31 protein-coding genes, 1 tRNA gene and 2 pseudogenes are annotated in these 41154 nt (G+C 62.8%); 15 read left to right on the forward strand and 19 right to left on the reverse strand.

Going from position 1 to position 41154, the window contains the following annotated elements:
* Positions 1-248 precede the first annotated feature (248 nt).
* The 11 genes and pseudogenes from nucS to metA all read right to left on the reverse strand — a co-directional run.
* Positions 249-745, reverse strand: a pseudogene (nucS, locus tag BG22_RS11475) (endonuclease NucS); the annotation flags it as partial.
* A gap of 105 nt (positions 746-850) precedes the next feature.
* Positions 851-1096, reverse strand: a pseudogene (locus BG22_RS11480) (endonuclease); the annotation flags it as partial.
* Between the two features lie 546 nt (positions 1097-1642).
* The gene (locus BG22_RS06330; RefSeq protein WP_094666662.1) at positions 1643-1942 is read right to left on the reverse strand and encodes a F0F1 ATP synthase subunit epsilon; all 300 of its coding nucleotides are present in this window, start codon (positions 1940-1942) and stop codon (positions 1643-1645) included.
* Positions 1942-3429, reverse strand: coding sequence for a F0F1 ATP synthase subunit beta (gene atpD / locus BG22_RS06335; protein ID WP_094666661.1), 1488 nt, complete (start codon positions 3427-3429; stop codon positions 1942-1944). The genes BG22_RS06330 and atpD overlap by 1 nt, the downstream gene beginning before the upstream one ends.
* Before the next feature lie 9 nt (positions 3430-3438).
* A complete protein-coding gene (locus BG22_RS06340; protein ID WP_140494202.1) occupies positions 3439-4356 on the reverse strand; it encodes a F0F1 ATP synthase subunit gamma in 918 nt (305 codons plus the stop codon).
* Between the two features lie 3 nt (positions 4357-4359).
* A complete protein-coding gene (atpA, locus tag BG22_RS06345; RefSeq protein ID WP_140494204.1) occupies positions 4360-5988 on the reverse strand; it encodes a F0F1 ATP synthase subunit alpha in 1629 nt (542 codons plus the stop codon).
* A gap of 108 nt (positions 5989-6096) precedes the next feature.
* Positions 6097-6927 carry a F0F1 ATP synthase subunit delta gene (locus BG22_RS06350; RefSeq protein WP_094666658.1) on the reverse strand — a complete coding sequence of 277 codons (831 nt, stop codon included), beginning with the start codon at positions 6925-6927 and terminating at the stop codon, positions 6097-6099.
* 46 nt (positions 6928-6973) lie between these two features.
* Positions 6974-7495 (reverse strand): F0F1 ATP synthase subunit B, encoded by a 522-nt coding sequence (locus BG22_RS06355; protein ID WP_094666657.1) that lies wholly within the window; start codon positions 7493-7495, stop codon positions 6974-6976.
* Between the two features lie 190 nt (positions 7496-7685).
* Positions 7686-7916 (reverse strand): ATP synthase F0 subunit C, encoded by a 231-nt coding sequence (gene atpE / locus BG22_RS06360; protein WP_033890625.1) that lies wholly within the window; start codon positions 7914-7916, stop codon positions 7686-7688.
* 156 nt (positions 7917-8072) lie between these two features.
* Positions 8073-8882 (reverse strand): F0F1 ATP synthase subunit A, encoded by an 810-nt coding sequence (gene atpB, locus BG22_RS06365; protein ID WP_140494206.1) that lies wholly within the window; start codon positions 8880-8882, stop codon positions 8073-8075.
* A 441-nt stretch (positions 8883-9323) separates the two neighbouring features.
* Positions 9324-10361, reverse strand: a complete 1038-nt coding sequence (metA, locus tag BG22_RS06370; RefSeq protein ID WP_094666655.1) for a homoserine O-succinyltransferase — start codon at positions 10359-10361, stop codon at positions 9324-9326.
* Positions 10362-10792: 431 nt separating this feature from the next.
* On the opposite strand from metA, the gene BG22_RS06375 reads away from it, so the two are divergent.
* A tRNA-Met gene (locus BG22_RS06375) sits at positions 10793-10869 on the forward strand.
* Positions 10870-11349: 480 nt separating this feature from the next.
* Here BG22_RS06375 and brnA read toward each other — a convergent pair.
* From brnA to BG22_RS06395, 3 genes are all read right to left on the reverse strand, one after another.
* Positions 11350-11583 carry a type II toxin-antitoxin system BrnA family antitoxin gene (gene brnA, locus BG22_RS06385; RefSeq protein WP_140494240.1) on the reverse strand — a complete coding sequence of 78 codons (234 nt, stop codon included), beginning with the start codon at positions 11581-11583 and terminating at the stop codon, positions 11350-11352.
* A gap of 37 nt (positions 11584-11620) precedes the next feature.
* Complete coding sequence (locus BG22_RS06390; RefSeq protein WP_140494208.1) at positions 11621-11893, reverse strand: BrnT family toxin; 273 nt, start codon at positions 11891-11893, stop codon at positions 11621-11623.
* A 148-nt stretch (positions 11894-12041) separates the two neighbouring features.
* Positions 12042-13439 (reverse strand): hypothetical protein, encoded by a 1398-nt coding sequence (locus tag BG22_RS06395; RefSeq protein WP_140494210.1) that lies wholly within the window; start codon positions 13437-13439, stop codon positions 12042-12044.
* Positions 13440-13801: 362 nt separating this feature from the next.
* Between BG22_RS06395 and BG22_RS06400 the strand changes: the two genes are divergently transcribed.
* The 8 genes from BG22_RS06400 to valS all read left to right on the forward strand — a co-directional run bounded on the left by BG22_RS06400 (position 13802) and on the right by valS (position 24908).
* Complete coding sequence (locus BG22_RS06400; protein ID WP_140494212.1) at positions 13802-16084, forward strand: alpha-1,4-glucan--maltose-1-phosphate maltosyltransferase; 2283 nt, start codon at positions 13802-13804, stop codon at positions 16082-16084.
* 72 nt (positions 16085-16156) lie between these two features.
* Positions 16157-16651, forward strand: coding sequence for an inorganic diphosphatase (locus BG22_RS06405; RefSeq protein WP_044089378.1), 495 nt, complete (start codon positions 16157-16159; stop codon positions 16649-16651).
* 393 nt (positions 16652-17044) lie between these two features.
* The gene (locus BG22_RS06410) at positions 17045-17623 is read left to right on the forward strand and encodes a manganese efflux pump MntP family protein (RefSeq protein ID WP_140494214.1); all 579 of its coding nucleotides are present in this window, start codon (positions 17045-17047) and stop codon (positions 17621-17623) included.
* Positions 17624-17751: 128 nt separating this feature from the next.
* Positions 17752-18456 carry a hypothetical protein gene (locus tag BG22_RS06415; RefSeq protein ID WP_140494216.1) on the forward strand — a complete coding sequence of 235 codons (705 nt, stop codon included), beginning with the start codon at positions 17752-17754 and terminating at the stop codon, positions 18454-18456.
* A gap of 233 nt (positions 18457-18689) precedes the next feature.
* Complete coding sequence (locus BG22_RS06420; RefSeq protein WP_181163419.1) at positions 18690-19478, forward strand: response regulator transcription factor; 789 nt, start codon at positions 18690-18692, stop codon at positions 19476-19478.
* Positions 19479-19501: 23 nt separating this feature from the next.
* Positions 19502-20170: an endonuclease III gene (nth, locus tag BG22_RS06425; RefSeq protein ID WP_140494220.1), complete on the forward strand. Its 669-nt coding sequence runs from the start codon at positions 19502-19504 to the stop codon at positions 20168-20170.
* Between the two features lie 216 nt (positions 20171-20386).
* Positions 20387-22087 carry an ABC transporter substrate-binding protein gene (locus tag BG22_RS06430; RefSeq protein ID WP_258186246.1) on the forward strand — a complete coding sequence of 567 codons (1701 nt, stop codon included), beginning with the start codon at positions 20387-20389 and terminating at the stop codon, positions 22085-22087.
* 46 nt (positions 22088-22133) lie between these two features.
* Complete coding sequence (gene valS / locus BG22_RS06435) at positions 22134-24908, forward strand: valine--tRNA ligase (RefSeq protein ID WP_140494222.1); 2775 nt, start codon at positions 22134-22136, stop codon at positions 24906-24908.
* 65 nt (positions 24909-24973) lie between these two features.
* Here the strand turns inward: valS and BG22_RS06440 are convergent, their stop codons facing one another.
* The 3 genes from BG22_RS06440 to BG22_RS06450 all read right to left on the reverse strand — a co-directional run bounded on the left by BG22_RS06440 (position 24974) and on the right by BG22_RS06450 (position 29343).
* Positions 24974-27304 (reverse strand): hypothetical protein, encoded by a 2331-nt coding sequence (locus BG22_RS06440; RefSeq protein WP_140494224.1) that lies wholly within the window; start codon positions 27302-27304, stop codon positions 24974-24976.
* 341 nt (positions 27305-27645) lie between these two features.
* Complete coding sequence (locus BG22_RS06445; RefSeq protein WP_094666645.1) at positions 27646-28035, reverse strand: chorismate mutase; 390 nt, start codon at positions 28033-28035, stop codon at positions 27646-27648.
* 333 nt (positions 28036-28368) lie between these two features.
* The gene (locus tag BG22_RS06450; RefSeq protein ID WP_140494226.1) at positions 28369-29343 is read right to left on the reverse strand and encodes an aminodeoxychorismate lyase; all 975 of its coding nucleotides are present in this window, start codon (positions 29341-29343) and stop codon (positions 28369-28371) included.
* A 259-nt stretch (positions 29344-29602) separates the two neighbouring features.
* On the opposite strand from BG22_RS06450, the gene BG22_RS06455 reads away from it, so the two are divergent.
* Genes BG22_RS06455 through BG22_RS06475 form a run of 6 tightly spaced genes read left to right on the forward strand, consistent with a single transcriptional unit; the run spans position 29603 to position 36482 of the window.
* A complete protein-coding gene (locus BG22_RS06455; RefSeq protein ID WP_140494228.1) occupies positions 29603-30403 on the forward strand; it encodes a putative hydro-lyase in 801 nt (266 codons plus the stop codon).
* 54 nt (positions 30404-30457) lie between these two features.
* Entirely contained in the window at positions 30458-30622 is a 165-nt protein-coding gene (locus BG22_RS10850; RefSeq protein WP_181163420.1) for a hypothetical protein, read from the forward strand.
* 1 nt (position 30623) lies between these two features.
* Positions 30624-31394: a LamB/YcsF family protein gene (locus BG22_RS06460; RefSeq protein WP_140494230.1), complete on the forward strand. Its 771-nt coding sequence runs from the start codon at positions 30624-30626 to the stop codon at positions 31392-31394.
* 21 nt (positions 31395-31415) lie between these two features.
* Positions 31416-33485, forward strand: coding sequence for an urea amidolyase family protein (locus BG22_RS06465; protein WP_219846932.1), 2070 nt, complete (start codon positions 31416-31418; stop codon positions 33483-33485).
* The gene (locus BG22_RS06470; RefSeq protein WP_140494232.1) at positions 33482-35503 is read left to right on the forward strand and encodes a biotin carboxylase N-terminal domain-containing protein; all 2022 of its coding nucleotides are present in this window, start codon (positions 33482-33484) and stop codon (positions 35501-35503) included. Before BG22_RS06465 ends, BG22_RS06470 begins: the two co-directional genes overlap by 4 nt.
* 49 nt (positions 35504-35552) lie before the next feature.
* On the forward strand, positions 35553-36482 hold the full coding sequence (locus BG22_RS06475; RefSeq protein ID WP_140494234.1) for a DUF4392 domain-containing protein: 930 nt from the start codon (positions 35553-35555) through the stop codon (positions 36480-36482).
* Positions 36483-36700: 218 nt separating this feature from the next.
* Here the strand turns inward: BG22_RS06475 and rho are convergent, their stop codons facing one another.
* Positions 36701-38929, reverse strand: a complete 2229-nt coding sequence (rho, locus tag BG22_RS06480; RefSeq protein ID WP_140494236.1) for a transcription termination factor Rho — start codon at positions 38927-38929, stop codon at positions 36701-36703.
* Positions 38930-39329: 400 nt separating this feature from the next.
* Positions 39330-40943: an NAD(P)/FAD-dependent oxidoreductase gene (locus BG22_RS06485; RefSeq protein ID WP_140494238.1), complete on the reverse strand. Its 1614-nt coding sequence runs from the start codon at positions 40941-40943 to the stop codon at positions 39330-39332.
* Positions 40944-41154: the final 211 nt, after the last annotated feature.

The following is a 41154-nucleotide window of genomic DNA, read 5'->3' on the forward strand; positions in this document are numbered from 1 at the left end:
CCCCCTATGTCAAAGTGGGACGAAACGTAACATAAGGTCGTCGCTGACTTACGTTTCGTCCCGTTTCCACGCCTGGAGCGACGCGAATGAGCCAAAGCTTGGCCGGGGAACGACGCTGGGACGTGCCCCGGCGGTATTCAGCATTCAGTGGGGACAGGCACGGCCTGAGTCCCAGAAGACTTTCGTCTCAGAAGCCTTGGTCGCAGAAGGCTTTCGTCTCAAGAGGCCTTCACCTCAGAAGAGACGGCTCAGAAGAGACGGAGGGAGTCGTCCTCGGTGCCCTTCATATCGTCATAATCAAGGATGAGGCAGGTAAAGCCACGGTCCTTGGCCAGTACCTGGGCCTGCGGGGTGATGGTCTGCGCGGCGAAGATGCCGTGGACCGGGGCCAGCAGCGGATCACGGTTGAGCAGTTCGCAGTATCGGGTCAGCTGCTCGACGCCGTCGATGCCGCCGTGGCGCTTGATCTCCACCGCCACATGTTCCCGTCGGCGTTGATGGCCATGATGTCCACGGGGCCGATGGCGGTGGGGTATTCACGACGGACCAGTTTCGCGCCCTTGCCGATACGCTCGATCTGCTCGGCGAGATACCGCTGCAGGTGGTCTTCCACACCGTCCTTGACGAGCCCGGGATCGAGGCCGAGATCGAAGGTCTGGTCCGAATAGATGTGCTGCAGGGTCACCTCGAGCACATCCGAGCTCTTGTCAGCCGTGACGCGCAATACCTTCTCAGGGGTGGCCGCATCGGTGACAGCATCAGCGGCAGCAATGCCAGAGATATCCTCAATCACGGAGCCGGCGTCCGCAGCGATGCCAGAGATACCTCCAGGCACGGAGCCGGCGTCTGCGGCGATATCGCTAGCTGCATCCTCTGTAGTCGCCGAACCATCCACGTTGGCGACCGCCAGCTCCGGCGTGATCTCACGAATCGTGCAGGGTGCCGTCATCCAGTTGAGCGGCTTGTACGAGCCCAGTTCGGAGAAGATGAGCAGGCTGGAGTCGGCCTTGATGAGCAGCACGCGCTTGGCCAGCGGCAACGAGGCGTTGAGGCGGCCGGAGTATTCGGCCGAGCAGTCGGCAACAATGATTCGCATGGCCACCACTGTAACGGCGGCGTCCAACAACCACGCGGCGATGCGTATCCGATGATGTTCCGGATGCTACGGATTTCAGGACATAGTAACGGTCTATCTCGTAATTGTTTAAGTGGCGTTGGCCCCTCTGACGGGCCGTTGCCGTGAAGCAAAAACAGCAGAGCTGTTTGCAGGCAACGTGCGAGCCGATAAGCGAACCAGCGTGCCGCGCACGCAATGCGTCCTTAATTGCAGGACGGGCTGGCAGCAGAGCTGACTGGAGAGACACAGGGAGTGCAGTGCTCAATGATTAGTGAGACGGACCAGTAGGTAGTGATCTGTGCGGCCCGCGCGGTCGGTCCGTGCAGTCTGTGCAGTCCGCCTGTACGGCCCGTACGGCCATAGAGACAGCAAAAGGCTCCCTCCGGATAATCCGAAGGGAGCCTTGAAGGATTGCCTACAGCACCCGGTTCCGCCGCCCATAACAGACCGAAGCATCCGGCTCCAGCCTGTTATGGGCGGCGGCCCTGACCCGATAAGGACCAATCAGGCCTCAGACTTCAGGCCTCAGGCCGCATCCGGCCCGGAGTATTGCACGTCGTGGCCGCGTTCGACCGCCACGGTGAGCTTGTTCGAGTCGAAGGAGATGAATCCATCGGTCACCTCGAACATATGGCGATCGCCATCGGGCTCGACCACGGTGAGCGTACCCTGCTTGATCACCGTGAGCACCGGCTCATGGCTCGGCAGGATGCCCATGCCGCCTTCGGAGGCGGGAATGGTCACGCTGGTGGCCTCGCCGTGCCATACGGGATGGTCGGCGGCGACGATGTTCACCTTCATCGTGGTCTTTTCCGATTCAGCCATCACTCACCCAGTTCCTTCTGCATGTTGTGCCACTTCTCCTCGAGGTCGTCGATGCCGCCGATGCCGGAGAACGCCTGCTCAGGAACGTCGTCATACACGCCGTCACAGATGCGGGTGAAGGCCTCGATGGTCTCGTCGGCCGGCACGTAGGAGCCCGGACGACCGGTGAACTTCTCGGCCACGTAGAAGTTCTGGCCGAGGAACTGCTCGATGCGACGAGCACGGTTCACGGTGGTCTTGTCCTCTTCGGAGAGCTCGTCGATACCGATCAGGGCGATGATGTCCTGCAGCTCCTTGTTACGCTGCAGAATCGCCTTGACGCGGTTGGCGCACTCGTAGTGGGCCTGGCCCACGTAACGCGGATCGAGGATTCGCGAGGTGGAGCTCAGCGGGTCCACTGCCGGGTAGATACCCTTGGAGGCGATGTCACGCGAAAGCTCGGTGGTGGCGTCGAGGTGGGCGAAGGTCGTGGCCGGGGCCGGGTCGGTGTAATCATCGGCCGGCACGTAGATGGCCTGCAGCGAGGTGATGGAGTGGCCTCGCGTGGAGGTGATGCGCTCCTGCAGAGCACCCATCTCATCGGCCAGGTTCGGCTGGTAACCCACGGCGGAAGGCATACGGCCCAGCAGCGTGGACACCTCGGAACCGGCCTGCGTGAAGCGGAAGATGTTGTCGATGAACAGCAGCACGTCCTGGTTCTGCACGTCACGGAAGTACTCGGCCATGGTCAGTGCGGTCAGCGGCACGCGCAGACGGGTACCCGGCTGCTCATCCATCTGGCCGAAGACCAGGGCGGTCTTCTCAAGCACGCCGGCCTCGTCCATCTCGCCGATCAGATCGTTACCCTCACGGGTACGCTCACCAACGCCGGCGAACACGGACACGCCGCCGTGGTTCTGCGCCACACGCTGAATCATCTCCTGAATCAGCACGGTCTTGCCCACGCCTGCACCACCGAACAGACCGATCTTGCCGCCCTGCACGTACGGGGTCAGCAAATCGATGACCTTGATGCCCGTCTCGAACATCTGGGTCTTGGACTCCAGCTGATCGAAGGCCGGCGGGTTGCGGTGGATGGGCCAGCGCTCGGTGACGGTGATCTTCTCATCCGGCTTCTTGTTGAGGATGTTGCCGGACACGTCGAAGACGTGACCCTTGGTCACATCGCCGACCGGCACGGAGATCGGGGCGCCGGTGTCGTACACGGCGGCGCCGCGCACCAGGCCATCGGTCGGCTTCAACGCCACGCAGCGCACGGTGGAGTCGCCAAGGTGCTGTTCGACCTCGAGGGTGATCTCGGTCGACTTGGCCTCGCCTTCCTCCTTGGCGCCCGTGTTGACGATGGTCACATGAAGGGCGTTGTAGATGTCGGGCATATGGCCGACCGGGAACTCAACGTCGATAACCGAACCCTGGACTCGGGTGACGCGACCGTGAATCGGCTCGCCGTTGGTCTCGGAAGCCACAGTGGTCTGATTCTCAGCCATAGTGCTTTCCTACTCTTCCTTTGTGTTCAGCGCGTCCGCGCTGCCGATGATTTCGGTAAGTTCCTGAGTGATCGATGCCTGACGCGAAGCGTTGAGCTTGCGGGTGAGGTCATCGACCAGATTGCGTGCGTTGTCCGTTGCCGTGTGCATGGCGTTCTGACGGCTTGCGGTCTCGGAGGCCGCAGCGGTCAGCAGGCATTCGTGGATGCGGGACTGGATGTACTTCGGCAGAATGGCATCCAGCACCTCTTCCAAGCTCGGCTCGAAGGCGTACAGCGGGGAGACATCCGCCGCCGGCTCGTTCTCCGGGTCCGGGACCTTGGCCTCGTTCTCGACGATCTCCACGGGCAGCATGCGCAGCACGCGCACCTTCTGGACCACCATGTTGATGAACTCGGTGTAGACGATGTAGAGCTCGGAGACTCCACCCTTCTCCGCCGGCTTCATGTAGGCGTCCATCAGCGTCTTGGAGATGGTCTCAGCGATTTCCACGCCGGGCTGATCGGTGTCGCCCTCCCATGTGGCCGCGACGTCGCGGTTGCGGTACTTGTAGTACGTCGAACCACGACGCCCGTACACGAACAGCTCCGGCTGCTTGCCTTCGGCCTCAAGGCGGGCCAGCAGCGACTCCGTTTCACGGATGATCGAAGAGGTGTACGGGCCGGCCATGCCACGATCCGAGGTGAGGGCGAGAACAGCCACGCGCGGGTTGTTCTCGTCCTTCACCGCGATCGGATGCGTGATATGGGTATGCGCCACCAACGCTTGCACGGCATCGAAAATCGCATCGGTGTACGGCTTCGCGTTCAGGGCCACGTCACGGGCCTTGGCGATGTGCGAAGACGCGATCATCTCCTGGGCGTTGAAGATCTTCTCCAACGACTCGGTGGAGTGGATGCGTGATTTCAATGCGAGTTGCGAGCCCATGGCTTACTTCTCTCCCGCCACGATCTTTTCCTGCTCGACCGGAGCGGCCTTCGAGATGTCAGGCTTCTTCTCGACCAGCGGCTTGCCGGCGGAGGTGACGAAGGTGGCACGGAAGGCGTCCACGGCCTTGGCGAGGGCAGCCTCGGTGTCGGCAGTGAAGTCCTCGGTCTCACGGATGGTCTTGAGGATATCGGTGTTGTGGTCGAGGTAGTCCAGCAGACCCTGCTCGAACGGAAGCACATCTGCCAGCTCGAGGTCATCGAGCTTGCCATGGGTGCCGGTCCAGACGGACACGACTTCCTGCTCCATGGAGTACGGGTGGAACTGCGGCTGCTTCAACAGCTCGGTCAGGTGAGCACCACGGGTCAGCTGGGCCTTGGACGCCGCATCCAGATCGGAGGCGAACATGGCGAAGGATTCCAGCGAGCGGTACTGCGCCAGGGAGATCTTCAGCGTGCCGGAGACCTTCTTGAGCGCCTTGGTCTGTGCGGCGCCACCGACTCGGGAGACGGAGATACCGACGTCCACGGCAGGACGCTGGTTGGCGTTGAACAGATCGGACTGCAGGAAGATCTGACCGTCGGTGATGGAGATCACGTTGGTCGGGATGTAGGCGGACACGTCGTTCGCCTTCGTCTCGACGATCGGCAGACCCGTCATCGAGCCGCCGCCGAGATCATCGGAGACCTTGGCGCAGCGTTCGAGCAGACGGGAGTGCAGGTAGAACACATCACCCGGGTAGGCCTCGCGCCCCGGCGGGCGGCGGAGCAGCAGCGAGATCGAACGGTAGGCTTCGGCCTGCTTCGACAGGTCGTCGAAGACGATGAGCACATGCTTGCCGTTGTACATCCAGTGCTGGCCGATGGCCGAGCCGGTGTACGGGGCGATGTACTTGAAGCCTGCGGAATCGGAAGCCGGGGAGGCCACGATGGTGGTGTACTCCATGGCGCCGGCGTCCTCGAGGCTCTGCTTCACCGAGGCGATGGTGGAGCCCTTCTGGCCCACGGCCACGTAGATGCAGCGCACCTGCTTCTTCGGGTCGCCGGATTCCCAGTTGGCCTTCTGGTTGATGATGGTATCGATCGCGATGGCGGTCTTACCGGTCTGGCGGTCGCCGATGATGAGCTGGCGCTGGCCGCGGCCGATCGGGGTCATCGCGTCGATGGCCTTGAGACCGGTGGACAGCGGTTCGTCGACCGGATGGCGGTGCATCACGTCCGGAGCCTGGGCTTCGAGGATGCGGCGGCCTTCGCTCTTGATCTCGCCGAGGCCGTCGATCGGCTTGCCCAGCGGGTCCACGACGCGGCCGAGGTAGCCATCGCCGACAGGCACGGAGAGCACTTCGCCGGTGCGGCGCACTTCCTGGCCTTCCTCGATTCCAGCGAAATCGCCGAGAATCACCACGCCGATTTCACGGGCGTCAAGGTTGAACGCCAGGCCGAGCGTGCCGTCTTCGAACGTCAGCAGCTCATTGGCCATGCAACCAGGCAACCCCGTCACGTGGGCAATGCCATCACCGGCCGTGGCGACATATCCCACTTCCTGAGTGGGGGTGTCGCTCGGCTGGTAGGACGACACGAAGTCGTCCAAGGCCTTGCGAATCGAGGCGGGATCGATGGTCAGTTCTGCCATGATCACTCCTTCTATTGGTTATTGTTCAGTCAAGTCTTTGCTTGTGTTCCGCTGAGTGGCGTCGCGTCCGCCGTTGTTTGCGACGGGAGCGCGAGGGGTGCCGCCCAGTTAGTTGCTGCCCGCTTTCACGGTGCGGTTGAGGTTCTGCAGCTGCGCGACCACGGTGTTATCCGTGACCTCGTCGCCCACCTGGATGCGCATGCCGCCCAGCACGCTCGGATCCACCACCGAATTGATGTGGACCGGGCGCCCGGCCTTCGCCGAATAGATGTCGGTCAAGCGCTTGACCTGTTCATTCGTCAGCGGGGTGGCGGTGGTCACGGTGACCATCGATTCGCCCATGTGACGGGAGAACTTGTTGATCAGCCACTGGATGGTCTCCAGATAACGGCGGCGGCGCAGATTGCAGGTCGCGTGCTCGGCAAGTCGCATGGTGATCTTGTTCAGGCCCTTGCCGTCGAAGACCTCGCGGAACAGCTTCACGCGGGCCTCGCTGGTGGCCTGATCGTCATACAGCTTGGCGCGCACGACCGGCAGGGTGAGCAGCGCGGAGTGCAGCTGGGAGAGCTCGATGGACACCTGCAGCGTGGCATCGGTGGCGTCGGCGTAGTACATCATGGCGTCCACACCGAAATCCTCCACCGCGTTGGCGATGTCTCGGGCGCGGCTCCAACGACGGGAGACCAAATCGGTCATGATCTCGACGGTCATCGGATGGGCGTTGCCCTGGAACAGTTCGTTGAGGACCGCGACCTTGTCGGCCACGGGCCTGGAGGGATCCGTCAGTGCGCGTTCCAACGAGATGTTGCGATCGAGCACACCGGTGATCTTGAACAGTTCGTTGCCGATTCGCCATGCATCCTCACGGGTGTCACGCAGCTTCGGGGCCAGCGAGTCACGCGACTCGCGGTCTGCAATACGGGATGCCTCTCCTCGCATGGTCACCTCCCTTTCTGGTTACGAATGTTCCTGACGACGTTCACGGTCACTTCTTGGCGTCCAGATCACTGATCATGGCGTCAATCATCGAAGACTGCACGTCGCTGTCCTGCAGCTTGGCTCCCAGGATCTTGCCGGCCAGCGCGGTGGCAAGCGCACCGACCTCGCCCTTGAGCGAGACCATGGCCTGCTGCTGCTGGGATTCCAGCGAACGCTGGGCGTTGGCGGTGATCTGGGCCGCCTCAGCCTCGGCGCGCACGCGGGCGTCGGCGACGATGTGGGAGGCCTCGGCGCGGGCGTCGTCACGAATCTTGGCGGCTTCCACGCGGGCGTTGCTCAGCTGGGCCTCGTACTTGGCCTTGGCCTCGGCCGCGTCCTTCTGGTCCTGCTGTGCCTTGGCGATGCCGCCCTCGATCTTGGCGGTACGCTCATCGAACACGGCCTGGAACTTCGGCATGAAGAACTTGTAGAAGAACACCGCGATGATCGCCAGAATGATCAGCGACCAAACGATGTCGTAGACCTTGGGGATGAACAGGGCGATGCCGCCCTCTTCAGCGAAAGTCATTATCGTTCTCCTTTCTTTGCTTCGCTTCCGTTGATTGCGTTATCCCGGCTGCCGTGCGGTCCGGCGCTTCCGTCCTGAGTCTTAGCGTCCATTGCGGTGTCGCGGGCTGTGGCTTGAATCCACGATTCCGCGCGTCCCGATTGACCTAAGACGCGTCAGCGCGGCCTCAATACGGCGGCACGGGCCTCAATCACTGGAAGATGAAGCCGGCGACCAGACCGAGGAGGGCCAGAATCTCGACGAAGGCCAGACCCAGGAACATCAGGGTCTGCAGACGGCCGCCGAGCTCAGGCTGGCGAGCGGTGCCTTCGATGGTCTTACCGATCAGGATGCCCAGACCAATGCCAGGGCCGATGGCGGCAAGGCCGTAACCGATTGCGTTGAGATTACCAGCGACCTCAGCGAGGGTGATGATATCCATGGGTTGTTCCTTTCTGGTTTTTCTTCGATACGAAGGAAATCTTGGAATGATTGGGAAGGGAAGTCTTGTTGTGTTGCACGGGTACCGCCGCGTCTTCCGGCTACCGGATGGCCGGCGGTACGGGCTTACGGGAGTTCGGGGACCGGCCGGTGCCGATCACTCGGACTCCGGGTAGCTCATGTTGATGTATGCGGTGGTCAGCATGGCGAAGATGAAGGCTTGCAGCGCGGCGACCATGATCTCGAAGAGCGTCATGATCAGGCCGGCGGCCAGCGTGCCAACGCCAAGGATGGACCATAGCTTGTTCGGAATCTCGATGAGGAACCACTGCGTGGCTGCGAGGCAGACGGCCACGGTGATGTGGCCGGCGACCATGTTGGCGAAGAGTCGCAGGGTCAGGGAGACCGGGCGAATCACCAACAGCTCGAGAATCTGAATCGGCGTGAGCAGGATGTAGATCGGGACCGGCACGCCCTTCGGGAAGAGTTCGTCCTTCAGGAAGCCGCCGAGGCCCTTCTCACGGATGCCGGCGATCCAGTACTGGCAGAAGCACCAGCCGGCGAACACCAGCGGCATCGTGATCGTGGCGGTGGCGGCGATATTGAAACCGGGGATGATGCCGCACAGGTTGAACACCAGAATGGTGAAGAACATCGTGGTGATCATCGGCAGATAGCGACGGCCACGTTCACGGCCCATCACCTGATAGACGATCTGATCGCGCACGAACTCGATCACCCATTCGATGGCACCCTGCCAACGGCCGGGAATCAGCTTGGCGCGCGCTGCGGAAATCCCCAGAATGATCAGCATGATAACCGTGGCGATGACGCGCACCATGATGATGCGGTCCATCGCGAAGGGAGTCCCGGGGAAAATGATTTCAGGAAGAAGGAAATCATTGACGGTCGGGAAATCCGGCCCATCAGCGGCCAAGGCCAGCCCGTTCACAAGGGCTTCGTTCATTCTCTCGCCTCCTGCTTCTTCAATGTCAGGTGTCAGTTTAGACCAGCGAAAACGGCGAATGTGACGCAGCGGTTACTTTCGTCTTCCGCTTCGGGGTCTGCTAAGCGGGGACTGAGAGTCGGCGCTGGGCATTCGACTCCGAATGACTGAGAGAGATTATTTGCCTGTGACCGGACAAAGCGGCGGCGGCTTTGGCGTGTCGCCCGGGAGCCCTACTGCCATAAGGGTTTTACGACTTGGCAATTTGCCATTGCACTATTCGACAGTTCCACTTGGTGTGACGTATTTCGCTCATTTCGTTGTCCGAATCGTGGACACCATAGTGTCCGGACAGCGAACGGGGCGACCATCTCGCGGACAGGTGCGGACCTGTTCGCGGACCGGCGTGGACCGGCTTGGACCGTTCGCGGACAGTCAGCTGCCCACCCGCCGGCGCCGGCATCACTCCCCGCGAATCACCCCATAGCCGTCATGCAGGAACGGGCCGAAGCCGTCGTTGCGCGGACTGCCCGGCTCATGACGAATCGAGCGGTCGGTACCGAGCTTCTTCTCGGCGCGCAGCTGCGGCACCTCCGAGAGGTCATAGGGCGTGGTCTGGTAGACCCAGTTGAGCCAGTTGCGCCACAGCAGGTTGCCGTGGGCGCGCCAGCTGAACAGCGGCTCGAGGGTTGGGTCGTCATGCGGGAAGTAGTTCTTCGGGAACGGCACATTGGTCAGCCCCTTGGCCATATCACGCTCGTACTCCTCGGCGAGCGTGTACTTGCCGTATTCCCAATGGCCGAGGGCGAACACCTCGGAGAAGTCGCGGGTCGCAATCAGACCGGGACCGGACTTCGGCCCCCAAGTGAGCACCTGAAGATCATGCTTCAGCGCGACATCAGCCTCATTCACGCCGGCCAGACGCGAGTGCGGCTGAAGGGCGATCTCGTCGAAGCCGTTGGTCAGGAAGCAGTACTCGTCCTGCAGATACTGCGGGAAGACGCCGAAGATCTTCTGCGGATAATCGACCTTGCGCACGCCGTAACGGTAATAGAGCGCGCCCATGGCGCCCCAGCAGAGGTACATGGTGGAGAACACATGGGAGGACGCCCAGTCGAGGATGGTCTTGAACTCGTCCCAGTAATCCACCTCCTCGAAGGCGAGGTGCTCGACCGGCGCGCCGGTGACCACGAAACCGTCGTAGTAGTTGTCCTTGAAGGCGTCGAGCGTCTCGTAGAACTTGACCAGATGGTCGGCGGATACGTGCGTGCTCTCGTGCGTGGAGGTCTTCATGAAGTCGACCTCGACCTGCAGCGGGCTCTTCGAGATGAGACGCAGCAGCTGGGTCTCAGTCTCGATCTTCTTGGGCATCAGATTCAGGATCACCAGCTTGAGCGGGCGGACACGCTGACGCTCCGCCTCGGGCTTCTCGAGGGCAAAGATGCGCTCCGAATCGAGGATGTCTCGGGCCGGCAGGCCGCTGGGGATCTTGATAGGCATGTCTTCATTATGGCCGCCCCGCGGATATGTCGCATGCATAGGGGTTGCGTTCGGCATATATAGGGGGCATAGATTCGCGTTATGGCGCGCTATGGACGCGATGCGGGAGTCATGATGCGCTACGACGTTGCTACGACGTTATGGTGCACGATGCGTTCGGAACCTCCAGGGCCGCGGCATTGCACGAGGAGCCATCGGCTCGATGCATTTGGAGACGCCTTGTGTCGCTCCCTCTCGCGTCTCACTTCACGCCCTCGGACTCGATGCATTCGAAGCCGCGAAGGAACGCCACTCCAACTCCGCGCCGGATAATCAGCAATGCACGACCCGCACGCACAAAAGCTACCGGCCTGACAAAAGGCGACACGCCGTGAATTGACTTTCACAGGTCCCTGAGTAAATTAGATAGAGCTGTCTGAAAGACAAGCCGTCGCGGGGTGGAGCAGCTCGGTAGCTCGCTGGGCTCATAACCCAGAGGTCACAGGTTCAAATCCTGTCCCCGCTACCAATGCAAATGGCTAGGAATCGTAAGGTTCCTAGCCATTTTTCGTTTCACCAGAATTTACCCCACGATTCCCGATAATCCGGGTTGATCCCCATTGACCGGCGTCGGAACTAGGACCGGGCCAAGCACAATCTGCCACCGTACGCCTATGGAGTTTGCAAGATATTCGTCCTGTGCACGCGTGTTGGCGGACAGTTTGAGCCCAATATCGAGACCACGGAAACCTGCTATTTCTCCGAGGGCGACCTACCAAAGCTTGCCGAGGAGAAAAACAACACCGAACAAATTTCCATGTGCTTCGCCGCCCATCGCGACCCCAATTGGGTCACGATTTTCGAATAGACGATTCGATACGAGCCTCGTAGGAAGAACGGTTTTCCCGAACCTATTCGGAAAGCCGTCAGACCATACTTCACCCTCTGGCGCACAGCGGCAACAATGTGGCTGGAATCACCGGGATTCCAGCCACATTACGTATCATTGTCACTCCTGATTGGAAGACGACGAACGACGATGGGCACGACGCAGCCGCTCGGCAATCCATGTATTCACCACGGCGTTTCGGCTAATCGCCAATTCGCTCGCTTCTTCGTCCAACGCACTGACCATCCAGGCCGGCATGGTGAAGGTGACCCGTTTCTCCAGCGGCGGATGGTGCTCGACAACGGCATGTTCCATGTCAAAGTAGTCAAGAACGTCTTCGCCCGCATCGAACATCTCATCGAGCTTCCTGCCAGTGACCTCACGGCCGGGATTACTCGTATTGGTCATAGATCGCCTCCTCGTTCTTACGTGAACGACGCACTGATATAATACGGATCCTTTTGCCACGCCTCGTAGTAATGGCAGTCCAGCGCTTTCCGTCATTCATGCCGAGGACCAAGTACCGAACCGCGTCATTACCCGCATGGGCAGCAACGAGGGCCACCGTTTTGGAGTTATCCCATAACCGCTGCGCCTCATCGAAATCGATGCCGTGCTTGGCAAGGTTGCTCTTGCTTTTCTCTGGATCGTACTCGAATTCCATCAAGTATCCCATCAATAATGTTACATCATATTTTCATCAAAATGATGCCTAAAACACATCAAAACGCAGTCAATGACTGAAGTGAGCTTCTCGGGAGTCACCCAAACAGATAGCACCCCCGAGAAACAGACTCACTTCCGATTGGCGCCTATAGGCTCCGACGCTTGATGACCGCCAGCATTATGGCGCCCACCGAAAGAACCGCCACACCGATACCGGTCACCAGCAACACCCCCGAACCCGTCTTGCCAAGCTGCTTCGGACCAGCCACCGTCTTCTGAACCGTCTCCTCTATCTCCTCATCTTCAGGTTCCTCTTTGTCTGGTTCCTCAGGTTCCTCTATCTCTTCTCGTGGTTCTTCCGGCTCCTCCTCCACTTCCGGCTCAACCACAAAAACTCGTTCTGCGGGATCATCATAACTGCTGGATACTGGCATTGCCCTGTCATCGCCCTTAAACGACCATACGAATACATACCAACCATGCTTCTTGGCAATTACACTAACTGGGGTCTCACTTCCATCTACTCGCCCCTTGTCAAGAGAGTAAGTCCCATTAACGGCACGCACATTCCATTGAGTCACTAATTCATGGTTCTGATCTTCCTCGGGAATTCCAGAACCAGAAGGCTCATACATCGCATCATTCGCCGGATTATCCGGGTCACCTGCCCACCATACGCTTATCTGCGCATACGGCTCATCTGCCCCAAAACCATATTCACCATTCCCTGCAAATGCTCCATGGTCTTCAGGAAAACCAGAAACAGTAATCGTATCATTCAGACTCGCACCAACTTCGACAATATGCTCCGACACTTCAGAAGTTACTTCAATTGGCGCACGAATTGAATTAGTTTCTTCATCATCCATAAAGGAGCTTGTCCAATCCTTTTCTAGATATTCTTGAGCTTTAGCACTTTGCCGACTACGCTCAAACGCCCAGACCCACGTACCAAAATCGCCGTATTTCCGAGCAAAATATGGTTTTGTCCCTCCGAGCTCCGTCATAGCTTGTGCCTCGACAGTTTGACCAGCGCTGGTAAAACAAGCCTCCCCATACGCAGCCGGCACATACCCTTCAATTGCCAAACGAGCAAGGAAATCTGATGTACTCTCTCCAGTTTCAGGGGAAATAATCGTCCCAAGATTATTGCTTTCAATACCCTCGAAGTAATAACCACTTGCTCGTAGTTCCAGACCTACAGGCCAACCGATATCTGAATTTAATAGATCACTAGTCACCTCATCAATAATCGGCGATTCTGAGTCGACAGCTTTGTCCTTCACTCGTGTAGAAACAATTGGGGAAATATAAGGGCCCATGGCAATGGGGGCTGGAACTGCATCTTCACTCTTATCAGACAAATCAGGCTCAACCGTATTGTCAGATTCTATTGATTTAGCACACTCATTTGGAGAAGAAGAATCGGCGTGGGAGGGGGTTGGGGTGATGATGAGTGCGAGTAGCAGGGTCAGGGTGAGGAGTGTGATGAGTGCGGCTATGCTCCGTCGCCGCCATTGGGCTGGCATCCAGTGGGTGAACATCTCGGTGGTCCTTTCTCTTCGATCGCGCCGATTTCTCGATCTCGCCGATCGTGGATCCGCGTGATCCTCGCGATTCGCACGATCCGCGCAATTCGCGCGATTCGTTATTTGTTGGTTTCGTTGATTCCTTTTGATTTATGTGGCCCCGCACGCTTCCTCGCGTGCGGGTAGGTTCGAGCTTGTCAGGTTTCACCGGCCAAAGCCACGTCTCCACACCAATGTGGTTCCAGCTTGGCGCCGACCGGCGAGTTGTGGATAACATCCCCCTCCGAGTTATCCACATCACACTGTTTATCGAACGTTTACATGAAAGTTATCCACAATGCACGCGAAATACCGAAAATCGCGCGCACCCCCCTAGAATGGGCATTATGGCAGTATTACAAAGCGCTCAGCGCAATTCCGATAACTCCGACACCACGTCCCGGAAGTCAAAGGCGACCTCCGCCGCCAAGACCACCAAGTCCGCTTCCAAGACGTCCAAGACCGCCGCCTCCAAGCCCACCACCAAGCGCAAACGGGTTGACCCCGAAACGCGCCGCATGAACGAGGCCCTGAACGGGCTGGTGGTCGAGGCCCCCGCGCCCGTCATCGAGGTCAAGGAACCCGGCGAATTCGGCCGCATCAACATCATGGACGTCACCCCCGGCGAGGAGCGCGGCACCTATCCGGCCCGCGTGGAGATCGGCGAACCGTTCAAGGTGACCGCCCAGGTGTTCATCGAGGGCCGCACCAAGGTGGGTGCCACCGCCGTCGTGCGCAACCCGCGCGGCCGCGAGACCATGCGTCTGCCGATGACCTGCACGAACCCCGGCCTCGACCGCTGGGAAGTCAACCTCAAGTGCGGCGAACACAGCGACCTCAAGCCCTGGGAGGACGGCTACGCGGCCGTCAAGCGCCAGCTGGGCATCTGGACCGTCACCGTCGAAGGCTGGGAAGACACCTACACCTCGTGGCTGCACGACGCCCGCATCAAGGTGAAGGTCGAGGACGACGTGGAGAACGCCCTCAACTCCGGCGCCGAACTGCTCGCACGCTGGGCCCTGACCAAGGAATCCGGCATCACCGCCAAGGACCGCAAGGTGCTTGAGCAGGCCGCCGAGACCATGGCCAACAAGGAGCTGAGCCCGAAGGAGCGCCTGGCCGCCGGCGACAACCCGGAGATCGCCGCCCTGCACGAAACCCACCCGCTGCGCGACGGACTGTCCGCCAGCCAGCCGCAGCGCTTCAAGGTCGAGCGCCCGAAGTCCAGCTTCGCGGCCTGGTACCAGTTCTTCCCGCGCTCCGAAGGCGCCACCCGCGACCCGCAGACCGGCAAGATCACGCAGGGCACCCTGAAGACTTCGATCAGCGGTCTCGAACGCGCCAAGGCCGAAGGCTTCGACATCGTCTACCTGCCGCCGATCTTCCCCATCGGCGTAACCAACCGTAAGGGCCGCAACAACACGCTGGTCGCCGGTCCGGACGACCCGGGCTCGCCGTTCGGCATCGGTTCCGAACTGGGTGGCCACGACACCGTGGATCCGCTGCTCGGCACCATGGACGACTTCAAGGCCCTGTGCCAGCGCGCGCATGAGCTTGGCTTGGAGATCGCTCTGGACTTCGCGCTCCAGTGCTCGCCCGACCACCCGTGGGTCAAGCAGCACCCGGAATGGTTCCGTCACAAGCCGGACGGCACCATCGCGTTCGCCGAGAACCCGCCGAAGAAGTATCAGGACATCTACCCGATCGACTTCAACACGGATATGCCCGGCATCGAGAAGGAGGTCGAGCGCGTCCTCAACCTGTGGATCGACGCGGGCGTGACCATTTTCCGCATCGATAACCCGCACACCAAGCCGGTCCGCTTCTGGCAGGACGTGATCGCCGCCGTGACCAAGCGTCACCCGGAGGTGCTGTTCCTGGCCGAGGCGTTCACCCGTCCGGGCATGATGCGCGCGCTGAGCTACGTGGGCTTCACGCAGTCCCACTGCTACTTCCCCTGGCGCAACACCAAGGAGGAGCTGGCCGAGTACCTGCCCGTCACCAACGGCGACGACGGATACTACCAGCACAACACCTTCTGGCCCACCACGCCGGACATCCTCACCGCCTACGTGCGCGACAACGGCATCGCCGGCCACTGCGTGCGCGCGGTGCTGGCCGCCATGGGTTCGCCGTCGTGGGGCATCTACAACGGCTTCGAGCTGCTGGAGAACAAGCAGCGTCCGGGCTTCGAGGAGCAGATCGACAACGAGAAGTACGAGGTCAAGGTCCGTGATTGGGACAAGGCCAAGAAGTACGGCGTTGCCAAGATGCTCACCGCGCTGAACAAGATCCGCCGCTCCCACCCGGCCGCGCTGAGCTACCACAACCTCACCGTTCTGGAGACCTCCGATCCGAACATCCTGGCCTTCGCCCGTCATACGCCGGCCGATCTGACCGGCACCGGTCAGGCGGACACGCTCATCGTGGTGGTCAACCTCGATGGTCACGACGCGCATCAGGCGATGGTCCATCTGGATCTCGACAAGCTCGGTCTGCCCACCGACCGTCCGCTCAACGTGCGCGACGAGCTGACCGGCCGCGAATTCCAGTGGGGCTGGGACAACTTCGTCTCGCTCGCGCCGTGGGCGGATGTGGCTCACGTCCTGACCGTGCAGTGACGGTTCCGGACTCGTCGCCACAAGTAGTAGTGTGTGTAACGAATAGTTTGCCGATTCCCTAAGGAGATAACAATGGCAGAGACCTTCAACGTCGTGGTGGAGATTCCGCGCGGTTCCAAGAACAAGTACGAAGTCGATCAGGAGACCGGCCGCGTCTTCTTGGACCGCGAGCTGTTCACCGCCATGGGCTACCCGGATGACTACGGCTACATCGAGGGCACCCTGGGCGAGGACGGCGATCCGCTGGACGCCCTCGTGATGGTCACCAACTCCGTGTTCCCGGGCTGCGTCATCGAGTGCCGCGCCGTCGGTCTGTACCACATGGAGGACGAAGAGGGCGGCGACGACAAGGTGCTGTGCGTGCCGGCCGATGTCCGCTACGACGGCGTCAAGGACGTCAAGGATGTCAACGAGTACCACCTCGCCGAGATCAAGCACTTCTTCGAGCAGTACAAGGCCCTCGAGCCCGGCAAGGAAGTCAAGCCCGGCGACTACTGGACCGGTGCGGACGTGGCCGAGAAGGAAATCGCTGAGGCGCGTGAGCGTCTGGCCGAGGCGTCTAAGTGACAGTCCAGTGGACTGTCACTAGCCGAGGTGAGCGGCTACGCCGCGAAGGCGCGTGAAACGCGCGCGGCGAAGTGATCTCCTTCAGCGAAGCCCGGTGGGCTTCGCGGCGGCCACGTGCGAAGACGCGACAGCGTCTGAGCCAATATTGAGCCGGCCAAAGGCCGTCCATAATTGCAGGACCGTCGCCGAGAAGGAAATCGCTGAGGCGCGTGAGCGTCTGATCAATTCTCAGAAGTGATTTCTTCCTTCTGCTAAAACCTAGCAAGAGGCTCCTTCGGGGGCCTCTTGCTGTATACTTGCGCCTTGTCTTTTCAATTAGGCGTAGGCGGCGTGTGGGAACGCTGGTCGAGGCCCATCGCATGGGTGCATCCGGCGATGAACCTTCTTCACACCATGATTTCGATCATTATTCAAACGCTGTTGATTTCCGTTTCCGTCGCCATGGACGCGTTTGCAGTATCCATCGGCAAAGGCCTGACCGTCACTCGCGTCCGTTATCGGGACGCCGTCAAAACCGCTCTGTGGTTCGGCGGATTCCAAGCATTGTTCCCGGTGCTTGGCTATTTCGCGGCCTCCACCTTTAGCTCGTACGTGACCTCGTTCGATCATTGGATCATCTTCGGACTGCTCGTCTTCATCGGCGGCAACATGATCCACGAAGCATTCGAGGAGGACGAGGAAAACGCCCGCGAAACCGCGCAATTCGACTGGAAGCATATGCTCCCGCTGGCCGTCGCATGCAGTATTGACGCCTTCGCAGTGGGAGTGAGTCTGGCGTTCATGAAGACCAACATGGTCTTCGCCATCGCCTCCATCGGCATCGTCACCGGCCTGTTCTCCGCAGCCGGCCTGTACATCGGACGCGCGTTCGGCGCCCGCTGGCAGAAGCCCGCGCAAATCGCCGGTGGCGTGGTGCTCATCCTCATCGGCGTCAAGGTGCTGCTCGAGCACATGGGCATCATCGCATTCTGACCGCGCTCCCGTAAGTCCTACTGCGCACCTACTGCTCAAGTCCCACCGTGTAAGTCCTACCGTGTCCCGGCACGTTCCTCTGCACGAAGTAGGATGTTATGAGACGTTTCCCGACTGAGAGGCTGTACATGAGCGAAATCACCCAACCGAACTGGAAGAACAAGGCATTGGGCATGCTGCTGATCCAGTTCACAGCCTATGCACTGCTCATCGCGGCCACGGCCATCCCCTCCCCCGGTCCGCTGCCGGCGATTCCGCTGATCATTTCGGCGCTGGTGCTCAGTCAGTTCGTGCTGTTCTGGCCATTCCGCGGCACCACACTGGATCGTGCGGCAACGCTGGTGTTCGGCGTGGTTTCACTGCTTTTCGTCGTGGTGCCCTTCCCTTCCGGCAAGGCACCGGCCGACCAGTCCACTCCGGACGGCAACGCCCTGCCCTGGTACTCCTGGGCATTGGCCGTCGGCCTGCTGCTGGTGGTGCTGGTGATTCTGTCCTTCGCCCGCCAGATGGCCCGCGAGAACCGCTCCCATCTCATCCGCGCGCTCTCCCATGCCGTCACGTCGGGCGTGGCTGCAATCGCAGTGGCGGGCTGGTGTTTCCTGCCGAATCTGGGTGCCCTGCTGCTCAAGGATTCCCTCGTCGGCACGGTCACCATCATCGTGATGGTGGCGCTGGCGCTGGCGCTGGCCGTGGCCTCCACACTGTGGGTGCGCGACGCCGATCCGGACCCGACCATCCGTCACCCTTGGATCGGCACCGGTCTGCTGCCGGTGATGCTCATGGGCGTGACCATCGCCGCCGCCACCCTGCTGCTCACGCGTATCCTCGCCTGACCTTCGTATAGCGCCCGTCGGTCGCCATGCGGCGCGCATCCGACACGAATCCGTTCGCTGTTCATATTCCGTACCGTTGCCATTCATGTGTCCAAGACGCGAGCGTACAATGAAAGACAACGTGACGGTAGCGGCTTCAACCCGCCGGTCCCACGATCGTAACGATTGATCACACCCACGGCGTGCACCGCGGATTCATCAGAGGGGGAATTAGCGTGACGGATCTTACGTTGATGACATTCGCCAGCGACCCCGCCACGGTTCTGCCGTCGCTAGCGTTGCTCTCCCACCGCGTGCGCGTTCTGCCGATGGATGCGGCGAGCCTGGTGAAGATGCCGGAGAACACGATTCTCTTCCTGGACGCGCGCGACGATCTGGCCACCGCCAAAACGTTGTGCCGTCTCATCCACGCCTCCGGCCTGTCCACACCGATTGTGCTGGTGCTTACCGAGGGCGGTTTCACCGTGGTCAATTCGCAGTGGGGCATCGCCGATGTGGTGGTGACCACCGCCTCCCCGGCCGAGGTGGAAGGTCGCCTGCGTTTGGTCTCCGAACGTGGAAACGCGCCGGCCGCCGCGCCCGCGGGAGCCGCATCCGACGATGGCACCACCGTGGAGGACGGGCAGATTCGCTCCGGCGACCTCATCGTGGACACCAACGGATACACCGCATCGCTGCACGGCCGGCCCATCGATCTGGCCTACAAGGAATTCGAGCTGCTCAAGTATCTGGTCCAGCATCCGGGCCGCGTGTTCACCCGTGCACAACTGCTGCAGGAAGTGTGGGGCTACGACTACTACGGCGGCACCCGCACGGTGGATGTGCACATCCGTCGTCTGCGCGCCAAGCTCGGCGGCGAATACGAGCATCTCATCGGCACAGTGCGCAACGTGGGTTACCGATTCGACCCGCCGGAGAACGACCGTGGCACGGCGGCGGCCAAGCAGGCCGCACAGTCCGCCTCATCCCGCGCAGGTTCCATCGATGCCGGCGACACCCCTGACCTCAACGCAGCCGCCTGATTCCGCGTCTTCGCAAGGCACTCATGCGAGAATCCAAAACCGCGCGAATCGCACGCATGCATGATGAATACGACATCCTGCGCCAGGTGATTCCGGCACCGAAATGCGCGCTCCATTTCTCAACGCCGCTGCAACTGCTGATCGCCACGGTGCTGAGCGCCCAGACCACGGACAAACGGGTCAACACCGTCACCCCGGAACTGTTCGCCACCTATCCCACCGCGGCTGCGCTGGCCAACGCCAATCCGGCCCAAGTGGAGGATATCATCCATCCGCTCGGTTTCTACCGGTCGAAAACGCAGCATCTCCTCGGACTGGCCGCCGCATTGGACGAGCGGTTCAACGGCGATGTGCCGCACACGATGGAGGAGCTGACGAGCCTGCCCGGCGTGGGGCGAAAAACCGCGAACGTCGTGCTCGGCAACGCCTTCGGCATTCCCGGATTCCCGGTGGATACGCATGTGATGCGTGTGACCGGGCGCCTGCGCTGGCGCACGGACTGGCGGGTCGCGAAGTCCGATCCGGTGAAGGTCGAGAAGGAGATCACCGCGTGTTTTCCGCCTGAGGAATGGACCGATCTGAGTCACCGGCTCATCCTGTTCGGACGCGCCATCTGCCACGCCCGCAAGCCCGACTGCGGCCACTGCCCGCTCGCCGATACCTGTCCAAGCTTCGAGCCCACAGCCTCGTAGCGATTAGCCCTTGGCGGCGAAGGCCAAGATGGCGTACACACTTCCAGCCCCGGCAGTGGTGACTGCCACCGATGACCGCTACTGCCGGGGCGTGGCCGTTCCCGTACCGGAACCGATTCCGCCCCGCGAGCCGATAATTCGGGATGTCTGAAACAACCGCCGGCCATGCGCGTCATCAGCCGCGCGCCATCAGCGGCACCGGTTAGACTTGGGCCCATGCAACAAGGCAGACGGAGCGAACGGCATGGCGCATGGGTCCACGCATGGGTCCAGTGGGGCGTGTTCCTGGGGATGGTCGCCTTGCTCAGCGCACTCGTCTGGGGCGGCTGGTCGGTGCTACATCATCGCATCGCGTGGCCGGGTTTCGGCGGTGCCGCCGCATCCTCAACCGATGGCACGGTGAAGGTCGGCGTCACCGATGTGCCGGAGTCGTTGGATATCCGCCCGTTCGCCGCCGCGGCCAGCACGGCCGGCGAGAACGGTACGACCGGCGCAACCAATCAGTTGGGCAGCTCCGCCGACGTCACCGCACTCGATACGGTCCCCTCGGCCGAACGACTGCTCATCGGCAACGTCTACGAGACGCTGGTCACCACGGACCAGCACAATCAGCTCAAACCCGGTCTGGCCACGGGCTGGACGGTGTCCGAGGACGGACTCACCTATACGTTCACCATCGCGAACGGCGCCACGTTCTCGAACGGGCACACGCTCGACGCCACGGACGTGGTCTGGTCCATGCAGCAGTCGGTCGTCGCCAAGGCCAGCGGCGTGGATGCGCTCGGCGACCTGCGGTCGGTGACCAATCCGGACGCCCACACCGTGGTCATCGCACTGGGACAACCGAATCCCACGCTGCCGCGCGCGCTGGCCGGTCCGCTTGGCGCGGTGTTCGATGCCGAGGGCGTCGGCATCGATTACGCGACGCAGTCCGCCGGTTCCGGGCCGTTCATCGTGGACGGATTCCGCCCCGGACGGTCGCTGACGCTCAAGCGTAACGGCGCCTACCACGGCACGTTGGCGGCGAGCGCGGCCGTGACCATCACCGCATACGATGACGATGACGCGCTGGCCCAAGCCGTGCGCAGTGGCGCGATCGACTGGGCGCCGGGATTGGGCGCCGACGTCGCGACCACGTTGCGGCAGGGCGCACAGTCGGAAGGGCAGTCGGGCGGGCAGTCGGACGGCACCGGCGGCAAGGTGACCGTCAGCACCGGCGCGACCACATCCAAGGTGCTGCTGGCGTACAATCACGGCAACGATTCGCTGCTTTCGGACGAGCAGGTACGCAAGGCGTTCCGTCATCAGATCGACGCGACCGGGATCGCCGCCTCGCAGCAGGACTCGGGCGGCGCGCTCGGCGGGCCGATCAGCGCCATGGAGCCGGGATACGAGGACCTGACCGGCCTATTCCCCTACGACACCGTCAAGGCACAGTCGATGCTCGCGTATTTCGGCGACGAGTACCTGACCACGGTGAATCTGGTGGTCACCGAGCGATGGCGGTCCGTGGCGGAGACCATCAAGAATCAGATCGAACAGGGAGCACGCCCGCGCGTGAATCTGGAGGTGCTTCCCGACGCCGATTATGCGGCCCGGATTCAGGCGGGCACATGGGAGATGACGATTCTGAGCATGAACGGCACGGATGATGCCGGCATGTTCGTGGACACCGATTCCATATTCCATTATGACGATGCCGAGGCGCAGCAGGCGTACGCCTCGGCCCGTGCGGCCACGAATGAGACGGACTATGCGGCCCGGATGAAAACGTATGCGCGAGCGCTCAGCGAGGACGCGGCCGCCGATTGGCTGTACACGCGGGTCTGCTTCACAGCCGCAAGGGCCAGCCTGGCCGGATATCCGACCGCGATGGTGGATCAGCGGCTGCCGCTGGCCGAGGTGCGGATGGGATAGGCGGAATCATGCGCCTTGTCATGCAACATGCATAAACTTTGGCGTTATGACTGAAGGCAAATCCATCATCACCGCCAACCTCACCCCGCTGCCCGACAAGGTCGGCGTGGACGGTCTTGAGGACAAGTGGCGCGCCGTTTGGGACGACAACGGCACCTACAAATTCCAGAACACCCGCGACCGCAAGGCCGTGTACTCCATCGACACCCCGCCGCCCACCGTCTCCGGTTCGTTGCATGTGGGCCATGTGTTCTCCTACACGCATACCGATGTGATCGCACGCTACAAGCGCATGCGCGGCTACGACGTGTTCTACCCGATGGGCTGGGACGACAACGGCCTGCCTACCGAGCGTCGCGTGCAGAACTACTACGGCGTGCGCGTGGACGTGTCCCTCCCCTACGACCCTGATTTCAAGCCGCCGTTCGAGGGCACCGACGGCAAGAAGATCGACGCCAAGGATCAGGTGCCGATTTCCCGTAAGAACTTCATCGAGCTGTGCGAGAAGCTCACCGCCCAGGATGAGAAGCAGTTCGAGGCGCTGTGGCGCAAGCTGGGCCTGTCCATCGACTGGTCGCAGACCTACCACACCATCGGCGAGCACCCGCAGCGCGTGGCCCAGAAGGCGTTCCTGCGCAATCTGGCCCGTGGCGAGGCGTACCAGCAGGACGCCCCCGGCCTGTGGGACGTGACCTTCCAGACCGCCGTGGCCCAGGCCGAGCTCGAATCCCGCGAATACTCGGGCTTCTACCACAAGGTGGCCTTCCGCTTCGAGGACGGCACCCCGATCTACATCGAGACCACCCGTCCCGAGCTGCTGGCGGCCTGCACCTCGCTGATCGCCAACCCGGAGGACGACCGCTACAAGCAGTACTTCGGCCAGTACGTCTACTCCCCGCTGTTTAAGGTCAAGGTGCCGATCCTCGCGCACCCGGCCGCCGAGATGGACAAGGGCGCCGGCATCGCCATGTGCTGCACCTTCGGTGACGTGACCGATGTGCAGTGGTGGCGCGACCTCAAGCTCCCCACCCGTTCGATCATCCAGCGCAACGGCCGCATCGTCATGACCGTGCCGGACTGGATCACCGACGAGAACGGCAAGGCAATCTTCGAGGAGACCGCCGGCAAGACCACGTTCTCCGCCCGCAAGATCATCGTGGACCACCTGCGTGAGTCCGGTGATCTGGACGGTGAGCCGACGCCGACCAAGCGTATGACGAACTTCTACGAGAAGGGCGACAAGCCGCTCGAGATCGTCACCTCCCGCCAGTGGTACCTGAAGAATGGCGGCACCGATCCGGAGCTCAACGCCCAGCTCATCGAGCGCGGCAAGGAGCTCAACTTCCACCCGGACTTCATGCGCGTGCGCTACGACAACTGGGTGCATGGCCTCAACGGCGACTGGCTGATCTCCCGCCAGCGCTTCTTCGGCGTGCCGTTCCCGCTGTGGTACCCGGTGCTTGAGGACGGCACCGCCGACTACGATCACCCGCTGACCCCGTCCGAAGACCGCCTGCCGATCGATCCGACCATCGACGTGCCGGAAGGCTTCACCGCCGAGCAGCGTGACGTGCCCGGTGGCTTCACCGCCGAGAAGGACATCATGGATACGTGGGCGACCTCATCGCTCACCCCGCAGATCGTGACCCACTGGGCCGAGCCGGACGAGGCGTCCAAGGCCCTGTTCGCCTCCACGTTCCCGATGGATCTGCGCCCGCAGGGTCAGGACATCATCCGTACCTGGCTGTTCTCCACCGTGGACCGCGCACATCTTGAGAACCACTGCCTGCCGTGGGCCCACGCCACGCTGTCCGGCTGGATTCTCGACCCGGACCACAAGAAGATGTCGAAGTCCAAGGGCAACGTCGTGGTGCCGAACGAGCCGATCGAGAAGTTCGGCGCGGACGCCGTGCGCTACTGGGCCGCCGCCGCTCGCCTGGGTCTGGACGCCACGTACGACGTCGGCCAGATGAAGATCGGCCGCCGACTGGCCATCAAGCTACTGAACGCCACCAAGTTCGCGCTGGCCATCGGCCGCGAGGACGAGAACCATCATGTGGGCGCCGCGGCCACGGCCGCCTGGGACCCGGCCGATGTGACCGAGCCGCTGGACCGCGCCGCGATGGCCAAGATGGCGCTGGTAGTCCGTCAGGCCACCGATGCGATGGAAGCCTACGAGCACTCCAAGGCGCTCGAGACCATCGAGTCCTACTTCTGGCAGTTCTGCGACGACTACATCGAGCTGGTCAAGAACCGCGCCTACGGCACCGCCGACGCGACCGGTCATGTGCCGTCCGAGGCCGCCGTGAAGTCCGCCCGCACCGCGCTGGGTCTGGGTCTGGATGCATTCGCGCGTCTGCTCGCCCCGTACCTGCCGTACGCCACCGAAGAGGTGTGGAGCTGGATGCACGAGGGCGAAGGCTCCGTGCACCGCGCCGCATGGCCGACTCCGGACGTGTATGCCGCCGCGGCCTTCAAGGTCTCCCCCGACCTGCTGGCCCACGCCGGCGAGGCGCTGGCCGCGCTGCGTGGCATCAAGTCCAAGGCGAAGGTCTCCATGAAGACGCCGCTTCTGTCGGTCAAGCTCGGTGTGGACGACGAGGTGCGCGAGTCCCTCGAAAGCGCTCTGGGCGATATCGCCGAGGCCGGCCGCGTGGTGGGCCGCATCTCCTTCGTGGGTGCCGCCGCCGCGATCAAGGCCGTGCGCGCGACCGCCGAAGCCGCCGCCGACGCGGCCAAGAGCGCCAAGGCCGAAACCGAAAACGCCATCAACGTGATCGTCGAGGACAGCGAACTCGGCGAGCCGCCGGTGAAGAAGTAACAAGTGAGATCGGCTTCCCTCAGCGAGGGGAGCCGATTTTCATATCAGGGCTCGGTTGCGGTGATTCACACGGTGGGAATCACCAGCAGGTAGCGCGGCCGGTCGGTGTGCGTCTGCGGCACGGCGGTTCCAAGCTGGGTCGCGGCTTGGGTGATGAGTGCGCCGGCATCGCCAAGATCCACGGTCTCGCCAATCAACGTGCTCATGTCGCGCGTGAGCAACGTGCCGCCCTTGCCGAAGCCGAACAGCACCGGAGCGTCATTGGTGTCGTCATGCGTGGTCTGGGTCGTGGATGACCCGTCACCGGTCCCGTCATTGCCGGCACCCTTTTGATCGGCGATCTGGCCGTTGCCGGAGCCCGAAGAACCCGCGGAACCCGCAGAGTTGGCGGCGTCCGATGATTCCCCGGCGCCCGCCCCGGACTTGTCGGACGATGCGGGCGCCCCCGACTGCCCTGCATCCCCGGACTTTCCACTGCCCAACGCCGAAGTCAGCCCATTGGCATAGCTCATTACGTCGCCGGCGGACATCGAAATCGTATCGTCCACCAGCGAGGCGTTGGCATCCTGCGACTGCTGCTGCTTGGCCTCCTCGGCCTGTTTGAGTGCCGCTTGGGCCTTGCGTTTCGCGTCAGCGGCCTTGGTTCGGCCATAGAAGGATTGGGACTGCGGATCGGCCAGTCCGGTCACGGCGTTCACTCCGGTCGAATCGGCGACGGATTGGCCGCCAGCCTGATCATCCTTGGCATCGCCCGTCCTACGGCCCGTCGCACCATTCGTTACATCGTCCGTCGCCGCGCCACCTTCGAACTGGTCGGAGAACCGCAGCACGATCTGCTTGAGCGCCTGCGACTTGCCGGTGTGCTCGCAGGCTGCGGCGAGCGTGGCCATCGCGGCGTCCACTTTGGCCTGCGCGTCCTTCAGATCTCCACTGCCGTTGGTCTCGGCGATGGCCTGTTGCGTGTAGGCGGAGGCGCCGGCGGATGTGCCGCCGGTCAACAGCGACAGATTGGACGTGTAGACGTCCGTGTACTTCATCGAATACGGAATCATCGCGGCGGATAACTGGCTCTGCCCATCCGCATACTGCTGGGAGCCTTTGGTGGCCTCTTCGGCGGCTTCCGTGGTCAGATCATCGATGAGTCCGGTGGTACCCTGCTGCTGGATGCGGCGAATCACCTCGTCCAAAGCGTCCACGGCTCCGGCGTGCATATGCGCCGCACTCACGTTGTTTACCGCATCGGCGAGATCGAGGACCGCCTGAGCCAAGGGCGTGTCTCCGGACAATTCCCCGGCGGTGCCCATCAGCGCGGGCAGCTGCGTGGAGGTGCCGATCGACCCGGAAAGATGGGTGGTGTAGGAGCCCACGTACGCGGCCATGTAGTTGTCGAACGTCTGCTTATGGGCGGCCTTGCGTTCAGCGACCACGGACTGGTCCAGTCGGCGCTCGTTGTCCCGTAGCGCCTTGAGCTGCTCAATCAGCTGCTGGTGTTCGCCGGAACCGGCATCGGTGAGGGAATCGACCAACGAAGTGGCCGTCGCGACGAGTTGCGCGGCATCGGCGGACTGGGCGGCTTCACCAGACTGCGGCGCTGCCGCGCCTGCGGCATCAGCGTCAGCCGTCTGCCCGGTCTGATCTGACTGATTGGTCTGCGGCTGACCATTCTGTCCTGACACCTCGCCCAAATCGACATCAGCGCCCGTCGCCGCGGTGTCATTCCCCTCCGAAGGGAGCGAGGCGAACGCCACCGGGCTCATCGTGAATTCCTTGGCGTTCATGTAACAGCTGAAGTTCAGCCCTTCGCCGGGCTTTCCCGCAGCGGCGATAAGCGTGTCGGAGCCTTGTGCGGACAGGGACACGCCTTTATCCGCGGAGATGTCGTCGGCCACTTGGGTGGGCACGGTGAAGGCCACGACCGGCATGCTCGTCTTGGCTTCGTCGGTGGCGGGCGTGATGTCGATGTAGATGCCGACGAGACCGGAGGCATTGCGTACGTCGTCGGCGTCCACATTCGGGCCGTCCAGCGAATACGTCACTGCAACCTTCCACGGGGAGGTCGGCGCGGTATCGGAGCCGGCGGGAATGCGCGTGACCGACCATCCCGCAGACGTTTCCGACTGGCCGTGTTCGGCGCCCTGATTATCCTGCGTGTTATTCTGCGATCCCTGCGCACTGCCGGAGCCAGTGGCGTTATCGGCCGAAGCCGCATTCGTCGCCGACGGGCCAGCCACATACCAGCGCGTGGGCGTGCCGTTCTCATCAAGCACCGCATACCGGTCATTGGCAGCGGCAAGCAGCGGATCATAATCCACGTCGGCGGGCCGGCTCAGCCAGATGCCACCGGTGGCGGCGGTCACACACAAAGCGCAACTGACCAAGGCGGCGGCAAGCTTCATCCAACATCCATTCACGCGAGGGACACACCATCATCAGACGGGCCAGACCATAGCATCCGTCGTCCGGATATCAATCTAGTCGATATGCACCCCGAGCGAAACGTCCCGCGAAAACCATGCAGACCAGCTCTCGTTGTTCAACATCGGAATGCCATGCCGCCGGCCGCAGCAATCGGCGAAACCGCCGAGAGGCGTCACTGCCCCCTATAGCGCTCCTATAGCAAGGGCCCACCGAGTCTTCACAAGCTCGATGGGCCCTTGCGCGTAACCAACACCGGGTATCAACCACCGATGCGGTTCACGAATGCCGCATTTTCAATCGTTCACCAGCCGTTACAGTGTCAGGCGAACACGTCGAGCACACCCGGATCGCCGCCGGCATCCGCAATGCGCTTATGACGCTTCTTGGCCTCGGTCACCACGAATTCGCGGTACATCTCGGCGATTTCCGGGTCCAATCCCGCATCGATGGCGATGCGGTGCAGACGCTCGATCTGGTAATCCTCGCGCTTGGTGTCCTCCGGGGCGAAGCCGGCACTGGCCTTCAGCACTCCGACGCGGGACGTGGCCTTGAACCGCTCCGCCAGCAACGAAATGACCGCGGAATCGATGTTATCGATGGATTGGCGCAAATCCTTGATGCGTGCGACCGCCTGGGCGGTTTCCGGATGGGCCGCCGCCTGGGCGGAGTCGATGGTGGTCCTTTGCCAGTCACTGCTCGTTTCGCTCATAGATTCGAGAATACTCCTGCCGAGCGGCACCACGCCATGCTCCTCGCATCCAAAGCACCGGCGCGGGCAGACAGGCAGCGGAAACACGGCATGCTCCGCCAACATGACATGCGACATGTCGGTATCTCGGTTGCAAGGGGTACATTTCGGCCTGTGCGCGCAGCTATCTGCTTTGCAAGGGGTACCTAATACGGAAAATCCCGAGTAGTGACGTTGAAATGAGGGCGCATCTACTCGGGACTTCACTGTTGAGGTACCCCTTGCAAAGCAGATAGCTGTCCGGAACAGCCCCGATGTACCCCTTGCAACCGAGATACCGACGATTACCGGCGTTCAGAACTCGTAATCGCCGGTGGGGCCGATGGAAAGCGCGTCGTCATGGGTACGGCCGGAGTGAATCGCATCGTTGATGGCCGCGATTTCGGCCGGGTCGCACTCATACGCCTTGCCGTCGAGCTCCTTGACCGGAATGACCCAGCCGCCATGCACCATGTAGAGGCGATCGGCATCACGCAGCTCCTCAATCGGCAGCTTCTTGTATACCGCTTGCTGACCTTCCTGCAGCGCCCACGAGAACATTTCACGCTGCGTGGTGCCGTCAAGGATGCCGATGCGCGGATCGGGCGTGACCAGCGTGGAGCCGTATCGGCCCACGATGGTGGAGTTCGGGCATTCGAGCGTGTAGCCATCCTCGGTGAACAACACCGCGTCGCCCACACCTCGCCGGTCACATTCACGATGCACCGCGCAATTGAAGGCATAGCTGAGTGTCTTGGCGCCGTTCAGCAGCCACGGCGCACGGGCCGTGATGTCCGAAGGATAGCCGCGGGTCATGGAGGCCATGGTGATCGGATCGGGCGTGTGCAACGTGCCCTTGCCGTCCTCGAAAATGAAAATGGTCGGCGCGGTCTTGCCCTCAGCGGCCGCGGCCTTGCCCACGCCAGTGGACACATCCAGGCCTCGGGAGACGATGATGCGCAGCATCGGCCCGGGCTCAGGGTCGTCGTAGGCGTTCATGACCGCTTGGACGCCACGCGTGATTGCCGCAACGTTGGGCTCCGGCATGTCCATGAGTCTGGCCGAACGGACCAGACGACGCAGGTGGATCTCCAGCGATACCGGGAATCCCTTCCACGCGGTGGTGGCCTCGAAGATGCCGTCGCCACGCAGCACACTCAGGTCGAAAGCGTTGATGTTGACCGTCTCCGGGTCCACCAGTTCGATCAGGTCGCTGTCCGGCACATCGCTGACATCAGCGTCGCCGAACATGAGCGCGCCATTACCCATTCCCAAAACAATCGAGCTCACGGTGAATCCTCTTTCCTTCACTCACAGCCATCTTCGCGGCCCGCATTCCGCATCGCCGCCAATGGCCCGGCAGTCTCACGATTCCAATGATTCCAATACGCGCCAACCGTTGCCGCCGCTTCGCGCGGTGCCTCGCCTTCGCGTATGCCTTCACGCTAGCCACCGTTTGTTTCAGCCGAGTTCGACACGGGAACGTCCGAAACACAGCCGTCACATAGCCGTATGACACCGAACGATTACGGCACGTAGGTTGTGTTCCATGACCAGCCAATTCACCACCACACTCGACGCCGACTCCACACCGTCCGCAGTCCGCGCCGCATTCCGCGCCGGCGAGGTGCGCCCCACCTGCGGTATCGCACGCGGCCACGCGCAGGCCAATCTCATGATCCTGCCCAAGGAACAGGCGTTTGATTTCCTGCTGTTCGCCCAGCGCAATCCGAAACCCTGCCCGCTGCTGGAGGTGATGGAGCCCGGCGTGACCGAACCGTCGACCGCTCCCGGCGCGGACATCCGCACGGACGTGCCGCTCTACCGCGTCTGGGAGGACGGGGAGCTGGTCGCCGAGGTGAAGGACGTCCGCGACTATTGGCGGGATGACTTGGTCACGTTTATCATCGGCTGCTCGTTCACGTTCGAATTCCCCCTGATGGACGACGGCATCCCGGTGCGGCACATCACCGCCGGCCGGAACGTGCCCATGTATGACACGTCGATCGTGTGCCGTCCGGCTGGGGCGTTCAAGTCCAATATGGTCGTTTCGATGCGCGGCATTCCGGCCCAACAGGTCGCGGATGCTTGTCGTATCTCCGGCTACTACCCGTCCGTGCACGGCGCGCCGGTGTGCGTCGGCGACCCGCAATCCATCGGCATCACCGACCTCGACCATCCTGATTACGGTGATGCCCCGATTCTCGAGCCCGGCGACATCCCCGTGTTCTGGGCGTGCGGCGTGACTCCGCAGGCCGCGGTGATGGCGTCCAAGCCGCATTTCGCCATCACCCATGCGCCGGGGCACATGTTCATCACCGACGTGGAGGATCGACGGTATATGGTCTGACGGCGGCATCCGGCCCCGATGGACACACTTCATCACCAGCAAAGGAAGCCATTCATGGAAACACCTATCATCCCGGAAGACGGCATGGCGGCCGGCCTGATTGATATGGCCGCCCCGGCCGGGGCGTCGGCTGACGGCCAGTATAAGGACGCCGCAGTCCCGCGGCCGAAGGGACCGACCGTGAACTGGTCCATCCGATTCATCGACGAGGAGGCCTGACATGCCCGCGATCGATCTCAATAGCGATATGGGCGAGAGCTTCGGCCGCTGGACGCTGGGCGACGACGAATCGCTGCTCACCGTGGTGTCCAGTGCGAACATCGCCTGCGGCTTCCACGCCGGGGACCCCGCCGTCATGGTCCGCACGCTTCGCAATGCGGCCGAGAACGGCGTCACGGTGGGCGCGCATGTGTCGTACCGGGATTTGGCCGGGTTCGGTCGGCGCTATGTGGACGAGTCCGACGAGGATCTCACGGCGGACGTGATGTACCAGCTTGCCGCCATCGAGGGGCTTGCCACCGCCGCCGGCACTCACGTCTCATATGTCAAGCCGCATGGCGCGCTCTACAACCGGATTGTCACAGACGAGCGGCAGGCCGCCTGCGTGATTCACGCGATACAAATGGTCGACGCGTCACTGGGACTGCTCACGCTGCCTGGTTCCGCCGTGGGACGGCTGGCCGAGCAGGCAGGACTGGCCGTGTACCGCGAGGCGTTCGCCGACCGCGCCTACACGCCGTCGGGCACGCTGGTCTCCCGTCGCGAGCCGGGTGCCGTGATTACCGACCCGAGCGTGGTGGCCGACCGCGTGGCGCGCATGGTTTCGGACGGCACCGTTGAGGCGATTGATGGCACCGTGGTGCCCATCACCGCCGATTCGGTATGCGTACACGGTGATTCGCCGGCGGCCGTGGCCATGGCGAAGGCGGTGCGGGAGCGTCTTGAAGCCGGCGGCGTGACCGTTCGGCCGTTCGCGGGCCATGCCAGCTGATAACCGCATGGTAGGCACGGTATGATCATCGGCAACAAGCAATCCAATGGAATCGACGACGCCGCAGACCAGAGGCTGCGGTTTCTGGTCTGCGGCGATCGCGGCATGCTCATCGAATGTGATGATCTGAACGCGACGCTGCGCTTGTTCGCCGCTGTGAAGGCGGCGGCCTCCGCAGCCGAATCATCAGCATGTGCGCCCATAACGACACCGACGCAATCAGCAACAGGTCAATCCCTCCACGCTCGCCCAGGCTCTTCGCCAACCTTCGACGCGGACTACCCGGCCGGCGTTTCTCCGAACATGAAGGGGATTGCCGCGCGCGCGTCGCACCACGCGGACGCACTGTCGGCAATCACCGAACTGATTCCAGCGGCGCGAACGCTGTTCATACGCTTCAATCCGCTCCTCACCACGCGCGCCGAGCTTGAGACCGCAGTACGGGGGCTGGATACACGCGTGGACGTCGCACACGCCGCCCATGCCATCTCCATTCCGGTGACGTACGACGGCGAGGATCTGGCCGAGGTGGCGGACATGCTCGGCCTGTCATCCGAAGCCGTGATCGCGCGGCATTGCGGTACCCCATGGTCCGTGGCGTTCGTGGGATTCGCACCGGGATTCGCCTACCTCACCGGCGGCGACCCGTGCTTTGACGTGCCGCGCCGCGCGACGCCCCGCCTTTCCGTGCCGGCAGGCGCCGTGGGGCTCGCCGGCAAGTTCTCAGGCATCTACCCACGCCCAAGCTCCGGCGGCTGGCAGCTTATCGGGCACACCGATGTGCCGATGTGGGATGATTCCGCCAAGGTTCCGGCGCTGTTGCAGCCCGGCGATACGGTCCGGTTTGCGCCGGTTCGTCCCCAAACACCGATAGTCTCGGGCTCGCCCGCGAGCGCTGGTGCCTCGGCGAGCGCGGATTTCCCTACAAACGCAGCCTCCCCAGACATCGCCGCATCCGACACATTCCAGCGGAACGCCGCATCGCCCTCCACTTCGGCCCTCATCGTTCTGCGCCCCGGCATCCTGGCCACGTTCCAGGACGACGGCCGCAACGCCGCGAACATGGGCGTCACAGGGTCCGGCGCGGCCGACCCGATCGCCTATCATCTGGCGAACGCCCTTGTCGGAAACGCACCGGGCACACCGGCCATCGAACTGACCAACGGCGGTGCCATGATCCAGGCCAGCGGCGATGCGGTCGTGGCCGTCGCCGGCGCACCGGTCGATATCACCATCACGGGGCGTGACGGCGGTCGGCCGTTTGCCATCGGCGGTCAGGAGGCATTCCTGTTGCGTGACGGAGAAACCATGACGATTGGCACGCCGACCGCCGGATTGCGCGATTATCTCGCCGTGATGGGCGGCTTCGACGTGCCGCGCATGCTCGGTTCGGCCTCCACCGACACCATGAGCGGCATCGGTCCCAAGCCATTGCACGCGGGGCAGACCGTGCCCATCGGCACCGGCTTGCGCACAGAGCCTACCGACGGCCAACGCACCACGGACGACAACCGTCATCGCGATGCCGACCCTGGTACTCGCCGGCCGTCGGCGGTCTCGGCCGGCGTGGCTCCCCGCGAGGACTGGCCTTCCGATCTGCCTTCGCCCGGCACGACCACCACGCTGGAGGTGACGTTGGGGCCGCGCGCCGACTGGTTCACCGATGCGGGATTAAACACGCTGCTGGAGCAGGAATGGCTGGTCACCGCACAGTCGAACCGCGTGGGATTGCGGTTGAGCGGCGAGGTGCCGCTGGAACGCCGCGACGCCGTCGAACTGGCCAGCGAGGCGACCGTCGCCGGAGCCGTCGAGGTGCCGACCAGCGGCCAGCCGGTGATATTCCTACGCGATCAGCCGGTCACCGGAGGGTACCCGGTGGTGGCCGTGCTGACCACGGCATCATTGGCGATGGCGGGACAATTGCCGCCGGGAGCCAGAGTGACATTCCGCGTGACGGCGACGCCGGCGAGACACCACATGGCAGCGACGAGTGGCTCCGACCCGCGGCTCGCTTCGCAGGATGACGGAGCCATCGCATCACATGAATTCGCAGAACGGACACACGAACAGGCAACGGAGGCATCACTATGAGCGAAACCCGTCATATTCAGCGCATTCTCATAGCGAATCGCGGTGAAATCGCGGTGCGCGTGATTCACGCCTGTCAGGATACGGGTCGTACGGCCATAGCCGTGTACGCCGACCCGGACGCCGATGCATTGTTCGTGCATCTGGCGGACGAGGCGTACGCGCTGGGCGGCGGAACGTCACGCGAAACCTATCTCAGCATCGGGCGCATCATCGATGTGGCGCGTCGTGTGCATGCGGACGCCGTGCACCCGGGGTACGGGTTCCTGTCCGAAAACGCCGATTTCGCCGCGGCTGTGATTGCTGCGGGCATGGTGTGGATCGGCCCCTCCCCCGAGACGATCCGTGAGCTTGGCTCCAAGGTGCAGGCCCGTCGCATCGCCGCGGACGTGGGCGCGCCGATGGCGCCCGGCACCACGGAACCGGTACGGGACCCGGCCGAAGTGGTTGCGTTCGCGCGCGAGTATGGTCTGCCGCTGGCCATCAAGGCCGTGTATGGCGGCGGCGGACGCGGACTCAAGGTGGTGCATGAGCTGGCGGACGTGGAGGAGGCGTTCGTTTCGGCCACGCATGAGGCGCAACTGGCGTTTGGCAACGGCGACTGCTTCATCGAACGGTTTCTGGCGCGCCCCCGCCATGTGGAGGTGCAGGTGTTGGGTGATGCGTACGGCCATGTGGAGGCCGTGGGCACACGCGACTGCTCGCTGCAGCGTCGCAACCAGAAGCTGATCGAGGAGGCGCCGGCGCCCTTCCTTCCCGCCGATACCGAACGGCGGCTCAGGGACGCGGCCGTGGCCATCTGCGAGCGCGCACGGTATACGGGTGCGGGAACGGTGGAGTTTCTGGTGGACCCGGACGGCACGATGTCGTTCATGGAGGTGAACACGCGCATTCAGGTGGAGCATCCGGTCACCGAAATGACCTGCGGCGTCGATCTGGTCGAGGCGCAGCTGGCGATTGCCGAGGGCACGCCGCTGGAGGTGGTTCTGGCCGGTGCGGCGGATGCGACGGCTTTGGCGGCGCGGGAACGTTCATCGGCGGCCGAAACGTCGTCGGAGGCGCTGGATGCGTCGGTACCGGCGATTCGGCCGCATGGGCATGCCGTCGAATTCCGCATCAACGCCGAGGATCCGGCGCGCGGCTTCGTGCCGTTCCCCGGCACGGTCACCTCGCTGCGGGTGCCTACCGGCCCCGGCATCCGTTGGGATTCGGGCGTTGCGGCCGGGTCGGTGGTGCCTGATCAGTTCGATTCGATGCTCGCCAAACTCGTGGTCTGGGCGCCCACGCGCGATGAATGCCTATTGCGGGCCAAGCGGGCGCTGGCCGAGCTGGAGATCGGCGGGGTGCCCACCGTCAAGGCGTTCGATCAGGCCGTATTGGCCCATCCGGATTTCGCCGCGGCGGACGGACGGTTCGCCGTGTACACCCGTTGGATCGAGGAGGAATTCCTGCCCGCCGCCGATGTGCAATCGTTGTCCGGCGGACGGTACGACGCGCGCACCGCACAGGACAAGCCGGTGGAGAGCTGGGTGGAGGTGGACGGCAAACGATTGCGGCTTGGGTTGCCGGCATCCTTCGCCGGAGTCGCGGCGTTGGGCGCCGGCTTGACGGGGTTGGCGGCAAATGCCACGGCAAACGCGCCGACCGGAACATCCGGCTCGGCCATGTGCACCGGGATGACCGCCATCGCCGATGCTGCGGGCTCCCCACTTCCCAATTCGATGAGCGGCATCGCGGCGCTGTTGGCTGCCTCTGGCTCGCTTGCCGGAACCGGTGCGACTACCGGTGCAAACGCCGCCGTGACGAACGGCAACGCCGTCGCCGCCACCATCAGCGGCACGGTGGTGCGATGGCTTGTCGATGACGGCGCACAGGTGCAACAGGGCGACCCGGTGGTGGTGTTGGAGGCCATGAAGATGGAGACCGAGGTCCCCTCCCCCGCCTCGGGAACGCTGCATCAGGCCGCAACGATCGGCGACTCCGTCCGGATCGATCAGCCGTTGGGCACCGTCACCGCGTAAGGAACGAATGCGAGACGCATAAGGGCACATAAGGGGAAAGGAAGGAATCATGACTGCGGATACCGGTTCGCTGGCATCATTGCTCAGCTGGAGGTACTACCCGAAAATCGCACGCATCTCGAATCTGGCCAGCCGCGACGTGGGCCGCGGTTCGGAAACGCTGATGACGTTCTCGCGCGGTGACCTGTTCCGAGCAGCGCGGCACCTGACGGTCGGGTCGCCGGCCAAAGCGCTGGCGGTCACCGGATTCTTCATTCCGCAGGCGCAGGAACCCGCCGCCGAAACCGACGGGCCGCTGGGCGCCATCGAGGTCTGCATGGCCTTGCGCGCCATCGGCGGGGACGCCTGGCTGGTCAGCGACGAATGCTGCGAACCGGTGATTCGGCCGGCTGCGGAAGCGCAGTTGCCGGCCGATCATGTGCTGATCGCCCCCACGGAAAGCGGCGCGTTCGACAGTTGGATGAACGGCGTGATCGATATGGCCAAGGCCAATGACATCGATACGATCATCTACATCGAGCGCGTGGGCCCCGCACGGGATGGACGGCCGCGCAACATGCGTGGCGTGGACATCACCGAATGGACCGCGCCACTGAGCCGCCTGACGCAAATGGATCTGCACACCATCGGGGTGGGCGACGGCGGTAATGAAATCGGCATGGGGCGTGTGGCCGAGTATGCCATCGAAGGCGTGGTGGCCCACGGTGAGGACATCGCCTGCACGGTGCCGACCGATCAGCTCATCGTCTCCGGCACCTCGAATTGGGGCGCGCACGCATTGGTCTGCGCCATCCGTGCCATGGGCCGGACGGAGGTCGAGCCGTACCTCGCCCCGTCCTGGCATCAATCCACATTGGAGACGATTGTGTCGCACGGCGGCCTCGACGGCGTGCATATGAACAACGTACCCACCGTGGACGGCCTCAATCCCGACCGGTATTACGCCGAAGTCAAGGCGCTGAGCGCGCTGGCGCGGTGAGCTGACCTGACAAATAGGACAAACCGGAAAGCCGTGCGAGCTGGGTGCAAGCACCATCTTGTCACGGTAGCGTTCAACACCTAATGTCCTGAACTCCATAGCAATCGGCCTTTGACCGGTACCGTGTGTTTCGTGCCCCACAAGCATTCGCCTGTGGGGAATCACACCGTATCGTTCAAAGGCCGATTTTGTTGCCGTTCGTAGACTCCGGCTGCCGATCAGTTGCCGTTGACCGCGTTGCCGTTGTTGGCCTGCTGCACGATGGCGGCGAGGAAGTCGCGGTTGGTGGCGGTCTTCTTGAGGCGCGGCACCAGCGTCTGGTATGCCTGCTCAGGCTCCATACCGCCCAGCAGTCGGCGCAGACGATAGATGATCGGCAGCTCCTGCGGATCGGTGATGAGCTCTTCGCGGCGGGTGCCGGAGGCGTTGATGTCGATGGCCGGGAACAGTCGCTTGTCCGCCAGTTCGCGGGACAGACGCAACTCCATGTTGCCCGTGCCCTTGAACTCCTCGAAGATCACCTCGTCCATCTTGGAACCGGTCTCCACCAGCGCGGAGGAGATGATGGTGAGCGATCCGCCGTTTTCGATGTTGCGGGCCGCGCCGAAGAACTTCTTCGGCGGGTAGAGCGCCTGGGCGTCCACACCACCGGACAGGATGCGGCCGGAGGCCGGGGCGGCGATGTTGTACGCGCGGGCCAGACGGGTCATCGAGTCGAGCAGCACCACCACGTCCTGGCCGAGCTCCACCAGTCGCTTGGCACGCTCGATGGCGAGTTCGGCGACCGTGGTGTGGTCGGAGGCCGGGCGGTCGAAGGTCGAGGAGATGACCTCGCCCTGCACGGTCCGTTCCATGTCCGTGACCTCTTCGGGGCGTTCGTCCACGAGCACCACCATAAGGTGGACCTCGGGGTTGTTCGTGGCGATGGCGTTGGCGATGTTCTGCAGCGTGATGGTCTTGCCGGCCTTCGGCGGAGAGACGATCAAGCCACGCTGGCCCTTGCCGATCGGGGCCACGATATCCATGATGCGGCCGGTGATCTTGTTCGGCGCGGTCTCCTGCTTCAGACGCTCCTGCGGGTACAGCGGGGTGAGCTTCGAGAACTGCGGACGGTTCTGGGCCTCTTCCACGCTCTGACCGTTGATGGAGTCGATGGACTGCAGCGGCACGAACTTCTGGCGCTGGTTGCGGCGGTCGCCCTCACGCGGGGCGCGAATGGAGCCATGCACGGCGTCGCCCTTGCGCAGACCGTACTTCTTGACCTGACCCATCGACACGTACACGTCGTTCGGGCCGGGCAGGTAGCCGGACGTGCGCACGAAGGCATACGAGTCGAGAACGTCGATAATGCCGGCCACCGGCACCAGATCCTCCTGCGGCTCGTCACGGCGGTCATTGCGATCATTCCGATCGACGCGGTCGAGGCGGTTCTCGCGGTCGCGGTCGGCACGCTCGTCGAAGCGACGGTCCTCATCGCCGGCGCCCAGCACGTCACGGTCACGGCCGCGCATGCGGCGTCCGCGGCGATCGTTGTGCTCGCTACGGTCCACGCCACGGTCGCGATTGCGGTTGCGACGCACGAATTCATGCTCCTCCGACTGCTCGTCGCCCTCCGGCTGGTCGTCCCGCTTCGGAGCCGCCTGTGTGGGCAGCGTGGCCAGGATGTCGTCGAGATCGCGGACGTTCTCCTCGTCGCCTTCCTGACGACGGCGACGGCGCGGCTGGTCGTCCTCATCGTCACGCACGCGACGGATCAACGGCTCGGCGGCCTCGTCACGACGGGTGCGGCGGCGACGGCCATCGCCGTCCTCGCCCAGATCCAGGGAAGCGAGCAGGCTGTCGCCCTCATCGTTGCGCTGACGGGTCTTGCGACGGCCGGTATCGGCCTGATCCTCGCTGCGGCGACGGAACGCACGCGGCTCGTCGGCGGAATCTTTGGCATCCTTCGTATTCTGGACGCGACGGGCACGACGGGGCTCGGCGTCGGCGTCGAGGGACGGCAGGTCGAGTTGGGCGACCGCACCGGCCACGGACTGATCGTTCCTACGGGAGGCACGGGTCTTGACGGCGGAATCGTCGGACTGCGCGGGCTGGCTCGGCACGTTCTGGGCCGGCGCGGACTGGGCCGGAGCCGCTGCCTCGACCGGCGCAACCGGCGCTTCCTTGGCCGCCTGCTGCGCGGATTCAGTGACCGCCTTCGTTGAGGTGTCGCCGGAGGTATCGGGCTTGTCCGCCTCCTTCTTGGCGACGGCCGGGGCCGACTTAGCCGTGGTCTTGGGCGCACGGACCGTCACACCCGCCGGCGGTTCGCCGCCGTTGCGCGCGGCCTGCAGTGTGGCGAGAAGTTCCGGCTTGCGCATGGTCGACGTGCCACGCAAACCCATCTGCTTGGCAAGCTCCTTCAGCTCAGGCAGCTTCATATCCTCAAGGTTCTGGCTATTTGCCACTGGTATGCCCTTTCCGTACCGAACAGGCTTGCGCCACTGCCGGCGTTAAGAGTGATTGTGCGGTGCTACCGCTCATAGATGTTCGCGGCGTCTCTGATACCAAGCGAACTTCGAATACTCTACAACGGCTAGCCGACCAACGCAAAACAGGAATGCCGCCATCCGGAGACCGTCTCGAAAAACAAAAACTCCCCTCAGGTTCACAGTCTGAGGGGAGCCAATCACAGGAGATTAACGGGAGCAGTCAGGCGCACGCCTCCTGAGGGGGCAACGACGAGGACGCTTTGCCGCTTATTCTCCGTAGGGGAAGTAGATAACGTGTGCGGCCTCTAGGCGCACCGAGGGAAGCAGTACAAATTGGTACTGCGACCGAGGAGCAACGACGAGGACGCTCCGTTATCTACTTCTCCTCGTGGTAGGACTTTTCGGTGTTGACGGACCACACGTTCTTCTTGGAGGTCTTGCCGGTCTTGATGTTGCCGACGGCCTCGATGGCGGTGGCCATGGAGTGATCCATGTTGTTGTAGTGGTGCTGACCGTTGCGGCCCACGCAGTAGAGGTTGCCGAAGGAATCGAGGTATTCGACCAGTTCGTCCATCTGGGAGTAGGTGTCGAAGTAGGCGGGGTAAGCCTTCTTGACCTTCTCGCGGTGGGTGTCGAGCACGTCGTCCGGGCTGGAGATGACCTTCATGCGCACCATCTCGTGGATGGCGAACTTGATGCAGTCCTCTTCGCTCATGTTCCAGAAGGCGTCGCCCTCGTCGCAGAAGTATTCGAGACCGATCCAGACGGTGTCGTCCACATCCTTGACCAGATACGGGCTCCAGTTGTTGAAGACCTGGATACGGCCCACGGTGTAGCCCGGGTCCTGCACGTAGATCCAGCAGTCCGGCACGATCGGCGGGTTGCCGAGGGTGGGGATGTTGGTGGTGTTCTTGAGGCGCAGGCGCTTGACGAGCAGGCCAACGGTGACGAAATCGCGGTACGGCAGGCCGTTGGCGATGACGGTCATGTCCTTCGGCGCGGGCTTGGACGCGGGCGCTTCGGCGTCCTCACCGGCGGCGTCGATGGCGTTGACCAGGTCCTTGATGGGCATGGAGGAGATGAACTGGTCGGCGGCGAGTTCGGTGCGGTTGCCTTCGGAATCCTCGTACACCACAGAGGAGATGGCACCGTGGTCCTGACGGACCTCGACCACCTTGGCATCGGTGATGACCTTGGCGCCGTTGGCCTCGCAACGCTTCTCGACGGTCTCCCACAGCTGGCCCGGGCCATACTTGGGGTACCAGAACTCCTCGATGAGGGAGGTCTCGACCTCGGCGTTGGAGCGCTTCTTCGGCATCAGCTTCTGGAAGGCGTTCTTGAGCACGCCGAGCACGCTCAGACCCTTGACGCGCTGGGCGCCCCAGTCGGCGGAGATCTGGGAGGGATGACGGCCCCACAGCTTCTCGGTGTAGCCCTCGAAGAACATGGAGTACAGCTTACGGCCGAAACGGTTGATGTAGAAGTTCTCGAGGTTGGTCTCGGGCAGCTTGTGGAACATGGACCGCAGGTAGCTGAAGCCGGCCTCCATGGTCATCACGAAGCCCATGGCCTTGAACGTGGAGGGCTTCAGGGAAATCGGGTAGTCAAAAAAACGACCGCCATAGAAGATGCGAGAGACGCGGTGGCGCTTGAGCATCACTTCGTCGGTGACCTCGGGGTCAGGGCCGCCGGGCTCCAGATCATGGTGGCGGCCCAGCTTCTTGTCATCATAGCTGGGGGCGCCCTGCAGCGGCAGGACCTCCTTCCACCAGTTCATGATGCGGGTGTCCTTCGAGAAGAAACGATGGCCGCCGATGTCCATGCGGTTGCCGTTGTGGCGCACGGTGCGCGAGATGCCGCCGAACACGCGGGTCTCCTCAAGCACGGTCACGTCATAATGCTCAGCACCGCCGTCCTTGACGAACTCCCAGGCGGCGGTCAGACCGGCGGGGCCACCGCCGATAATCACCACGGATTGCTTTTCGCTCACTGTGAATCTCCTTCTAACCAAATCAGCGACAGCTTATCCCAAGGCCGGGAAACGCACTCTGCACTTGTGCATTTCCTCCACGAATATTCATAGTCGGTTCATGCGCGCACCCTGCGCTCCCCATACATATCGACAGAGCGATATCGACAGAATGCCCATGCTGACACGTTATGCCAAGTCATGCCAAGCCACAGGTGAACGAGAATACCCC

The sequence above is a fragment of the Bifidobacterium sp. UTBIF-78 genome (assembly GCF_006408945.1).
In the GTDB taxonomy this organism is placed as follows: domain Bacteria; phylum Actinomycetota; class Actinomycetes; order Actinomycetales; family Bifidobacteriaceae; genus Bifidobacterium; species Bifidobacterium myosotis.

Excerpts from the sequence above, each read along its gene's own strand:
- BG22_RS06455 (WP_140494228.1), top strand. The coding sequence starts at position 29,603 with ATGACCAGCCAATTCACCACCACACTCGACGCCGACTCCACACCGTCC.
- BG22_RS06420 (WP_181163419.1), top strand. The coding sequence starts at position 18,690 with ATGACATTCGCCAGCGACCCCGCCACGGTTCTGCCGTCGCTAGCGTTG.
- metA (WP_094666655.1), bottom strand. The coding sequence starts at position 10,361 with ATGCCTATCAAGATCCCCAGCGGCCTGCCGGCCCGAGACATCCTCGAT.
- BG22_RS06410 (WP_140494214.1), top strand. The coding sequence starts at position 17,045 with ATGATTTCGATCATTATTCAAACGCTGTTGATTTCCGTTTCCGTCGCC.
- brnA (WP_140494240.1), bottom strand. The coding sequence starts at position 11,583 with ATGTTCGATGCGGGCGAAGACGTTCTTGACTACTTTGACATGGAACAT.
- BG22_RS06465 (WP_219846932.1), top strand. The coding sequence starts at position 31,416 with ATGATCATCGGCAACAAGCAATCCAATGGAATCGACGACGCCGCAGAC.
- BG22_RS06340 (WP_140494202.1), bottom strand. The coding sequence starts at position 4,356 with ATGGGCTCGCAACTCGCATTGAAATCACGCATCCACTCCACCGAGTCG.
- BG22_RS06445 (WP_094666645.1), bottom strand. The coding sequence starts at position 28,035 with ATGAGCGAAACGAGCAGTGACTGGCAAAGGACCACCATCGACTCCGCC.
- BG22_RS06470 (WP_140494232.1), top strand. The coding sequence starts at position 33,482 with ATGAGCGAAACCCGTCATATTCAGCGCATTCTCATAGCGAATCGCGGT.
- nth (WP_140494220.1), top strand. The coding sequence starts at position 19,502 with ATGCGAGAATCCAAAACCGCGCGAATCGCACGCATGCATGATGAATAC.
- BG22_RS06430 (WP_258186246.1), top strand. The coding sequence starts at position 20,387 with ATGCAACAAGGCAGACGGAGCGAACGGCATGGCGCATGGGTCCACGCA.
- atpE (WP_033890625.1), bottom strand. The coding sequence starts at position 7,916 with ATGGATATCATCACCCTCGCTGAGGTCGCTGGTAATCTCAACGCAATC.
- BG22_RS06405 (WP_044089378.1), top strand. The coding sequence starts at position 16,157 with ATGGCAGAGACCTTCAACGTCGTGGTGGAGATTCCGCGCGGTTCCAAG.
- valS (WP_140494222.1), top strand. The coding sequence starts at position 22,134 with ATGACTGAAGGCAAATCCATCATCACCGCCAACCTCACCCCGCTGCCC.
- BG22_RS06330 (WP_094666662.1), bottom strand. The coding sequence starts at position 1,942 with ATGGCTGAATCGGAAAAGACCACGATGAAGGTGAACATCGTCGCCGCC.
- BG22_RS06390 (WP_140494208.1), bottom strand. The coding sequence starts at position 11,893 with ATGGAATTCGAGTACGATCCAGAGAAAAGCAAGAGCAACCTTGCCAAG.
- atpB (WP_140494206.1), bottom strand. The coding sequence starts at position 8,882 with ATGAACGAAGCCCTTGTGAACGGGCTGGCCTTGGCCGCTGATGGGCCG.
- BG22_RS06355 (WP_094666657.1), bottom strand. The coding sequence starts at position 7,495 with ATGACTTTCGCTGAAGAGGGCGGCATCGCCCTGTTCATCCCCAAGGTC.
- BG22_RS06395 (WP_140494210.1), bottom strand. The coding sequence starts at position 13,439 with ATGTTCACCCACTGGATGCCAGCCCAATGGCGGCGACGGAGCATAGCC.
- BG22_RS06440 (WP_140494224.1), bottom strand. The coding sequence starts at position 27,304 with ATGAAGCTTGCCGCCGCCTTGGTCAGTTGCGCTTTGTGTGTGACCGCC.
- BG22_RS06350 (WP_094666658.1), bottom strand. The coding sequence starts at position 6,927 with ATGCGAGGAGAGGCATCCCGTATTGCAGACCGCGAGTCGCGTGACTCG.
- atpD (WP_094666661.1), bottom strand. The coding sequence starts at position 3,429 with ATGGCTGAGAATCAGACCACTGTGGCTTCCGAGACCAACGGCGAGCCG.
- BG22_RS06415 (WP_140494216.1), top strand. The coding sequence starts at position 17,752 with ATGAGCGAAATCACCCAACCGAACTGGAAGAACAAGGCATTGGGCATG.
- BG22_RS10850 (WP_181163420.1), top strand. The coding sequence starts at position 30,458 with ATGGAAACACCTATCATCCCGGAAGACGGCATGGCGGCCGGCCTGATT.
- BG22_RS06400 (WP_140494212.1), top strand. The coding sequence starts at position 13,802 with ATGGGCATTATGGCAGTATTACAAAGCGCTCAGCGCAATTCCGATAAC.
- BG22_RS06475 (WP_140494234.1), top strand. The coding sequence starts at position 35,553 with ATGACTGCGGATACCGGTTCGCTGGCATCATTGCTCAGCTGGAGGTAC.
- atpA (WP_140494204.1), bottom strand. The coding sequence starts at position 5,988 with ATGGCAGAACTGACCATCGATCCCGCCTCGATTCGCAAGGCCTTGGAC.
- BG22_RS06460 (WP_140494230.1), top strand. The coding sequence starts at position 30,624 with ATGCCCGCGATCGATCTCAATAGCGATATGGGCGAGAGCTTCGGCCGC.